This is a genomic window from Methanoculleus receptaculi (assembly GCF_033472595.1).
Taxonomy (GTDB): domain Archaea; phylum Halobacteriota; class Methanomicrobia; order Methanomicrobiales; family Methanoculleaceae; genus Methanoculleus; species Methanoculleus receptaculi.
In genome coordinates this window covers 669,991-727,038 of record NZ_CP137642.1, presented here as the reverse complement: position 1 = coordinate 727,038, position 57,048 = coordinate 669,991, and the positions used below count along the sequence as shown (strand labels likewise).

Below are 57,048 nucleotides of genomic sequence, written 5' to 3'. Positions count from 1 at the left end.
CATAAAGAAAAAAAGGTGTTTAAATATATATAGTCAACCTCTATGAGGATAGGGGCAGAGGGATGCGGTTCGGGAACAAGCCAGACATCAAGGTAACAGTCCTCTGTATCGAAATCGCCGTAATCAGCTGCAGCTTCAAGAGCTACAGCTGCCAAACCGAGAATTACTGCGGGTAACACACCGAAATAAGCAGCAACCACTGCAAGAGCAGCAGTGCCGTACACAAGATAGAAATATTGTACGTCATTGAATACTAAAGTCGATCCTGGCGGGGCCATACTCGGTAAGTCAATCTTTGTTTTATCGCTTGTTAGGCCAATACTGCTTACACCACCAAAATCATTGATATCAGGACGCTCGGTTTTCGGGAGGGTCACTATATCGCTTGACACTTTTACAACTCCGTTCTTAACCACCACTTGCTCAATTTTGAGTGTAATAGCATCGGAGCTTTCTGAAATCACTTGCGCATCTATTGCTGAACGGTAGTTTGTACCAACGGATTCGATATGGTAAGAGCCATTTTTGGAATAATAGCCACTAACTTGCTGGTCTGCGTAAATTCGCTCAAATTTCCCGCTTACTCCAGATTCTGCATCGAATTTGACATTCCCATTAAAGAAAACCGTGTCTCCAACAGTTTTGTAGTCACACAATTCTGTATCAATGCTGTTTACTTTTATACCCATGTTTTGCAGCAATTCCTCTTCAAAGCGCTTTTCACTCTGTGCAGCCACTGCCGGCACCATCGCGACACTCACCTGCAGCATTGCCAGGAGCACGGAGAGCGCCCGCATTCCAATGTTTCTGTTCATTTACTTTTCCTTCAGTTTCTCTCCCCGGAGGCAAAAGAGGCACAACCTTAAGTACGCAGAACGCGTACGTTCCCTTTGCCTCCGGGCACGCGGGGCGCGTCATCCGGTCGTCAACCAGGGATGGGTAGCCCCAGATCTTTTGCGGACGCCGCTCTGAAGCATCCACACAATGGCTTGAACACAGAGTTATTTAGAAATTCTGTCCAATTTCTTTACACGTCGGCAGGTTTCTGCCAAAAGTAAGGGGTTTGATCCCTTTTCTGGAGATGTGGTATCCCGAATTAATTTTACATATATCACTCTTGCGCATCCATCCACCTCTGTGCGTACCCAAGGATCCGTTCCGGCGGCAGGCGATACCAGAACGCATGGGCAGGTTCGTCATAGTCGAGACTGCTATGCGGCTTGATCTCGTTATGCCACCGCACCACTGCATCCACGGATCCGAATCTATGTGCTCTTCGCTCGACCTCGCCAAAGAACCTCTCAATCTTGCCGTTGGTCTGGGGATGATTCACCCGGGCTCTGATATGCCGAATCCCATGGGACTCAAGGAATTTTCGAAAGGTATGATCTGCCGTTTTTGGGTTCCTGGCTGAAACAAACTGTGAACCGTTGTCCGTGAGGATTTCCAGGGGCGTTCCGTATTCCCGGAATCCTTGTTCCAAGATCTGCATGGTGAAGTGAGTCGTGGGTCGGTCGAAGACCCCATAACAGGTGATGAGCCGGGAGGAATCGTCCATGAATGCGATGAGCCATCGGTTCTGGCCATCCAATGAGATCATCTTCCAGTCTCCCTGCCAGAGTGACATTGCGTGGTCACGTTCATAGCGCACCCATTTCCGCTGCTTCCGCTTCTTCATGCAGACCTCCACCCGTCCATGCTCCAGCAGGATCCGGTAAATCGTATTGTGGGGAATATGCATCCCATCCACTTCTTCGATCTTCTTCTCGAGATGTGTGGGGCCGAGAGAATACTGGTCATGAGCGGCCAGGACGAGAGTTTCAGTCTCGTGCGGGATCTGAGCGGGCTTTCTTCCTGGCGTTTGTGGATACGGATAACACCCCGTCTGCCGGTACGCTGCGATAATCTGGTAGATCCGTTGCCGGCTCACGTGATGATAGTCCGCAAGGTCACGAACAGGCCGCCCTCTCTTCCACTGACGAATGATACCTCGGATATCCCGATCGGAGAGCTTGCTCACACCCACATATAAGTCTGGTGTCAAATGATTTCGGGATACTACATCCCTTTTCTGGAGATGAAACCCTTATCACGGCGCCGCCGTACAGGGTACACTATTGTCCACCATCGGCAACGGTGCCAGCAGTGCCCCAAGAAACAACTGATAGTAGGAAAAACTCCCCAATGTGAGCTTTTGGTATGAACGCAGGGTATTGCTCAACGTAATACGGTCAGATTCTATGAAAAACTTTTTCAGTTATATTCCGGGACACTACCCTTTTTTTCGCGTGGAGCGCCCCGTCTGCGCTGCTGCCGCAGCGCATCCGCACACGGAAGCCGCAGCATGCCTGTGCTGCCGTTACGCTCACACGAACTCGAACTCCTTGGCATAGCCGCCTTCGTACCAGATGCAGTGTGTCCCGGGAGTGAGGTTGTCCGCCACCATCATGTATATGGTCTCACTTCGGTTCGCCCCTGTATCCCAACGCACCGTCCAGTTCTCTCCGGGGTCGAGGAAGCACACCACGGTCGGAGCACATCCCGCATTGCTGACGAGCTCCCACGTGCCGCCGGTGCAATTGCCCGGCATGCATCCTGATTCGTTCATGACCCATCTGTCAATCCACCATGGGCGTGGGCTGCCGAATTCCACCGGCTCATCGCCGCAGTTGACGATGCCGAACTCCACCACCTCCCCGATCCGGTAGACATCCTTGTCCGTGAAGGCGTAGACGCCGTTCACCGGCTCCCCCGGGCAGACCCCGGGCGGGCCGCAAAAGTCTTCGGGGACGGTGCACGTTTCGCAGGGTTCCGGTGTCGGTTCTGGGGTGGCGTTTACGGCGGTGCTGGCTGGTTCCAGGCACCCGGCGGTCGCGAAGACGGCAATGAGAGTTATCATCGCGATGCATGGGTGAATTTGTGGTTTCATTGCGGTTTCTCCATTTGTGCGCACATCCTTGTGCCTCCGGTGGCCGGGGTTATTCCGCGTCACACAAACTCGAACTCCTTGGTAAAGTTGGGCCCATATCGCACCCGGTACGTCCCAGGAGTAAGGGGGTCGTCGTGAATCCGAATATCATATGGACATACAGGACTTCCGCTCGCCTCTGCAGTATCCCACCAGTTTGTAGTATTCCACTGCACTGTCCAGTTCTCTCTGGGGTCGAGGAAGCACATCACGGTCGGAGCATATCCCCCATCGGCTATGGGCTCCCACGTGCCGTCGGTGCAATTGCCCGGCATGCATCCTGATTCGTTCATGACCCATCTGTCAATCCACCATGGGCGTGGGCTGCCGAATTCCACCGGCTCATCGCCGCAGTTGACGATGCCGAACTCCACCACCTCCCCGATCCGGTAGACATCCTTGTCCGTGAAGGCGTAGACGCCGTTCACCGGCTCCCCCGGGCAGACCCCGGGTGGGCCGCAGAAGCCCTCGGGGACGGTGCATGTCTCGCAGGGCTCCGGTGTGGGTTCCAGGGTGGTATTTACGACCGGGCCGGTTTCGGTGGGTTCTAGGCACCCGGCGCTGGCAAGGACGACGAGGATTATCGTTGCGATGTATGAGTAAATACGTAATTTCATTGCAGTTCCTTCGTTAACGTTTTTGCGAACGCGCTTCGGGCATCCGCATAGGGGGGCTGGGCTTAAGGAGTTATATAATTTCTCTCACAATCCTTTACACGTCCGCTGGCTGTTCGTAAAAGTGAGGCGATCAACCTGCTCTGAAAGAAGGGGACGGAGAAGAAAGGTCTTTCTTGCGGCGAGGCAGACTAACAAACCGGGTGCTGACCGATCCGGACGGACATCGCCGGATCCGGCGCTCCATTTATCCCCAGAAGAGCATCCAGACCCCGAATCCTATCAAAAGAATCCCGCTGCCGGCTCGAATTACATCCCTGTATTCCCGTATCCTGCTCGACGAGGCATATCCCCCGAGTACTCCGACGCCGAGAAACGGCGTGAGCACCCCGGCTCCGAAGACCAGCAGGAGCGATAAATCCTGCACGGTGCCGTCGATCAGGATTCTGCTCAGCAGGACGAGGATCATCGGTGCGGCGCACGGGGCCTTGACGATCGAAAATATCATGCCCAGTATGAACAACCCGACAAAGGTGGTCGCATGCTTCTGTATGGATGACTTAACATAGTTGTCAGTGGAGACCGGGAGCCGTATCAACCCGAGTAGGTTCACCCCGGCGAGTATCGTGATTATCCCTGCTGCTATGGCGAGGTAAGGGCCAAAACCGCCGAGGGACATCCCCGCCAGCAGGAAGCAGCACCCCAGGATGATATACGCGGCGACCAGCCCCAGGCCGAATATTACAGAGTTCAGGAGACTGCTTCTCAACCCCGTGCCCGACCCGGTGACGTACACCAGGATGAATCCGAGGATTGCCATCAGGCAGGGCGAGAAACCGGAGAAGAGGCCCAGGGAGAATGCAAACGGGATGTCCCAGTTAATCGGCGGGGAGTTCTCCGGCGGCTCAGCACCGGCAAGGGATTGCTCGATCGCCACCCTGAGGTTCTTTTCGGTGATCTCCTCTTTGGGAATTTTAATGGCGCCGTTTATGACTACGGCCGGGACTTCGAGAAATTCGTATGCGTTCCATCGCTCCCATCCGTCCACGGTTTCGACATCGATCCATTCGATCGCGGGGGCGCCGTCGTAGGAGCCTTCCAGGTCCGCGATCAGCGGATCAGTCAGTTTGCAGTCCGGACACCGGTCCATGTGGTAATATTCGAGGGAGATCGTTGAGGCTGCGGCTGCAGGAATGCACAGAGTGCACGCGATGAGCAGAACGGCAAGTACCTGCACCGCTTTTACGATCATGAGCCCTCCGCCATTTGCAGAGATGTGCCAAGGCACATCGATCACTCCACAGGCCATCCCTCAGCCATCAATCCGTTCCCTTCGGTGTGCGTCGTCGTTCCCAGATATAGAGGATGGGAAAAGCAACGATGCCGACAAGCGCGATTGCCTGGAGGAGGGGGACAACGGGATATCCCAGTGCCAGGTAGCGCAGAACAACGATCGCGGCGACTATGAGATAGAAGACAACCGATCGTACAAGGGTGATGCGGCGCTCGCCGCCATCGATGAAGACGATGCGCGTCAGGAGCAGGCCGATGATGACAAGGACAGGGAGCCAGAAGACCTGGTTGATGGAGGATGCACGGGACGCATAGAGATAGATCAGGAAGATCACGACGGCAAGGACGGCGTCGGTCACCTTCTCGACAACGGCTCGCCTCTGCATCTTTTCTCCTTCCCTGTATCCGCTAACCGGAGAGGATGACGGAGGATATGCATGGGGTTTTGATCGTCCGGCTGCCTTTCGTCCATACCACACCATAAGACAGAAATATACTGCAGCGATCGTCAATGCTAGGGGAAACAACAAGAACGCAGGTATCGGGAGGGGAGCTGTCGCGATGATGATAGCGACGATGATAATCGACACGACAAAGACTACAACCGAGCGCCAGAGTGCCTCCTTGATGATAGGGTCGAGCTTCATATGTACATCACCGATGCATCATCAGGAATCGTAAAGGTGAAATCACTATCATTTGTTGTGCAATTTATCGAATAATCTCGATATTCCAGGGTTAGCACCGGATTGCCCTTGTCCCAACTCTCCAGCTTCAACGGGATGAGACCATCGGGATCGATCCACAGCAGATACTCTCTCGTATCTTCGTTATCCGACTCGTGAGAAGCCAGTTCTATCTTATAAGCCGGAGTTGGGTTATTCGACTCCATTTCTTGACCTGTTACCATGTATTTTTCAAAGATATTATCATTCAACAATGCATAGATCGCAGGTTCTGGTAGTTTCTCTGATGATGTCAGATTTCTAATGAACACTGTATTTTTCTCAGGATCATAGATCCAGACTATATCTCCATTGGAAGTAATCTCCGAGCGTATAAATGAGCCGCTCTTCTCGATTCTTCGAAATTTGTCCGGTTTCTTTAAAAGTACATCATATTCAACTGTCTTCGTTTCATTCCCTAGATATAAAGTAAGCTCTTCGATGTATGCCAGGCTCTCGGCATTCGCCTGCTTTTCTATGGTATTTTGCAGAAGCGTATCCGTATCAGCGCCTGTTTCCAAACAACCGGAACAAACGAGTCCGAGTAATACGATAACCACTACAAATTGGTAGCGTTGCTGTGTTGTCATAGCACACTCCACAAAAAAGAGGTATCTATCTGATTTACAGGCTGTCGTACATACATGCGGCTATTTCCACTCCTAAGCAAGCTACGGCAGGGGCGCAGGTATATGGAGTCATAAAAACAACACATGGTTGTAACAACACAATACAAATTTCACAGACCGATATTCCAGGACAAGGGATTCCAGCAAGCGCACAAGCACAATTCAAGGTGATACAGTAAACAACTCTTTGCCAGTAATCCGGGTCCTCCTCTGTTGCAAAGAGATGCTCCGACGTTTCCTTGATGAATGAGCCCTCATCGATAATGGTTTCCTTAACCACATCTCCATTGACATCGATTATGCTGAAATCGAGTGTGTACAGGGATTTTTCCTGGAAAATGCATGTGTACTTGAGTACCCGAGCATTGTCACCGTCCCAGACTGCAACGATGTTCGATGTCTGGACCAAACCGTCTTTTTCAATAACAGATTCGATGGGCAGTACCACAGCCGTTGCATGCTTGATTGATCCGTCTTCGAGTTCCTTCTCGAAGGAGAACGCTTTCGCGTTGTCGACGATCATACTAAAGTCTTCAGAGCGCGAGATGTCCGAGAGCTTTTTCACATCATCCAAGTTCAGAGCGGAAGCGACAGCTTCGTACTTCTCCAAGCCTGACAGATCGGTTTTCTGCAGGTCTTCTCTGGCATCGCCGCAAGGCGTCCCCCGGCTCGCACGCCATTGCCGGCACAACACCCATGCTCACCAGCAGCACGGCGAAGAGCGCGGAGAGTGCCCGCATTCCAATGGTTCCGTTCATTTGCTTTTCCTCCGATAACCTCCCCGGAGGCAAAAAGAGGTACACCCAAATACATGGAATGCGAACAACTCTTTCGCCTTCGGGCAGTGGGGGGTTCACCCGGTCTTGGTTGGATGGGGTGAGCCTCCGCGGTTTTGTGAACGCTGTTTTGAGCTTCCGCATAAGAGGATAGACCCGGGCTTATATAGCATTTCTCTCACAATCATCTACATGTCCGTTGGCTGTTTGTGAAAGTGAGACGATCGATCCGGCTGCGGGGAGCACGGACACAGGAGGAAGGCTGTTCTCGCGGCGAGGAAAATCATGCGGTCTGCGCCGCGGAGGCTACGCAATGGATCAGGAGTAGAAGTTCGAGCAGCCGTCGGGCTCTGCTGTGCGGCTTCTCCGCAGAGAAAGGGGTCGATACGCCGAAAGGGTGACTTGCGATGATTCGTGAGTGCAACGGACGGGACGTCCGGGGCGTGAGCACCGTGAAGATCGATGACATCATCGACCTCCGCCCGGCCGCCGCCCCTCCTCGCCCCCCAGAGGAGCGCAATATCACAACCCTTTACTCCCCGGCCGTCCCAAACTCAAATAAGTGCCGCGTCAAAGCACCCCCATGCCCGCCCCCGTTGCCGTCCAGCGCCGGACTGTCCTCATCATCGCCACCCTCGCCGCGTTCCTCACCCCGTTCATGAGCTCGGCGGTGAACATCGCGCTCCCGTCGATAGCAGCAGAGTTCGACCTCGACGCCGTCTCGCTCAGCCTCGTGGCCTCATCGTACCTCTTCGCGACCGTGATCTTCCTCGCTTTCGCCGCCCTCTGCACCCCGGGAATCCTCGCCTCGCTCGCCCGCGGCAGCGTGCGGGATTGACCGCCGTCACTCCGAAACACAGTAGGCGTAATAGACCCGGCGCCCCTCCCTCGTAACGACGTCCACGCCATGCACCTCGTTCTCGAACCCGGGAAAGAGGTTGTCGAACTCCTGGAGGATCTCGAGGTAATCCACAACCGCCCGTGTCTCCTGGCCGCACCGCTCCCCGGGCATTATGACCGGGATGCCGAGCGGGTAGGGGACGACCATCACTGCGACGGTCTTCCCCTCGATCTCGCCCGCAGGCACCTGCACCACCTCTCCACGCACAAGGCGGCGGTAAGCCTCCGCCGGCGTCATCACCGGTTCCGGAAGCCTCGAATAGACGTCCCGGACAACCACCGGGATCGACTCCGCCCGGAGGAACCCGTGCATCTCCCGGCAGAGGTCCGCAAGCCCGAGCCCCGCATACCTGGCGGGATACTGGCGCACCAGGTCTGGAAAGACCTCCTCGATCGGGCTGTTGCCGTCGTAAAGCGCTTTGAACCGGGATAGTTCCGCAACCAGCGTCCCTGACTTGCCCTTCGTCATCGATGAAGAGAACTGGAAACTCTTCCAGGTAGTCCATACAGTAAACACTTCCTGGAGGTTACTCGGGAGAGATATGTTTAGAATGTTGTGGTCGGGGCGGGTATGGATCGTCAGCCGACCTCAAACGAGGTCACGCCGAAGATCTCGGCAAGTGGCGGGTCAGGGATTGCCTTCGTTTAGATCCGGGCCGTCTCAAAGACGGCGACCATTCCGTGCCTGCGGCTAAGCGCCACGGCTTCGGCGTTTGGTTCAGGCGTATCGAGGTAGATCGCCTCGCCCGGCACCTGCGCAGAGAGGGTAAGGAAGATCTCCTCTGCACCGTGAATCCCAGGATTCCATCCCTCCTGCTCCGCCCAGTCAACGGCAATCTCAACCTCCTCCCGCCCCATCCTCCTAACAAGAAATCTATCGCGGCTCACACTGCTTCCCCCTCTGCGTTGTGCGGTTTTCCCATTTGATTCCATCCTGAAAGAGGATAAATGAGCGGGGACGGAAGGCTGTTTCGATCGTTTCTGGATGTGACGAGCAGGTGCATCAACCAATACTTCCCGGCTTTGATAGACCTCTCCATGGATGGATATGTCTTCAGGTGAGACGCAGAGAGAGGGGGAGAGGGTGATTTGAGGGTGTAAAACCATGAGTTAACGTTGGTTTGATGTGGCCATATCCGCCGAATCCTCCGGGCCTCCAGGGGTCGGGGGCGGAAGGATTGGTGATATTCGTATCACCGATATTTATATGCACAGAAAGGGCCATCTATCTCCAATGAAAAGCGAGGGGCAAACTCCACCAGCAGTCTGCCCCGGGTTTGATATCCACTATCCCTGTTATCTAAATCCGGGGTTTCGATCGGGTATGGCAAAGGGGTTAAAAGACGTAAAGAGGGCTTATTTTGACCCTTATCTGAAGGAAGACCTGGGTGTGGTCATCGACCGCTCATTCCAACCGGCAACAGAGATCCTGATCAACCTCCTTGAGGAGGGGTTCGCATGCACTCTCAGCATCTCCGGCACCGTCGTGGAGCTCCTGGAATCCTGGTATCCCGATATGCTCGATCTCCTCTCCCGTGCGGCCACGCACCGGAACGTCGAACTCCTTGGAGAGACCTATTACCACAGCGTCGCCGGCCAGTTCAGGGATCCCGGAGAGTTCGAGACCGAGATCCTGATGCACCGCGACCTGATGAAGGATTACTTCTCCGCAGTCCCAACGGCGTTTGCGCACACCGACTACCCCATCACCCCGGCCACAGCGGAGGTGCTCCAGGATAACGGAATCCGGGCAGCCATCATCGAGGGTGATAACGGCCCCGCTCTCGATACTGACACAAACCACGTCTACACCTACAACGGTCTCCCCATCCTCATAACCCACTGCAATCTTGCCGACGATATCGCCATCAGGTTCCCCTGGCGCGATTGGGACAGATGGCCGCTCACGGCCGACCGTTACGCGGAGTGGATCTCAGTCTCGCCGGGCGAGTGCATCACGCTCTACCTGGACTACCGCGTATTCGGTGACTTCGTCGGTGCCGAGACCGGTATCCTGGAATTCCTGCGTGCTCTTCCCGCAGCACTCGCCGCAAAAGGGGTGGATAGTATACACCCATCAGATGCCGTCACCAGGTTCTCGCCACACTCAGAGATCGGGGAGGCGGTCAACGCCGATAACCAGCAGCTAACCATCATCCAGCAGTCCGCCCTTCATGCGCTCGAGGATGCTGGAGCCCTTGTTGCGGACAAACAGGTATGGCGCCGCCTCCTTGACACCGAACACCTGCGCAGGATGGCGATGCGATCGACCTCCTGCGGAAAACAGTCTCATCCCACCAGCCAGCAGACTGTCCACGACCATTTCGCCTCCTTCATGCGCGTCCTCTCTGACCTGGAGGAGAGGTCAACTCCCGCCAGCCGCTCACCCCGGGCGGTCATCTCGCTCCGTTGCGTCCCGCCGGAGAAGGCTTTCCACTTCTCCTCGCAAGACCGGCCAGCAGGTTACGCTGCTCACAGTCTGCAGGAGTTCGTAAACATCCTGGAGTTTGCCTCCGACGATGTCATCAGCCACCATCTGGATCGCGGGGATTTCACGCGCTGGATCGAGTTAGTCATCGGCGATACAACCCTGGCAAAGAGTATCTCGGGCATATCCGACCGCAACGAACTCCGGTCAACGATCCAGAAGAGGATAGACAGTCTATGGAAACGTATAAGATAGCATTCTTCTGCTGGGAATCTCTCCACTCCAGGTTCAAGGTTGGCGGGCTTGCACCGGCGGCAACCCACCTTGCAGAGCACCTGGCGGCAGGGGGGCACGAGGTTCACTTCTTCACACGGGGCGAGGAGGAGGATGCAGACATCAACGGTGTCCACTACCATTACTGCCTGCCCTACGGCGACAACATCGTCGACTACTGCAGAACTATGAGCAACATGCTTCTCAACGCCTTTCGGGCTCACGACACACCGCCGTTTGACATCCTCCACTTCCACGACTGGCACATGGTTGAGGCGATGCACATCCTGCGCGACCGCAACACCATTCTCTCCTACCACTCGACCGAGTACGGCCGAAACGGCGGAAACTTCGGTGGCTGGTGGGAGTTTCAGGAGATATCAGGCAAAGAATGGTATGGCGGCTACATCGCAAAAGCGGTCACAACGGTATCAAACTCAACAAAGACCGAGGTGATGTGGCTTTATGGCGTCCCGGAATGGAAAGTCACCGTCATCCCGAACGGGATCGACCCCGACGCATACCGCATCCAGGTCGACCCCGGGGCGGTGAAGAAACGTTACGGCATCCATCCCCTTGCACCCGTTCTCCTCTTTGTCGGCCGCCTCACCTACCAGAAGGGGCCCGACCTCCTGGTTCAGGCCATACCCACGATCCTTGCCAGACGTTGGGACGTCCAGTTCCTCTTCGCAGGCACCGGGGATATGCGCGAGAGCCTGGAGAAGATGGCAACCGGTCTTCCTGTCCAGTTCCTGGGCTACGTCGCCGACGAAGAGCACCTCCAGATCCTGAACGCCTGCGACCTTGTAGTCATACCAAGCAGAAACGAGCCCTTTGGACTCGTCCTTACAGAAGCCTGGAGCGCTGAGCGTTGCGTCGTCGCGACAGACGTCGGGGGGCTCGCCGAGAACATAGAGAACTTCAAGGACGGTATCAAGGTCCCCGTCCGTCCGGAATCGATAGCCTGGGGGGTGTGCCTCCTCATCAATGACCCCGCACACATGCAGCGACTCGGGCAGGCGGGGCGACGGAAGGTTATGGAGAGGTTCCGGTGGAGTGTCGTCACTGACCGGATGCTTGAGGTCTACCGGAAGGTTATTGCAGCAGGCCGCGACAGCGGCGGCGGGGAGGGATGAAGAGCGTGCAGCAGAGATTGGACGATATCACAAAGACGGGGAGTCTCATAACCGATTACGATGTCTACCTCTTTCGGCAGGGGACACACACACGCCTCTACGAAAAACTGGGGTCGCACATCGCCATCTCCAGCGGCGTTAAAGGAACATTCTTTGCGGTCTGGGCGCCAAACGCCGTGGAGGTCTCGGTCATAGGTGACTTCAACGGCTGGGTGGCCGGGAAAAACCCGCTAAGGGCACGGAGCGACGGGTCAGGCATCTGGGAGGGGTTTATCCCGGGTGTCGGTCATGGGGATCTCTACAAGTACTACATCAGGAGCCGCTACAACAACTACTCGGTGGAGAAAGGCGACCCGTTCGCCTGCTACTGGGAGGTTCCGCCGAAGACCGCCTCAATCGTCTGGGATACCTCCTACTCCTGGCATGACCGGGCGTGGATGCGGCGTCGGGAAGAGTTTAACAACCCCGCCGCTCCGATCTCAACCTATGAGGTCCACGCCGGGTCGTGGCGGCTGCCGGATGATGGAAAGGGACGGTGCATGAGTTACCAGGAACTCGCAGTAGAACTCGCAAGTTACCTCCTCGATACAGGGTTTACACATGTCGAGTTCCTCCCGATCATGGAGCACCCGCTTTACGCCTCCTGGGGTTACCAGACTCTCGGTTACTTCGCCCCGACGAGCAGGTACGGCACCCCGCAGGACTTCATGCATCTCGTCGACTACCTGCACAAGCGCGGGATCGGGGTGATCCTGGACTGGGTGCCGTCCCACTTCCCCTCCGACGGATACGGCCTCTCCTACTTCGACGGCACCCATCTCTACGAGCATGAGCAGCCAGGCCAGCGCTACCACCCGGAGTGGAAGAGTTACGTCTTTAACCTGGGGCGAAACGAGGTTCGATCGTTTCTTATCAGCAGCGCCGTGTTCTGGCTCGACCGCTACCACGCCGATGGTATAAGGGTGGACGCGGTCTCCTCGATGCTCTACCTTGACTACGCCCGTCGTCCCGGTGAGTGGACTCCAAACATCTACGGGGGGCGAGAGAACCTGGACGCGATAGGGTTCCTCCGGAAGTTGAACGACACCGTCCATGCAAACTATCCTGATACGCTCGCCATAGCCGAGGAGGCTACCGCCTGGGCAGGGGTGACCGCGCCGGGTGCCACAGGAGGGTTAGGGTTTGACCTGAAATGGAACATGGGCTGGATGCATGACACGCTCGACTACTTCGCGCTCGACCCGATCTATCGGAAGTACCGGCACGACATCCTGACGTTCAGCATATCCTACGCCTTCTCAGAACGCTACATCCTCCCCCTCTCGCACGACGAGGTCGTCCACGAGAAGAGCGCGCTCATCGGAAAGATGCCCGGTGATGAGTGGCAGAAAAGGGCAAACCTCCGTCTCCTCTTCGGGTATATGTTCACGCACCCGGGAAAGAAACTCCTCTTCATGGGCGGGGAGTTCGGGCAGTGGTCGGAGTGGAACCACGAGACCGGGCTTGAATGGCACCTCCTCCAGTATGCCCCGCACCGGGGGATCCTCCGCTGGGTCACCGACTTAAACCGCCTGTACCGCCGCAAAACCGCTCTCCACGAGTGCGATGCCAAGCCTTCAGGGTTTGAGTGGGTTGACTTCTCGGACGCCGAGAAGAGCATCATAAGTTACCTGCGGCGCGGTCGGTCGGTCGATGATATCGTCCTTGTCGCCTGCAACTTCACGCCGGTACCACGTTACGGCTACCGTATAGGCGTCCCCTTCGGCGGGTTCTGGCGAGAGGTGCTCAACAGCGATGCGGTTGAGTACGGCGGGAGCGGTGTGGGGAACCTGGGCGGGGTGGAAGCGGAACAGGTTCCGGCGCACGGCCGGGCGTGGTCGCTCCCGCTCACGCTGCCCCCTCTTGCGGTCGTCATCTTCACCCCCGAGGGGGCGTAAACCGGATGAAGGAGCGTGCAGTCTGCATCCACGGCCATTTCTACCAGCCTTCGCGGGAGAACCCCTGGCTCGGGGAGGTCGGCATGCAGCGCTCCGCTGCCCCCCACCATGACTGGAACGAGCGGGTGACCGTGGAGTGTTACGCCCCAAACACCGCCGCACGCATACTGGATGCCGACGGGCTGATCGAGGATATCGTTAACAACTACGCGCGGATCAGTTTCACGGCCGCACCGACGCTCTTGTCCTGGCTCGCCCGCCACCGCCCGGAGGTCTACCAGGCAATCCTTGCAGCCGACCATGAGAGCCAGGAGCGCTACGCCGGCCATGGGTCGGCGATTGCATGCTGCTACAACCACATCATCATGCCGCTTGCTGTGCGGCGTGACAAGCGGAAACAGGTCGTCTGGGGCGTCCGCGACTTTGCGGCAAGGTTCGGCCGGATGCCCGAGGGTATGTGGCTTCCGGAGACCGCGGTCGATCTCGAGTCGCTCGACCTGATGGCGGAGGCCGGGATCCTCTTCACCATCCTTGCCCCCCACCAGGCGGCGAGGGTGCGGGAGATAGGTACGGCAACCTGGACAGAGGTCACTGGTGACAGCCTGGATACGACGATGCCATATGTTTGCCGCCTCCCCTCGGGCCGGAGGATTGCAGTCTTCTTCTACAACGCCGGGATCTCACAGGAAGTCGCGTTCGGTGACCTTCTCTCAAACGGGGAGCGGTTTGCCGAAAGGCTGGTCGAGGCGTTCTCGCCCGGGGGAGAACGCTCAGAACTTGTGCATATCGCGACCGATGGAGAGACTTACGGCCACCACCGCAAATTCGGGGATATGGCGCTCGCTTACTGCCTCCGGTCGCTCGAATCGCACCGGAACGTCAGCCTCACGGTCTATGGCGCCTACCTGGCCGCCCACCCCCCGACGCATGAGGTCATCATCCGGGAGGAGACGTCCTGGAGCTGCCCCCACGGCATCGAACGCTGGCGAGGGAACTGCGGCTGCAGCAGCGGCGCGCACCCGGGCTGGTCGCAGGCCTGGCGCAGCCCGCTCCGAGAGGCGATCACCATCGTCCGGGACGCCATCGCACCCCGCCTGGATGAGGCGTTCGCTGAGATCCTCGATGACCCAGTGGCGGCCCGGGACGATGCCGTCAGCCTCGTCCTGGGCAACTGGTCGGATGAGGCCGTGGAGGCGTTCATATCCAGGCACTCCACCGGGAACCTCTCCGCGGAAGACCGGCAAAGGCTCCTGGCGCTCCTCGAGATTGAGAGGCAGGCGAACCTTATGCAGACAAGCTGCGGCTGGTTCTTCGATGATATTGCAGAACCGGGGAGCGTCCAGGTCATACGCCACGCAAAACGGGCAATCGATCTCGCCCGACAGGTTCTCAGGCTCGATCTCGAGACGGCGTTCTTCGAGACCCTCCGAGAGGCGCGGGGCAACGATCCCGGGCACGCAACCGGTGCTGAGGTCTACGACGCCCGTATCAGGCCGCGGGTTTTCGATCTGCCCCGGATCGCGGCCGGGGTCGCCCTCTACGCCCTCTTTGGCCTTGAACACCCAGCGGCCACCTCCGGGATGTATGCCCTCCAGGAGGAGTGGCCATACCGCCTGAACGCCGGTGATCGGCGGCGTATCCTGGGGAGGGTTCACCTGCGGTCCCGCGCTGCGGGGGAAGAGGGGGCTTATGACACGGCCGCACTCTTTGACGGGATCGATCGCATCGTCATCGGGGTGAACGAACCCGGCGGCGATGCGGCGATCCGGGAGGCGTTCGCCGGCCCGGATCCGGCCGGGGCGATACCGGCGGGCTTCAGCCGGCTCTATACCGCAGCAGACCTCTCCGATGAGGAGAGGTGGGCGATAGCCCGCGAGATGATACCGGGGATCGGGGAGGCGGTCTGCGGTGTATACCAGGATGAATCGGCCCTGATCCGGACGCTCAAAGACCTCGGGATCCCGTTGCCAGGGGCCGCAGCCCACCTCATGGCGTATGCCGGGAGCAGGTGCCTGACCTCGATCTTCGAGGAGGGCTGCCCCGACCCCGGCCGATTTCTGGCGATCGCAAACGAGGTGGAGGCCCTGAACCCTGCGCCCGATATACCCGCCCTGGCAGCGGCGGCGGGGAGGAGGATCGAAGGATCTATCCGCGCAGCGGCGGCCAGACCCGACGACCCCGCCCCACTCGAAGAGATTCCGCGCATCGTCGGTTGCGCGAGGCTGCTTGCACTGCCTCTTGACCTCTGGGAGAGCCAGAACATCTGTATCAGGCTGCGCGGGCACTACACGGAGATGTGCGGGCGTGCCGGACGTGGAGATGGTGGTGCAGAACAGTGGGTGGAGGCCTACAGGAGGGCGGCGGGATCCCTGGGCGTGCGTGTTGTTGGGGGGAGACGGGGATGAACCGGCGGGGGAGCGGGGTTCTGCTCCATATAACGTCTCTTCCATCGGCATACGGGATCGGCGACCTGGGTCCTGCGGCGCAGCGGTTTCTGGATCTCCTCGCCGATGCCGGACAGCGCTACTGGCAGATCCTCCCCCTCAACCCGACGTTCCCGGCGTTCGGCAACTCCCCATACCAGAGCACTTCGGCGTTTGCCGGAAACACCTGGCTTATCAGCCCGGAGCAGATGGTTGCGGACGGTTTTCTCGAGCCCGCGGATATCACGGATCCGCCGCCGTTCCCGGTGGACCGGGTCGACTACCCCGGGGTGATCGACTACAAGAACAGACTCTTTGACCTCGGGTTTGAGCGGTTCAGGGAACGGGGCAGCGACCACCGTTACGAGGATTTTGCGGCCAAAAATGCCTCCTGGCTCGATGATTATGCCCTCTTTGTGGCCCTGAAAGAGCACTTTGCCGGACGGGCGTGGGCCGACTGGCCGGCCGCCGTCCGTGACCGGGAGCAGGAGGCGCTGGAAAACTACACTGCGAAACTTGCCGAGCGGGTCCTAAGGGAGAGGTTTCTCCAGTATGTTTTTGACAGACAGTGGAAGAGGTTCAAAGACTGCTGCCGTGCCCGCCATGTCCAGGTCATCGGGGACATCCCGTTCTATGTCACCCACGACAGCGCCGATACGTGGTCAAACCCGGGACTCTTCAAACTCGACGAACAGAAGAGGCCGACTGCCGTCGCGGGTGTACCACCGGATCTCTTCTGCGAGACCGGGCAACTATGGGGAAACCCTGTCTACCGCTGGGAGGCGCACAGGGAAGAGCGGTTTTCGTGGTGGGAGAGCCGGATAGAGCGCGCCCTCGCCCTTCTCGACAGGCTGCGGCTTGATCACTTCCGGGGGTTTGTCCAGTACTGGGAGGTCCCGGCCGGTGCGGCGACCGCGCAGAACGGCCGCTGGGTCGATGCGCCGGGGCGTGAACTCCTGACGCACCTTGCCCGGAGCAGGCCGTGCCTCCCGATCATCGCCGAGGACCTCGGTTACATCACCCCCGATGTCCGCGAGATGATGGGGCTGTTCGGGTTTCCGGGGATGAGGGTTCTGTTGTTTGGGTTTGACGGCGAGATTGCAGAGAACCTCCACGCGCCCCACAACATAGGCAGAAACTGCGTCGCATACACGGGCACACACGACAACAACACTGTTCGTGGGTGGTTCGAACACGAGATCACCGATCGCCAGAGAGACCTCCTCTTCCGCTACATAGGAGGGGCTGTGAGCGCCGAGCGGGTGCCCGGAATCCTGGTCAGTCTCGCGATGCTCTCACCCGCAGAGACGGTCATCATCCCAATGCAGGATATACTGGGTCTCGGGCTGGAGGCACGGATGAACCGGCCGGCCACGGCAAAAGGAAACTGGGAATGGCGGCTCCGCCCTGAAGAGATGGGAGAAGAGACCATGCAGGAGTTTGCGGGGATGACAGAGGTCTATGGGAGAAGTTGAAAAGACCACAAATGACTCAATAATTTTGATATCATCGGGATATAGAGAGATATCAAAAGGAATATAATAACTGTGATAAAAACTACACCAGCAATCAGAGGACAGGGTTTCATGGAGGATTCCATCCGCGATCAGTTCGACCATGTCCCCGAACGGATCTCCGGACTTGTCGACCTGGCATACAACCTCTGGTGGAGCTGGAACCAGGAGGCCCGGGTACTCTTCAAACAGTTGAACCACCAGGCGTGGAGGAGAAGCGCCCACAACCCGATCCGGATGCTTCGCGAGATTCCGGTTGAGTTCCTGAACCAGGCAGCAAATAATCCAGCCTACTGCCGCCGCTACGACATCATCATGCACCGGTTCAGGAATTATATGAACACCACCGGAACATGGTTCTCAGAGAACTACGCCAACCACCCGCCTTTGACGCTCGCCTACTTCTCGGCGGAGTACGGGCTCCACCATTCGTTACCCATCTATGCAGGCGGACTTGGGTTCCTTGCCGGCGATCACTTGAAGGAGGCAAGCGATCTCGGGATACCGCTGGTTGCCGTCGGGTTTCTCTACTCCCAGGGTTACGTATGCCAGCAGATCGACCCGGACGGCTGGCAGGAGGATATCACCCAGCCGCTCGACCACGATGCTGCACCGATCACCCGTGTTCTCGATGCCGAGGGCAATGACCTTATAGTCCGGGTTCCCAATATCGATCCGCCCATATACGTCGCCGTCTGGAAGGTTCAGGTCGGCAGGACACCGCTCTACCTTCTGGATACAGACATACCCTGCAACAACCCGGAGAACCGCGGCATATCAGCCAGGCTTTATGCCGTCGGCCTGGAGCAACGCCTCCGCCAGGAGATCGTGCTCGGCATCGGCGGGCGGAGGGTGCTCCACACCCTCGGTATCGAGTATTCAGCGGTGCACCTGAACGAAGGGCACCCGGCCTTTGCGCTGCTTGAGCGGATCAGGGAACGTGTTGAGGGGGGAATGACGTTTGAGGAGGCACTCGAAGAGGTGCGGGCGACCACCATCTTCACCACCCATACACCCGTCCCGGCCGGCCACGATGTCTTCCCCCTCGACCTGATCGAGAGATACTTTTCGTCCTACTACACTGCGCTCGGGATCGATCGAACCCGGTTCCTGCACCTGGGGGCCAATCCTGAGCAACCAGAAGCCGGTTTCAACATGACCGCGCTCGCGCTCCGTCTGTCGGCGCACCACAACGGCGTCTCACGGGCAAACGGGGCCGTCGCCTCCGATATGTGGAGATCTCTCTGGCACGGCTCGGGTGGGGATGAGGCGCCAGCAGACTATGTTACAAACGGTGTACATCTTACAACCTGGCTGAACACCCGTATGCAGGCGCTCTACAACCGCTACATCGGCCCCACCGCACCCGGATGGCTGGCGGAGCACGACAACCCGCTGGTCTGGGAACTGATAGACGAGATCCCGGACGCCGAACTCTGGAACCTCCACCTCTGGCTGAAGGCAAAACTTATCAACCGGCTCCGGGAGCGGGAGCGGCTCCGGTGGACGATGCAGCGGGTCGGGTCAGTGGAACCGGGGATCGGAAGCGCGTTTCTGGACCCTTCGGTCCTGACGATCGGGTTTGCCAGACGGTTCTCGACCTACAAACGGGCATACCTCATATTCGAGGATCCAGACCGACTCAAACGCATCGTGAACAACCCCTGGCGTCCTGTCCAGATCATCTTCGCCGGGAAGGCGCACCCGGCCGACAGGGAGGGGAAACGGATGCTCCAGCGGATCTACCAGCACACGCAGGATCCCGGATTTTGGGGGCGGGTTGTATTCATAGAGGATTATAACAATCATGTGGCCCGCTACATGGTGCAGGGCGCCGATGTCTGGTTGAACAACCCGCTGCCACCCATGGAGGCAAGCGGGACAAGCGGTATGAAGGCAGCGCTCAACGGCGTGCTGAACCTCTCGATCCTGGACGGCTGGTGGCTGGAGGGCTATAACGGCAGGAACGGCTGGGCGTTTGGAGAGGGGGCTGCTGACCGCGACTCAAGGGACAGCATCGATGCAGCGGCGATATACGACCTTCTTGAGCGGGAGGTTGTCCCGCTCTACTACGACCGCTCCATCGATGATATCCCGCACGGGTGGGTCAGGATGATGAAAGAGTCGATCCGGAGCAATGCCCCGAGGTTTTCGTCACGGCGGATGGTTAAAGAGTATGTCGGCCGCTACTACCCTCTCCTCCTGAAGGCGGCCGCGGGGACGCCATATGCAGTGAGCCTGATAAAAGACTCTCAGGCTCAGGCGTGGAGGGGTCTGGCAGAGGGGGCGGGAGTAAACGGTCATCCCTTCTCCCGCTGAATTTTTCTATCAGCTCTCTCACAGGAAACCGGCCGAAAAAAAAGAATGGGCCCGCTGAGATTCGAACTCAGGATCTTCGCCGTGTGAAGGCGACGTCATAACCACCTAGACCACGGGCCCCATGCATCGACCGGGAATTGAACCCGGGCTGTTGGCTTGGAAGGCCAAAGTCATACCACTAGACCATCGATGCGCTCTGCGCAGTCTGCCTGATCATGTAGGCCGTGAGGATTATTAAATATTGGGTGAGATGGGGGGAGGGAGCCATCAAACCGGTCTCTTCAGGCTGTGCTGCGGTCTGATGGCCCCCGCCACGAGGACGAACCGGGTTTTTGCGAGAGGCTATTTCGGAGTGGAGGGAAGGCGGAGAGATGTTTTTCTTCGTCGGTTCCCGCTTAGACCCGCGGAGATCCCGTTTCCCTCCTGGATACGGCTTTTCACCTCCACCAATCGCCAGAGACTACCCGCCCGCCGGGCGGTGGAGTGAACGCCGGCGGCATTCTTCCAGGAAAAACGCAGAGAGTTTATAGTCCAGATCGCTGATCAGGTGGGTTCTGGAGAGGCGGGGTCAGTAGCCCCGCATCTGCGCCCCCAGTTCCTGGAGGGCGGCCACCCGCTTCTCGAGGGGCGGGTGGGTGGAGAAGAGTTCCATCAGGGTGTTTCCCGAGAGGGCCGGGATGATGAAGAAGGCGTTTGCCCCCTCAACCTCCTGCTTCTTCTCGGCCGGGATGTAGTCCATCCGGCCGCTGATCTTCGTCAGCGCCGATATCAGCGCCTGGGGGTTCCCCGTCAGGACTGCACTGCCACGGTCCGCGGCAAACTCCCTGTAGCGGGATAGAGCCCGCGTGAGAAGGGTGCTCACCAGCCAGACAACGATCGAGACCACGTAGACCAGTATCAACGCGCCCATGTTGTTGTCGCGGTTGTTGAAGAGGCTTATGAAGATCCAGTTACGCATGATCAGGAAGGCAAGCATCGATATGAAACTCGCCATTGTCAGGGTCAGCATATCCCGGTTCTTCACATGAGATATCTCGTGGGCGAGCACCGCCTCAAGCTCCTCGCGGTTGAGCGTCCGCATGATCGAGTCGGTTACCGCCACAACCGCGTTCTTCGGGCTGCGCCCGGTAGCAAACGCGTTCGGCACCGGGGACACCATAATCCCGATCTTCGGTTTGGGGAGACCCGCCCTGGCAGCAAGGCTCTCTACCATCCGGTGCAACTCCGGGTACTCGTCCTCCTCGACGATTCTCGTCTTGGTGCTCCAGAGCACCAGTTTATCTGAGAAGTAGTACTGGAGGAACGCCATAAGGGCAGCCACCAGCAGGAGGGACTCAAACGGGAACCCCAGCGCGGCAAGGACGCCAAGGAAGATCAGGTAGACTATGAGGAGAAGGAGCGACGTGAGGATCATCCTCATAGTGAGACCGAAATCGCGCGTCCAGTTCATGGTAGGGTATATGTTGTGCGGTGCCGCTATTAAGACCTTCGTCGGGATCTTTCCGGGTGCTCGCGCTCCAAACTGCGATCCAGTGGTTTTTCGCGGCACACGGCGGTGCCCTTATCTCCCCCTGGCAGATATAAATGAAGGACATGAGACTGAACGAAGTGACCATCAGCAGGGCAATCCTGGAAGAGCAGCACCGGGCGCTCATCGACCTCCTTGAGGTGGACGCCGCCGTTATCGGCGGCGGGCCTTCAGGACTCACATGCGCCGCGCTCCTCGGCAAACGGGGAATCCGGTGCGCCCTCATCGAGAAGAAACTCAGCATAGGCGGCGGGATGTGGGGCGGCGGGATGATGTTTCCAAGGATTGTTGTCCAGGAAGAGGCAAGGCGGCTGCTCGACCGGTTTGGAGTCGCATGCCGCGAGTTTGAGGAGGGCTACTACGTCGCGAAATCGGTCGAGACGGTTGCCAAACTCACCGCGGCGGCCTGCGATGCCGGTGTAGAGTTCTTCAACCTGGTCACGGTCGAGGACGTGATGGTTCGCGGCGACGGCAGGGTTGGGGGCCTGGTCATCAACTGGACACCGGTAGATATGGCCGGACTGCACGTCGACCCGCTCACCATCGCCTGCACCTGCACCGTCGATGCAACGGGGCACGATGCAACGATCGCCCGGATGATCGAGCGTAAAGGCGGCAACATCCAGGTCAAAGGCGAGAGTTTCATGTGGGCCGAGCGTGCCGAGTCACGGATTCTGGAGCACACAAAAGAGGTCTACCCCGGCCTCTTTGTCGCCGGTATGGCGGCAAACGCCGTTGCCGGGGAGTGCCGCATGGGACCGATCTTTGGCGGGATGCTTCTCTCCGGCGAGCGGGCCGCAGAACTCGTTGCAGAAGCGCTTGACCGGTAACTTCAAAACCATTTTCACAGTTCCGGGGGCTACAGTTATGTATGAGCGGGATCGATCCGGAAGCCCTGGCCGACGCAGTCTACGGGATCTTTGAGATCTACCTCAACCGCGAACTCAGGCGCCGCGGCCCTTACCTCTTCGAACTCGTCGAGCAGGGGATCGATTTCAAAGAGAAACTCCGTGAGATCTTCAGCCGGTTCAGAGAGGATTACCCCGAACTCGCAGATGCCCTGCTCAAACGGTTCGGAAGCATCGACGCCATATACGCTCCCCTGAGAGAGGGCGAGGGAGTTTCCCCCTCAAAGACTACAAGAACTTACTGGATAGTCCAGGACGCACCGGGTCCGCATGAGCGGGGGGTCGACGACGAGAGGGCTGGAAAATGGCTCATCTTCGTCCCCGCAGGGGAGGCGGACGAGGCGTGGCGAAAGGTTCGAAACGAGACCGTTGAGGGGAGACTCGGCATATCCGCGAAGGTCAGCACAGCCAGACCCGATCCTGACTCTCGCGACGAGCGGACGGTCATCTACGTCTACACAAAGGACTGGGCGGACGAGGCGGACGTGATGCGGGTCCGCGAACGGCTCCGCAAACTTGGATTCAAAGAGCGGATCGGCTACAAACGCAACATCGAGACCTTCAGGGGCGAGTACAGCGAAGAAGGCCGAAAGGTCACCTATTACTCCGCCTGAAGAAGGGATACCCCCTAAAAAAGTATACCGGAGGCGCGCTAAAGTCGCGCACCGGTCTTTACGCTTTACGCTCCCGGGACTTTGGCCTGAGTTCGTCTGAACCGCACTTGCGGCAGTGTGTCGCGCGGACTGCGTTTCGGGCATTGCATTTCATGCAGATCTTTACATTGAGAAGACGTGCTTCAGCTTCGGGAAATCTCGCCATATCAAAACACCAGCCTTATGTCATTTACCTCTATTCCCTCTTAACGGTTCTGTCGCACCCCTGTCTCCTGCTCGATCCAGGCCCGGAACGCCTGGAGGGCGCGCGCCCGGTGCGAGACCCGGTTCTTCTCGGCAAGCGGCATCTCGGCAAGCGTCTGCCCCGCATACTCAAATATGGGGTCATAGCCAAACCCCTCCGCCCCACGCGGGGCAACGATCGCCCCGGGAAGGGCGCCCCGGAAGATACGGATGCCGTCCTCCCATGCAAACGCGATCGCCGTCTCGAATCTGGCGCTCCTCTCCTCGACGCCCTCCATGAGTTTCAGGATCCCCGCGTTGCCGATCGTATCCTGGACGTAGGCGGCATAGGGCCCCGGGAACCCGCCGAGCGCATCGATGAATAGACCGGTATCGTCAACTATCAGAGGCCTTGAGAGTTTCTCGTAGGCAAACTCCGCCTTCCCGCGGGCGATCTCCCCGAGATCGTTATGCCGGAACTCCGGGCACTCCAGCGCGGCATGCTCGACCTGGAGCACCCCCTCTAAGTATGCCGCAACCTCCCGAGCCTTGTTGGCGTTGCTCGTCACCACCGTAATCTTCAGAGGTAACGCCCCCGCATCTCAATCTCGTGCTCTCGCTCAATAACCTCATCCGCGTCGGGGAAGACGCGGGAGTAGCCCTCGATGAACGCCTCGATCAGGTCCTCGAAGTTTTGGGCGGTGCTCTCAAGCGTCTGGAAAAAGACGTGGATATCAACCCCGCGGCTCTCGACCTCCGATGATGTAGAGGCAAGCCCGAAATCGATCAGTACGCACTGGCCGTCACGGACGATCATGTTGCTGGTCGTCAGGTCGCCGTGGACTATCCCTGCGGCGTGCAGCCTCCCAACCGTCTCGCCAGCGACCCGGACAGTCTCCGGTGCGGCGACATACTTCAACAGATCGCCACGAATCCGCTCCATCACGATCGTGTCAGTCGTTATATCGCGGATCACGGGAGTGGGGACACCCGCCCGCCGCGCCATCGATATCAGGCGCGCCTCTGCCCGCGTCCGTTCAGTGATCAAACGGCGATCCAGTTCCGGGTGCCGGTATCGTTTGTTCAACCGGCGCTTGGCAACAGTATCCTCACCAATCTCCACGACACCTTCTGCACCCCGGGCAACCCCGCCTTCGTGCGGCCCGCCGGCAAAGATCTCGCCAGGTTCCGGCCGCCAGACGATCTCCACCTCATCGGCCCTATAACCCGGCCGGATCTGCGACTCTTCGAGAGGAAGGGTGACACCGTGGTCCAGCATGATCCTGCCCGTGTAAGCAATCATCGCGCCGTTGTCGCCGAGGTAAGTCCGCTCTGGGACGGCAAACTTCGCCCCCCGTTCCTCGCACATAACCCGTAGCATCTCCTGCAGCCGGCTGTTTGCACCCACCCCGCCGACAAGGATCACCTCATCCTTCCCGGCATGTGCAAGCGCCCGCTCCGTAACCTCGACACACATCGCAAACGCGGTCTCCTGGAGGCTGTAACATACATCCTCCAGGGGGGCGGTGCTCTCCTGGGCGGCGCTGACCAGCCCGGAGAAGGCAAGATCCATTCCCTTCACGGTGTAGGGGAGTTCGATGTAGCCGCCGCTGCGCGCCAGGCTCTCGATGGCAGGGCCGCCTGGGTGCGGCAGATCGTGGTAGCGTGCAAACTTATCGAGCGCGTTTCCTAGACCAATATCCAGCGTCTCCCCGAATATCCGGTAACGGCCATTGAGGTAACCGAGCACCTGGGTGTTTGCACCGCTCGCGTAGAGAACGATGGGGTCGGAAAACCCGGTCGCCCATCTCCCGATCTCGATGTGTGCCACACAGTGGTTGACACCGATGAGCGGCACGCCCAGGGCTATCGAGAGGGCACGCGCCGCTGTCGCCACCGTCCGTAGAGACGGGCCGAGACCCGGCCCCTGTGAGAAGGCAACCGCCCGGATCCGTTCAGGGTCGGTCAGCACCCGGGATATGAGATCCTTCATCACCGAAGCGTGGTGCTGCGCAGCCTCCCGCGGATGAATTCCGCCCTTTGAGGGGATGTATGGTGACGAATGGAGGGCGGTAGGTTCCTCCCCGAAGAGAGCGGCGCTGAGGTTCCATGCCGTTCCCTCAAGCCCCAGCACCAGCCCTTCTTCAGGTCGTTTATCAGGCATAAAACATGTCCTGCTCCGTTACGAGGAAAAGACCGACCGCGACCCGTAAAACACCGCGTCCGCGGCCGTGTATGGGGTATGTAGGGGTAAAGACCTACTTACGGAACTCGGTATAACCGCACCTGCCGCAGGCCACACGATCCTCATGCTCGGCCATCAGGACGCCTGGACCGCATCGGGGACAGTGCCGCTTGAGCAGAACCGCCGCATTGCCCTTGATCTCGTAGCACTCGTATCTCTTAGCCGTCATGCTCTTCAAGCCCCGCTCTCAGCCTTCGGTTTGCCACGCTTGAGCAGGTACTCCCGCTCGGTTGAGACCTTCGTCTCCTCGTCGTCATAGATCCGGGCACGGCCGAGAAGTTCCATCTTCCCGAACCGGGTTCTCTCCAGGTCGAGCACGATGAGATTCTCATCCCTGTTCTGCAGGGCGGCAAGTTTCTCCTGAATGCTCTTCCGCGAGGGCGTCGGTCCGTTGAAAGTGAGAACAAACTCAAGTTCTCTCCTCTTTAAGACCTCGTTCCTCACATCACGCGTGATTTTGAACTCCATCGATATCCCTAAAATATTGTTGGCGGGTTTATTTATACTCTGGGATGGAGCCGCAAGCCATCACTCCCGTATGAAACGCTCCAGCATGGCTGCCGCTTCCTGTTTAGCCGCCTCATCCACAATCCGGAGGACAACCCCCTCCCCCGGCTGACCGTATAGCACGGCAACCCCGGGCGGCGCGGCAAAAACCAGCGGAATGACCGCGAGATCCTCCTCACCCTCGACAAAGATGACCACAGGCCGGTTCCGCACCGCTTCATCGATAGCCGCTACCAGCTCGTCGGTGATAGTTCCGGGAGGGTTCTTCACCGTCACCCTTCTCCCTCTGAGCAGGGGCAAACGGTTGCAGGGGCTGCGCATCGTGTAGCCGTCGATGATGGCGATATCGGGGACAACCCCCGCGGCAAGGAGGTTATGGGTCACCACATCACCGACGGCGCAGACCATCCGCCCCTCGATCAGGGGAAGGAGTTCGGCGATACTTCCATAAAGGACGCCAAACGGTTTTTTGAACAGTTCCCGGTGGGCTTCCGGAAGCCTGAGCATCAGCGAACCTTCAGAGCATAACGGCCAGGCAGGGTGATGTTCATCTTCTTTGCAATATCCGAATGCTCCGGATCGATTATCACAACGTATCCGGCCCAGTCCTCGCTCAGGTTGGAGGTCCCGCAGACCACACAGGCCTCCCCCTCAACGACGCGGTGGCACTCGCGGCAGACCCTGACCACCTTCTTACCACCCACGGCCATCTTACGCCGACCTCCTCTTCTTCTCCTCCTCGAACTCCTCATCCAGCCATGCAAGTGCGCCCAGGCCCGGCTGACGCATGGTGAGACCGATCTTGCTCTCTCTTGGCTCACGTTCGTTTAACGAGAGGGCAACGATCCTGCCCCGGACGCCGTCGCCAGCGGCAATCGAACGCTTTGAATCCTGGCAGACCAGCCTGCCGTTCCTCTCATCGTAATTGATGTACTCATCGGATATCTGGCTCACGTGCAGCATCGCGTCGATCGGGCCCAGGCTGACGAAGGCGCCGAAACTTGTCGTCTCCACAACCTCGCCCTCGATCACCTCCTGGAGCGCCAGGCGGAGAACAATCGCCTCAAACCTTACATCGTAATAGACCGCGCCGTCCCCGGGGATCAACTCTCCCTCACCGACATCGAGAATACCCGTCACCGCAATGAATATCCCGATCTCCTTTGAGATGCTGCCTTCCAGCTGTTCCTGCAGTACGTTGAGGATAACCCTCTCCAGGTCTTCCCCGAGGCGGTTCGGCGGAACCCGCACCTTGTCCTCCAGCGTCACTTTATAATACATGATTTTCACCTATCCCCTCATCAGTTCCAGCGTTCTTTCCTTCCGCATCGAGACAACACCGATCCCCTCACGAAGAAGATCGTTACGGAGGTTGCGATCGTTTGTAACCACGATGCATCCCTCCCGCCGGGCATACTCGATCACCCGGCCATCCACAGACTCCGCGCTGCTCCCGCTCGGCACGATCTTCGCGCGCCGGACCATCTCAAGACCCACCCGTGCGGCAGCCGCATCGCGGCCGTGCCCCCTGGCAAGCCCGGAGAGTTCACCGACCACCTCTTCGAGCGTTACCGGTTCGAAATCCCCCAGGAGCGCCATCAGCCCGTCATAGAGATCGATACCGAACTGAGCCGGCATAAGGAGAGCGTTTGTGTCGAGAAGCACCTTCACTCGACCAGAACACCCATGCCGATCAACCGCCATCGCCCGCCGACCTGCCTGCTTATGGCAATCCTCGCACCAGCCTCCGCACAGACCGCCCGCTTCAGCTGAACCTCGACCTGATTCTTTCTGGTGTTCGTGATCACGCCGACGGTGACCGCGGTGCCAACCGCGAGCATCAGCGGCTCTTTATGCTTGAGGGGCTCGATTATCTGCTCGCTGTCCGCACCGACAACCCGATCCATCAGCGTTACATCAAACTTCAGCCGCTCCCGGACGGGCGGCAGTCTCCCGACGAGCCCCGCAACCTGCCCGGCGAGAGCGTCGCTCTTCGTCAGTGCGGGATCAAGTTTGGTCGCGATGCCGAGAAGACCCCCCGGAGTAGCCTCGGTCACGCTGATCATGCCGGCGTTGATCGAGGTGATCTTTGTTGTGATAGGCTCCCACTTAGTCCGATTCTCGACCTGCAACTGCCGACCGGGCCGGATCTCGATCTCATCACCCTCACGCAGCACCCCCCGGATGAGCGACCCGCCGATGACACCGCCTTTCACGTCCCGCCAGTTGCAGCCCGGTCTGTTGATGTCAAACGAGCGTGCAATGAGGAGCAGCGGGTCGAGATCTGGGTTGCGTTCAGGCTCCGGGATGACCTCATCCAGCGCCTGGATCAGGGCACCGATATTGACACCTTTCTGTGCAGATACCGGGATGATAGGAGCGTTCTCGGCGATAGTGCCCTTGATGAACCGCTTGATCTGCTTATAATGCTCCAGCGCCTCCGCCTGGGTCACAACATCGATCTTGTTCTGGACGATGACGATCCTGTTTATCCCGATCAACTCAAGCGCCATCAGGTGCTCCTTTGTCTGGGGCTGGGGGCAGGACTCGTTTGCAGCTATCACAAGCATCGCGCCGTCCATCAACGCCGAACCCGAGAGCATAGTCGCCATAAGTGTCTCGTGACCGGGTGCATCGACAAAAGATACCGTCCGTAACGGGACGGCTTTCCCCCCGCAGTTTGGGCATTCCGCGGAGGTGGTGTAAGCGTCGTTGCCTTTACATTTCTCACACCGGTAAAATGTTGCGTCCGCATACCCGAGGCGTATGGAGATGCCGCGCTTGATCTCCTCGCTGTGCCGGTCTGTCCAGGTGCCGGTCAGGGCGCTGACCAGAGTGGTCTTGCCGTGATCGACATGACCTACAAGCCCAATATTGACACCGGGAATGAATACATCTCGCAAAAGTTTTCGAACCTCCTTACTCATTATAGAATGACACTACTTATACATAATCGGTAGCGATTGCTCTCGTAATCCCTTGCCGCGTCTTTACACCATGCATCGGCCCGCACCCCGTTTGCCATACCGGTTTCAGCATACGAAGTGTGAATATCACCATGAATGTTAGCGAAAATTTATACCTATGAAGTTCGATATGAGAACTGATCACACCATGTCAGGTGATACCGAACTATCACGCATAGGGATCTCGCTTCCAAAGAACCTCCTCGATAAGTTTGATGAGATCCTGGCACTCCGGGGCTACTCTTCCCGGTCTGAGGGGATACGGGACTCGATACGAAATTACATCACTCACTTCCAGTGGATATCAGACGTAAAAGGCGAGCGCCAGGGCGTCATAACCATGGTCTACGACCATGACCAGCGCGGACTGCTCCAGACGCTCATCGACATACAGCACCAGTATACCGGCAACATTCAGGCCTCACTCCACTCGCATGTAACGCACAGCAAATGTCTTGAGGTTATCCTGGTCCGGGGGGATGGAACCATACTGAAAGATATTACCGAGAAACTTATGGCACAGAAGGGTGTTGAGGCGGTGAAACTCACCACCATACCGATCGAGGGTTAGCCGCCGCCCTCGCAGCTCTGGTCGGTTCCAACCTCCCATACCTTCTCCAGCTGCTGCTGGATCTCCCTGTGTTCCCTCACGTAGTCCTCGAGGGAGCGCTCCTTCTTCCTGGCCTCTTCCTCCGTCAGTTCTGTCCTGATAAGTTCATCCAGCAGGTAGTAAAGGCCGGTGGTATCTATTTCAGCATACTCCCGGCCATCGATCTCCTCGATCTTTACGACCTTTCCGGTCGTGCCGGTACGGGGGTACCGGACGACTGCACCAACTGCAATATCATCCATGCTCATAACATGCTAGAATAGATCTGCCACACTATTAAGGTATTACCACGAAGGGATGATGAATGCCGATCACGATTCGCCATGTAGAGAAGGTCTACTTTGATGGCGGCCACAGGTCACGCCCCCCGGAGGAGACGGATGCCGTTGTGAAACCCCTTATGAGAGGGATCGGGGTTACAGAGATCACAGATATAACCCCGCTCGACCGGACCGGGATCCCTGTATTTGCTGCAGTCCGACCTGGAGCGGCGCGAGGAGCGGTTCGGGTTTACACAGGAGCAGGTAAAGAGGCGGTCCAGGCACGGGTGTCGGCGATGATGGCAGCGATCGAGCGCTGCTGCGCCGAATACCATGGTGACCACATGGATTACGCCTCCTACGAGGAGATCGGCCCTGCGCGGGCGCTGCACCCCGAAGACCTCATTCTTCCGCGGGAACTCGAGCAGGGGGAGATGGTCCACTGGACGCAGGCCAGGGACATCCTGAACGACGAGGATCTCTACGTCCCGAGCAACGCTGTCTTCCACCCCTACGACTCGCTCGGGTTGACGACACCGCTGTTTCGGAGCGAGACAAACGGGCTTGCGGCGGGAAACGTCATGGAAGAGGCCATTTTCCACGCATTCCTCGAGGTTATCGAGCGGGACGCGCTCAGCATCGCTGATGCAGGGCGAAACCCCGGCCGCCGCCTCACCATCGAGAAGGATTGCGCCGCCCGCGGCCTGCTGGAGCGGTTCGAGCAGAACGGGATCGAGATTCACCTCTGGCTGCTCGATGGGAGAACGGAGATCCCCACAGTCGCGGCCACCGCAGACGACACCGTTACACGGGATCCTGCGATGATCCTCACGGGGTCTGCCTCCCACCTCTCACCCGAGGCTGCAGCGTTCCAGGCGCTCACGGAGGTTGCAAAGAGAAGGGGGAGTATTCTCCACGGCGAACCTGGCGACATCCGGCGGGAGGCGGTAATCAGGAAGGCGGGTTATGAACGGCTGAAACGGATCAACAGGATCTGGTTTGGCAACGCTGATGCCGTCGACCTCGCTGATATCCCTGATATGAGCACAGGACGGTTCGACCTGGACATCCGGCGTGTACTCGATGAGGTCGCGCCCCACACCGACAGGGTCTGCGTCTGCGACCTCACCAGGACGCCGATCCCCGTGGTGCGGGCGATCATCCCCGGTTTCGAGGTCTCCTGCATGGACCCCCGTCGACGGCGGTCCGCCCGGGATGCGTGGATTAACCCTCAAGTGATGTAACTCTCGACCGCGGCGGCGCTCAACAGAACCGGACTCTCTTTAAGATCCGCACAACCCGTTCCGTGCTCCGGTGCACCGGCTTTTCTGCCGGCTCAAACCGTCTCCCCGCGAGGGCCTGGAATATAGTGCCTACGGCCTTCCCGGCCGAGGGGCCGTAGCCTCCTTCCAGCGTCAGCGCCAGGGGGAGGTCCGTCCAGTCTATCAGCATCCCGGCAAGCACACCGTAGTCGTCGGGTTCAAGTTTCATCCCGCCGCGCCCATCGTCGGCGAGAGCGTCCTGCCCGGCCGAGACTATCAGAAGATCCGGGCGGAACCGAACGATAGCAGGGATGAACACCTCCTCAAATACCAGGGCGTAATCGGCGAGGGTCGAGCCTGCCGCAAGCGGTGCATTCAGGTTGTAGCCCCGGCCGGCGCCGGTGCCGATCTCGTCCACCCAGCCCGTCCAGGGGAAACTGTTCTCCTGGTGCACCGAGCAGAAGAGCACCCTGTCGCTCCCGTAAAAGATCGTCTGGGTGCCGTTGCCGTGGTGAAGATCCCAGTCCAGGATCGCCACCCGGTCGAGGGACAGGAGCGCTTTTGCCGCCGCAACCGCGGCGTTGTTGAATATGCAGAACCCCATTGCGCGGTCGGGCTCGGCATGATGCCCCGGCGGGCGGACAAGTGCAAAACAGTGCTCACCATCAAGCGTCCGCTCCGCCGCTGCAATGGTGGACCCGGCAGCGTGGGCCGCTGCCTCAAAAGAGTGGCAGGTGACATAGGTGTTTGCGTCTAAAAAGCAGGCGCCCGTCGCCATCTCCCGCACCCAGCGGATGTAATGCGGGTCGTGGACGCGCTCGAGATCGGCCTCGCAGGCGGGGATGGGGGGGCGCCAGCGTGCGCTCGGGGGTATGCACTCGAGGGCCGTCCGCAACCGGGCGGCCGACTCGGGATGGGCCTCCATATCGTGCCGGGTGAATATGTCACCGTATATTATCGAGTAGCGCATTCCTGTCAGTTGATGGTGCGCCCCTGCTGGATATCCTCTTCAGTCACATCGAAGGTCTGGCCGGTGCCGGCGATCCGGTAGGGCCCGGTCGCTCTAACCTCGCCCGACCATCCGGAGGTGGCGTATGGAACGACAAACAGACCGTTCTCGCTCTCCTGCCGGTATACAAACTCCCGGCCGGTGTTTGTGGCTATCGGGACCTCGATGACCCCCTCACCCCTTATCGCGGCTCCGGGAACATACTCAAATATCTTGACCGCCTTGAGGTCAGGGCCGTCCTCACCCACGTTGCCGTAGATGTTCTGGGGGGTCTCGTGGACAAGCCGGTAATGTTTGAGCGCCGGCACCCGCTCAAGCGGATGCAGGATCGAGTCAGCCTGGTAATCGTAGTGCAGGTTCAGGACGGTGGCGTGAGAGCCCGCCGGTGAATTCAGGTTATAGGCTGCTGCTGCTGCGGCCGCCGCGGTGGCGTTCATCTCCTGTGCGCTGGTGATGACCGGGTATGAGGCGTTTGCCATCTCCGGCTCGACATACTCGACGTATAGCACCGATCCCGTTGTCGGTTCGGTCATGGAGCCATCGAAGTTGTGGAGACGGGAGACCATCGTCATGTAGTAGTCCTGGTTGTAGAACTGCATCGCCTGGTAACCCGCCGATCCCGAACCCATGGGAACGAAGAATACCGGCTGGAACCGCAGTCCTCCAGTGTCGTTCGGATCAGCCCAGGTTGCCGGGGCGTGGAACTTGCCCATGACGACCTGGTAGTCGGTCACCACGTATCGTGTACCGATGTTGTCCAGGATGTGGTTTGCGGCTTCCTCTGATGTCGAGACGAGATAGACCGCCGAGCCGTTCGGCCCTGCAACGCCGTGCTGGAAGGGGTTGTTGTTCGGGATCCGCTTCGAGATAAACGTGATCCAGTGGCCGTAGTCCCACCAGGACATGACACCGTATGACTCTTCGGGGTAGGTGAAGGTCTCACGATCGTAGATCGCGTAGTAATCGACGCCGGGATCTGGTGTGTTCTCTCCCATCCACTCCAGGGCCTCCATCCACTGCGAGTCCATACCACTGTATTTCGCGCTGTTTGCGAGATCCAGGTTCCCCTGGAATGACGTCCCGGCAAAGAGGAGGGTGAGAGCGGCAACCAGAACAAACCCGCCGACTTTGAGGTAATCAGGCTGATCACGCTTCCTGGATTTCGCTTTAGGAGCATCAGCGGCCCTTGCCCCTTTCTTGCCCTTTTTCTTTGGAGGCTCTTCCCGTTTTTCGGCTCTTCCCGCCGCGGGGCGCGCGCTGTCTGCACTTCCTTTCCGGAGGAGGAGGGCAACCTCTTTCCAGGTTGCGCTCAGGACCCCGCCTGCAAATACCGCCGAGAGGAGGGCGATGTTTACGGCAAGGTAGTACTCGTAGCGGACATGCGCGGCGGTCGACCCCAGGATGATACCCGACCAGATCAGGACGAAGACGTGGGCCGGGTTCACCCGCTCACGGTTCTGCCAGATCAGGGTGGCTGCTCCGCCGGCAGCAAGCAGCAGCCCCCAGTGGAAGGTCGCCCAGGCGGCGTCAAACGACCATGCCCGCGCCTCCTGGACGGTTGTGGTTACGGGCTGCTCGCCGAAGAAGGAGATGAGGCTTGAGATAAGGAGGTTGTAGATCTCAGGCAGGGCGGCATAGAGCACAGCGGCGACGACGGCTGCAATGGCGAGGAGCGCGAGAGGGAAGTAATATTTAGGCCGCTTTTTCAGGAAGACCGAGAGGCCGTAGAGTGCTAGCGTGCCTCCGATGAGGGCGGCGTAGACGATAACGTGCCCGACGGTGTACAGGGAGAGACTGAGGCCGGAGTGCGGGAAGCCGAATACCGCCGCCCCGACGATGACGACGCCGAAGACGACGGCGTTTATGAGAACCAGGTAATCGCTCGATCTCTCCTGGAAGAAGTCCAGGATGAACTGGACCAGGGTGAAGGCCGCCACGATGAGCGCGAAGAGGACCATCGTCGGCATGTTGAAGAACCCGAGGAGGTAGGCTACCCCGGCGAGGGCCGCTGTTATTACCGGGATCTTCAGGGTCTCGAAGTTCTTCGGGGAGAGCGGCCGGTCGCGCGCCGCAAGCAGCGCCGTCACGTAGGCGAGAACAAAGATCGTCGAGAAGAGCGTCTCTGCGATGTGGTGATCGACAAAGCCAAAGAGGGAGCGATAGGCGTAGTTGCTGCCGATGACCGCAATAAGACCGGCGGCGATGAGACCGGTCTTCCAGTCTGCGATCTTTCTCGCAAGCAGGTAGACGACCGGCACCATCGCCACGGCCATCAGCGGCGGGACCCAGGACGCCACCAGCATGATCTCAGGCCGCGTCGCTGCGCCGGCAAGGAGACAGAGCACGGATATGATCTCGATGAAGAGAGGCCCCCAGTAGATCACGTCCCCGGTCGGGTAGAGCGTCATCGCGTCAAACCAGGCGTATGCAGGGAAGTTTGCCAGGGTCTGTTCAACCTGGCGGAGATTGTACCAGGGATCGTTTCCCAGCAGGTTTACACCCTCGTCGGTCACCAGTCCATCTGCGGGGATTCCCCGCGTCCAGAGCGTGAGCAGCGCGAGGATGACGATGAGACCAATGATGAGATATGGTTGGTATTTCTTGATATCCATCTGAGCCATCGGGCACTCCCTTTAGGAATCAGTTTCCATTCGAACCAATATAATCTTGGTGTATCGATGGTGGATGGGGGAGGGTGCAGTTTCAGGTCTTACCCGTCAGCCGGGTAAAGATCCTCTCGAAAGCCTCTGCTTTCTTCTTCCAGGCGTGCTCCTCGATCGGGATTGTGCAGCACCGCGGGTTCACGGCGGCCTCATCCACCCCCTCAAGGAACTCCTGCCCGTCCCTGTAGACGGTGATATGGTCGCCGCCCATCCTGAGCATATCGGGTATGGGGGTCGAGAGGATCGGCTTCCCGCACGCCGAGTACTCGAAGTACTTGTTCGGGAGCGCGATATCCACCCATTGAGGGGGCGAGAGCGGGATGAGGCAGAGATCCATCGGCGCGATGCAGCGGGGGAGGTCATTGTAATCGACGGTGCCTGTGAAATGCACCTTCCCCGAAACCCCGAGCCTGGCAGCAAGCGCCTGCAGTTCGTCCATGTAACCGGTGAAGAGCGAACCGCCGACTATCAGGAGCTCGGCGTTCGGGTGCCGCTTGAGAACCTCCGGAAAGAGCCGGATCACCTCATCGAGAGCATACCAGCGTTCGATTGCCCCGGCAAACCCGAGCACGAAGGCATCGGGCGCGATTCCGAGTGCGGATCGCATCGCACTCCCATCCATGGGGTGGAAGATATCCGTGTTGACACCGTTTGTGATCAACTCCGCCTCGTAGCCGTATGCCTTGAGTTTCTCGACGAGACCCGGGGAGACCGTCGTGATGACGTCGCTATGGTCCAGGTTGTAGCGGGTTATGGCAAGGACACCCTCACGAAGCACCCATTTTATAGCGGGATTTTTGTAGTAGGCAGCGGCCGAGTCCGGGAACCAGTCCTTGAGGTCGAAGACCACCGGGACGCCGTACCTCTCAGCCGCTCTGACCATCGCCGTCCCGGCCAGGACGTGCGCCCCGACGACGACGTCGATCTCGTGGTCGCGGATGATCTTGCTGATGACCCTGTAGTGGCAGGGTGCGTTTAATGTGTAGTGAAGGAGGGGGTTTTGATGGGGAGCCACGTCGCCTCGTGGACGTGGAGAAGGGTCTCACGCTCCTCTCCTCTGCTGACGTGGAAGTGGGGCACGTGGATCTCGTGCCGCCTCGCGAGTTCCTCGAAGATGTTGTGGTGCCTCGAGGGGATCGGGTGGTGGATGTAGTCCTGGGTGGAGACAAGGAGGATATTCGTCGGTCTTGCACCCTTGCGATCGATTTGAAGTAGTTAAGGGTTGTCTCCGCTCCGCCGATCGCAGAGGAGCGTCGGGTTGGGTGGTCCGGAACCCCAGGGGTTTCGCCCTGGATCTGTAGAAGATGGCCCGGTAATTTTATTGTTGCGAAGCACGGTTGTGTGCAAGCCCGGGTAGTACGGCAGTGAACGATGACATGGCGGATCGCTTGGCCAGGCCCCAGTCCCCGGTCGCGCCGTGCACGATATTGATAGTGTTGCAGGAAACGATATTTCTCCTCTATTTGTCGAATTAGTTGAAGGTATCGGCAATGAGACCCCGGGGATAACTTGTAGTCCGGTAACGTAACGAAAGTTCTGTAAAATGGAATTGGCCCTGGATCCAACCTAGATTTAGACAAAGGAGAAACAGGGCCATGGATCCCTTAGCGTTAATCGAAGATTATCTCTCCGATAATGAGAATGGCATGAAGAACCTCATCACCTGGTTCCTCAACCAGGTGATGCTCGCAGAGGCCCTCCAGCAGGCAGGAACTGCCCGGTACGAACGCACCGATGCGCGGAAAGCGCATCGGAACGGCTACAAGGACCGCTCTTTGAAGACCCGATACGGGGAGACAGTCCTCCAGAAACCCCAGTTCCGCGAGTTCCCGTTTGAGACGCAGGTCTTCGGGCGCTACGCCCGGGTGGAGAAAGCTCTAGTGAACGCAATCGTCGAATCCTACCTCCAGGGAGTTTCGACGAGAAAGATCCGGGAGATCGTCAGTCATCTGGGGGTCGATCAGGTTTCCCCGGCTTCGGTCTCCCGGATGGCCAAGGACCTCGACGACCACGTGCAGGCATTCCTCCTGCGGCCGATCGAACAGGCGATTCCCTACCTCTTCGTGGATGCGTCCTACTACAAAGTCCGCGACGGAGCACGATACGTCACCAAAGCGGTCCTGGTGGTCGCCGGCGTCCGGGACGACGGCTACCGGGAGATCCTGGGTGCGAGAGTCACCGACTGTGAGAATGAAGAATTCTGGTCGGGATTGTTCGAAGACCTCAAAGAGCGAGGACTGCAGGGAATCCAACTGGTCATCTCGGATGGGCATACCGGCATCCAGAAGGCGGCGGAAGCCGCCTTCCTCGGCGCATCCTGGCAGATGTGTCAGGTGCATTGTACCCGGGCCGTCTTGAGGAATATTCCCCGGAAACATCAGAAAGAGGTTGTAGAGGGGCTGAAGGAGGCATATGGGAACGAGAAGAGACTTCGGCAGCTTGCAGATGACCTGAACGCACGCGGATACCGGAAGGCAGCCAATACGATCAAGCGATTCCTCCCGAGGCTCTTGAGTTACACGGCATTCCCAAAACCGCACGGGAAACGGCTCAGAACGACGAACATGATGGAAAGAGTCAACAAGGAACTGAAACGGAGAACCAAAGTTGTAGGGGCATTTCCCAATGAAGAGTCACTCCTCAGGCTGGCAGGATCCATCCTGATGGACATCAATGAGGAGTGGGTGACCGGCAGAAAATATTTGACGATAAAGGGGGAATGATCAAACAAGGAGACAGGACTCAGAAGAATTACAGAAGATTTGAAACACTACCCTCTATCTCTATGATGTCCTTATATTTGCTTCAAGTTTGATTGGATAAAGTTGCATATAAATTGGTTATTCACAGGTGACGCCCACGTTATACTATCGCATATTTATTTGATATCTGGGTTGACATGGCACTAGTTCCCTCTCTCTAAGGGCACGCAATACAGGTCGTCGGGTGATAATTGCTCAATGTTATAATCGTATTCAGAGAGGAGGTCCAAACACTCATCTAATAAATTGTCGTGTACTGATAGTACAATTTCCGGTCTGATCTCCGATAGACAGATATCAGCACCGTGCAGTACTCTCACCTCCGCTCCCTCGACATCTATCTTCATAATGTCTGGTGAGATTCCGCTGTTCTGGATGAACATGTCAAGAGTGGTGCACTCAACCTCGATGTTACCGTCGTCAGAAAACTTGCACATCGTATGTGCAGTCCCATCAAATCGAATGATTCCAGGTGCATCTGCTAGTGCTTTTTGTACGTGGGTAACATTGATACACTTGTTGATCGTGGTATGTTCAATGAGCATTTGCATGTTTCCCGGCTCCGGCTCGAATGAGATCACCTTCCCGGCGTCGCCGACAAGGGTGGATGCAAATAGTGTGTAATACCCAACGTTTGCGCCGATATCAAAGAACACCGCCCCCGCATTCAATACACCCTGCAACCGTGTCGCAATATGCCGCTCATAGACTCCAAATGCACAGGATGGGATGGAAGAAGTAAACTGCCATTTCTTTCCTCTGAGCACACCGAAAGGGATCCTAACCATACCGATCCCGAGTGCCTGCCCTGCCTGCATCACTGCAACTCCGGCGCGCTCCCGGATTTTTATGCTCATGTTCGTCCCCCTTCTGCGATAGAATCATCTACCAAGCCAACGATCTCCACAATCTTCCTCCCCGCCGTCCCGTCGCCGTAGGGGTTCTGCCAAACCCGCTCCCTCTCCATCATAATCCGCACGCCTTCCATGATCGTACCCGGGTCGGTTCCCACCAGGATGTTCGCCCCTGCAGCCACCGTCTCCGGCCGCTCCGTGTTCTCCCGCAACGTCGCACAGGGCACACGGAGAATGCATGCCTCTTCCTGCACGCCTCCCGAGTCTGTCAGGATCAGTCCTGCATGTTTCTCCATCTGGAGGAAGGAGAGGTAATCAAGAGGCTCGATGCAACGGACGGGTCCTGCCTGTAGCCGGAACTGCTCCATCATCTTCTTCGTCCGGGGATGCATGGGGTAGATCACGGGCATCGCGTACTCGGTCGCGACGCGCTCCAGGCCCTCGAGGATGTCGCTGAGTTTTCCCGGGTCATCGACGTTCTCCTGGCGGTGAGCCGTCACCAGGAAGTAGCCGCCCGACCGGACCCCCAGTTCTTTAAGCGGATCTATTGCCTCTTCGCTGATTGAGAGGTTCTGGAAGAGTGCGTCCACGACCGTGTTCCCGCAGACGAAGATCTTCTCTTTCGATATCCCTTCGTTCCTCAGGTTCCGTTGCGACTCACCGGTCGGTGCAAACAGGTAGTCCGAGACGTGATCCGCCGTGATCCGGTTGATCTCCTCCGGCATTCTCCGGTCGTTGCTCCGCAGTCCGGCTTCGACGTGTCCCACCGGAATGTGGAGTTTCACTGCGGCAAGCGCTCCCGCGAGCACCGTGTTGGTGTCCCCCTGCACGAGAACCGCATGAGGTTTCTCATCGATCAAAACCCGCTCTATCTGTCCGAGCATCTTCCCGGTCTGTTCCCCTTGCAGGCCCGAACCCACGTTGAGGTTGTATCGTGCATCCGGGAGGCGCAGTTGTTCGAAAAAGATCCTGTCCATCGAGTAAGAGTAGTGCTGGCCGGTGTGGAGGATGAAGTAGTCGTCTCCCCTCCGTTCATACTCCCTGATGATCGGGGACATCTTAATGATCTCAGGCCGTGTACCGAGGATGATCGCAACGCTCATGGTTCACCTGCATGATGGGGTGCGATAGTTCATTAAAATTGACCCGGTGCCGTATATAGTGCTATTGTCGCACCGTTTTTTGTCCGTGAGCTAACTGCCCTGCGAACATAGAGATGGTAAAGCATAACATGAGTCGAGCGTAAATGTAGTTGGGGGAGCGAATGGGGCTCAGGATCTGCATACTCTCGGTGGATTTCCTCCCGAACGTCGGGGGGATTGCGGCACATATCTACGAGCTTGCCAGAGCGCTCCGGAGTCTCGGGAACGACGTCACGATAGTTACGTTTCGAGATGCGTTTTTCGCCCCGAAAGAGGAGACGGTAGACGGTCTTCATATCGTCAGAGTCTACCTGCCCAAAAACACCGTGCTGCTGTATCCGGTATTTGCCCTGTTCGAGTACTTCACCGTGAAGCGTATCGTCAGGGAGAAGAAGATCGATCTCCTGCACTCTCACTACGTCTTTCCCGACGGGTTCGTATCGAGGCTGCAGTCAGGGGTTCCCGGGGTTGCAACCGAGCATACCTCCGGCTTCCTGGACCGCCTGGAGCGGGGGAGGATGCTGTGGCTGTACCGGTGGGTCTACGCACGCATGGATCAGATCATCGCCCCGAGCGACGAACTTGCCGGAGCGGTCGGGTCGCTCGGGGTTCCCCGGCAAAAGATCACGTTCGTCTCGAACGGGGTGGATACGGACAAATTTTCTCCGGAGGTTCCGCCCAGGGACCTCCGAAAGCAGTACACCCTCGCACCGGAGACCCGGATCGTGCTCTGCCCCCGCCGCCTCGAACCGAAGAACGGAGTCAAATACCTGGTCGAAGCGGTTCCGGCGGTCCTCCGGGAGTGTCCGGACACCCGATTCTTCATCGTAGGGGGGTCGTATCCAGATCAGTTGGTCCTGCTCCAGAAGAGGGCCCGTGAGCTCGGGGTGCAGAATCACATCATCTTTGCCGGGTCGGTTCCGAACGCCGAGATGCCTTCATGGTATACGGCGGCGGACGTCGTGGTTCTCCCCTCCCTTAAGGAGGCGACCAGTATCGCAGGGCTTGAAGCGATGGCGTGCGGCAAGCCTCTGGTGGGGACAAACGTCGGGGGCATACCGTATCTCATCGACGACGGCAAAACCGGACTCCTCGTGGAACCGAAAGATCCCCCCGGGCTCGCCGATGCGCTGGTGAATGTCCTGACCAACGATACCACCCGGAGGGAGATGGGGGTTGCGGCCCGCAAGAAGGCAGTGGACCTGTTTTCCTGGGCCCGGATCGCCGGCACCGTGCAGGGCATCTATACGAGAACCCTTGAGAACATTGAGATTCGAGACAAGAAGTGGTGACAGCATGGGGATCACAGCCTGCCTTATAACAAAAAACGAAGAAGAGGCTCTGGCCCGGTCGCTTGAGATGATATCGGCATACGTCGATGAGATCGTCATCGTCGACGGGCAGAGCGAGGACAATACGGCCGGCGTTGCCGAGAAGTTCGGTGCCGTCCTGATCCAGAGGAAGTTCTCCGGCAGTTTTGCCATCGAGCGGAACTGCGGTATCGAGCAGGCACGAAACGAGTGGGTCTTCATCCTCGACCCCGACGAGACGCTCGAGCCGGGGCTTCTCGAGAGCCTCCGAGGCCTTACATCCTCCCCGAAGTACGACGCCTACTCGTTCCTCAGGCACGACGTCCTCCCGGACGGCACGGTCCTTGAAACACCGTGCGGGCACCCGGAGATCCATGTCAGGCTTGCGAAGAGGGACAGGCTGCGGTATTACGGTGCAATCCATGAGAAAGCGATCGTCACCGGCAGAATCAAGTTTGTCCCGAAGGCGATCTATCACCATCGCGGCTACTTCGAGGACTATCCGCAAGAGAAGAAGGAGCGGTTTGAGGCGATCGGACGGAATGCATCAGAAGATCTCCAGGGCCTGAAAATATCCTCGCGGGCGCTGCTCGTGAGGAATGTGAAACTGGTCTTTCACTATTTCGGGAACATGCTCATCGGGATGGGACTCTACCGAAAGGGGCCGTCCGGCATCATCCGCGCGATACAATATACCTACAGTTTTGCGAGTTATGGGCTGAAACAGTACGTCCGCCTGGGCCAGATCTGATAGAGGAGATCCCCTTCCTCCTTGCCTGGGCTATGCTGCCGGATCGATGAACCGGCGCAGCCAGAGTTCACAGCAGACTATACGCCAGATCTCGGATGAGTAGGGCATGTTCCCCTGGAGAAAGGCCTTATAACTCTCTGCTACTGCGTCAGCATCCCAGTAGGGGCGGCTCTTAAACGCCTCGGACGACAGAATCTCAAGGACCTTCTCGCTCATGTCCCCCTGCATCCAGACCTCCTCGGGAGTGGCGAACCCTTTCTTGTCCATCCTGCATCGGATCACTTCGGGAACCAGCCCCCGTATCGCCTTTCGGAGGACGAACTTGGTCACGCCGCCCCGGATCTTCTGGTCGACGGGCAATGACGCCAGAAATTCCACGACTCGGTAGTCGAGGAACGGGACCCGTGCTTCGATAGAGAAGGCCATCGATGTCCGGTCTTCCCAGTGGAGCAGATAGGGCAGGTTCGCCCGCATCAGGTCGGTCTCCAGGACCTCGCTCAGGGTGCCGCGATAGCGGGGAGTGCGGGATCCTTCCATCCGGATCAGGTTCCGGTGCTTTTTGCGGGCAAAGAGTTGCGTCAGGGTGTACGAGAGGAAATCACTGTGGTGTCTGAGTGTCCCGAGAGTCTCGCGTGCAGCCCGCAGGATATGGAACCCCCGGACCAGCTCCCTGATATGGCAGTACTGGTAGGCGATGTAGCCTGCAAGGAGCTCGTCGGCTCCCTGCCCGTCCAGCACCACCTTCACCTCGTCCCGGGCAAGCCGCATGACGCAGTACTGGGAGTACAGCGTCAGGGCGGCAAACGGCTCGTCGTTGATGTAGAGCAGGCGCTCGATATCCACCCAGATTGCATCGGCGGCCGGGTAGACCCGGTGTGACCTGACGCCTGTACTCTCCACGACGATATCGATGTAGGTGCTCTCGTCACACCGTTTGTCCTCGAAGCAGGCAGAAAACGTATTCTGGCGCGGGGGCTCCCCGCCGGGAGAGCCACGGCGGAGCACCCGGTTGATGAGCACTGTCAGGGTGGATGAGTCCAGTCCGCCGGAAAGGCAGGTTCCAACCGGCACATCACTGCGCAGGTGGAGATCAACCGCGTCTTCAAGGAGGCTTAAGAACGCCCTGGAAAGGTGTTCGTCGGAATCGGGCTCTGATTCAAGGGCGGGGTTGACGGTAACTTCCCAGAAGGCCGCATGCTCCACGATCCCGTTCTCTCCGACGATCATGTAGTGCGCCGGAAGCAGCTGGAGCACTCCGTCAAACATCGTCTGGTCGGTGTGATCCGCGAGACCCCACGCGAGGAATGCAGACACCATCTTCTCGTTGGGGTGCCTGCCGACCTCGGGATGTACACGGAGTGCTTTGATCTCGGAGGCAAAGAGGAACGAGTCGCCGGTTCGGGCGTAATAGAACGGTTTTATCCCCAGGCGGTCCCGGGCGCAGAAGAGTTCGCGGCGCCGCCCGTCCCAGAGGGCGAACGCCCACATCCCGTTGAACCGTTGCAGGCAACCGGTTCCCCACTCCTCGTAGGCGTGCAGGATCACTTCACTGTCGGTCCTCGATCGGAACTGGTGGCCGTGCGCGATCAGTTCCTCCATGAGTTCCCGGTAGTTGTAGATCTCCCCGTTGAAGACCAGCCAGAGCGTCCCGTCCTCGTTGGTCATCGGCTGGTGCCCCTCTTCGGAGAGATCGATGATTGCCAGGCGGCGATGAGCAAGCGCTACCATCCCGTCTACGTAGATCCCGTCCCCGTCGGGCCCGCGGTGTTTGAGGAGGTCGGACATCCGCCGGACCAACTCTGGATCGGCTGCTCCTCCCGCAAGGTGCAGTTGCCCGGCAATACCACACATGGATAAGAGAGTCTATCTGCAGGATGATATATTCCTCTTGCAGGATCCGGTTTATTGCTCTGGATCGTGCTCCGGGTGACTGCTCCCCCAACTGAAGTCAGGGGCATCCTGGGTTACCCCTGAGATTGCAGCCCCAATCTCATAATAATGATCGCCGCGTTCTGGTCGCGATCCATCACCAATCCACAATGTGGGCAGGAGTGGACACGATCAGAAAGTGTCTTGGCGACGATCATCCCACATCTGGAGCACATCTGTGATGTGTTTCTGGGATTCACCTAGATCACGCGTGAGCCAGCATCCTCCGCTTTGCTCCCCGTGATCGAGATAAACATATTCCAGGCAACATCTGCGATGCTTTTTGCCAGAGGGTGGTTCTTCTGCATGTTTGTGATGTTCAGTTCCTCAAACACAATTGTACCGAACCGATCTACCAATTGACGGGAGGTCTGGTGAGCAAAATTGAGCCGTCTGTTGACGATCCGTTTGTGGACGTGTGCGACGATCTTTCTGGCCTTCTTTCGTTCAGGAGTGTCCTTCTGTGCCTTCGAGAGTTTCCTCTGTGCTTTGGCGAGAACCCTCTCGTCAGTACGGAAAAACCGGGGGTTCTCGATCTTCTCTCCGTTTGAGAGGGTGGCGAAGGATTCGAGACCGACATCGATCCCGACTACGGTCTCCTTCTGCGGTGCCGGAGAGGGATCGTACTCGACCGAGAAGCAGGCGTACCACTTCCCGGTCGAAGACCGCCGGATTGTGAGAGTCTTGATCGTTCCCTCGATGGGTCGGTGGAGGACGATCCTCACCTCACCGATCTTCGAGAGATGGAGACGATCTCCATCGAGTTTGAACCCCGACTGTTTGTACGTGAAACTATCGTATCGATCTCTCTCCTTGAACCGGGGATAGCCGGGGTTCTCGCCCGCCTTCACCCGTTGGAAAAACGCTTTGAAAGCAAGATCAACGCGCATCTGAACATTCTGAAGAACCTGAGAATGAACCCGGTTCAGATCGGGTCGTTCCTTTTTCCATTGGGGCAGGATCTTGTTGGTTTCGTAGAGAGATGGAATTCTGCTCCTGTTCCCAGGCGTTCTTTCGCACTGCGACCGTATCGTTATAGACCCACCGACAGATCTCAAGCGTCTGCTCAAGGAGAGTAACCTGAGACGTTGAGGGAGAGAGTCGATACCGATAGGCCTTACGTATTATGGTTTTGTGCGCGCCAATGCGTAATAAGATTGCCGGAGAACGGCATTCATCCCCCACTAAAATGGGGGGCTTCTGCCTGCTTTCTTCGTAAAAATTGATGATTTCAGGACCCTCAGCAGAGGGGAGACCGGACTGGCTACCCGGTCCCCAACTTGTTTGACGTACTCTCCCAGACCCGCATATCTTTTCCTAGGTTAAGCAGCCCTTTTGCGAGATAGACCTGATTCGTGGTAAAGGAGACGATCGTGCTGCTCCTCCGGAAGTAACCGATCAGGGCGAAGAGACAGAGGAGCCCGAAAGCGAGGGTGGTGGACGCAAGAGCAAGCCCTACGATGAAGAGAGCACTTCCGATGAAGAAGAGGGCCGGCGTTGCGAGGTACATGTAGATCCGCAGCGGGTAGAAGAACCGCGAAAACGGGCGGGCATGTCTCAAGAGGTCAAGGTTTGCGGTTGTCGCCTCGATTAGACGGGTGGCCCGCCGGATCTTCTGCCGGTACTGCGTATGGAAATCCCGTGGTATGTCCTCGTAGACCAGAGCGCTGGGCTCGTAAACCGCCCGATATCCGCGCCGGATCGCCTCGAACGCCGTGTTTGCATCGTCAGCTCCCCGCTTGTCGTCGATCCTGGTCACCAGGTCGCGCTTGAACGCGACGAGGGCACCGTTGAAGGTGTAGGTGGAGTCGACGGCACTCTCCCAGCTGCACATCCGCCCGTAGTAGTTCCTGTAAGCGCTCTCCATCTGTGCCGGATGGGACCCGTCGTCCGGGAGGGGATGGAGGTCCCCGCAGACCGCAGCAATGCGCTCATCGCTGACGAGCCGGGCGATGAGGTGCGCGAGAGCTTCACGTTCAAAGAATACGTCAGCATCCGTGGTGACAACGATTGGAAAACGCGCCATCTGCATTGCTTTGTTATACGACCGGTTTGTGCCCAGTCGCTCGGTATTGGCAATGATCCGGTGAGTGATACCGGCCTTCCTGAAGGCCTCCTCGGCAAGCACCCGGGTGTTGTCGGAGGAGCAGTCGTCCACAAAGATGACCTCATATCGGTCTGCCGGGTATGAGGATGCAAGGATGTTCTCGACCCGCTTCTGAATGACTGCCTCTTCGTTATATGCGGAGATGATGATGCTGATGGGCGGATACTCTTCGAGTACCGGCGGTTTGCCGGGTTTTTTGCCGATGTTGATCCCGATAAGGTATACTATGTATGGGGCGACTGCAGCAACGATGAGCCCTATGCCGATCCACAAGAGCATAGTATCAATGTAATGGTTTACTATTTATTATTTAGCCGGTATGATGAAAATACCCGTCTTTCTCCTCGCCTCTAACGAAAAATCCGCCCCGAAACGACGATCTGCATCTGGTGTGCGCGTGGCCGTGCGCTCAAAGCGGGATTCATATGAAACCCCGGGTCTCGGCCCTGTAGCCGTCACAGCATGGTTTTAGTTCCGGCCTCTATGTGGTTTATCCGACCTTGCGGCATCGATCGTGCAGGCAGACACTTGCGCTCATCCTGAAAAAAGTGGTCTATTCCGTGCTGGCGTTACCGGGCTCACTCGCCTTTACCGATGCACAGGTATACGATTCCGTCTTTCTGCTGGAAGAGGTTCTTGCAGTCTACAAGAACAGGGGTACTCATACAGCTCCCGATATACCCTGCGTCCAGCCTTCTGAAGGCATCGTGGTCCACAAGGAATGCCGCACAATCAGCCCCCGAAAGCGCCTCTTCGATGCTCTCTGCCGAAGTAAACACGCCTGCCTTCGTCGCAAGGGAGGGGACGAACGGGTCGTAGACCCGCACGTCGGCCCCGAGGTTTGCGAGTTCTTCGACGATCTTGATGGAAGGCGACTCCCGCGAGTCATTGATGTTCTTTTTGTAGGCGAGACCCATCACAGCGACTTTCGCACCGTAAACGCGCTTGCCGACCTGTCTGAGCCCTTTCTCGATAAGGTTGACAGTGTGCATCTTCATGAACTCGTTGATCTCTCCGGAGGTCTCGATGAAGCGGGGGATAAAGCCGTATTTCTTCGCCCGGTACGACATGTAGTAGGGGTCGAGGGGAATGCAGTGGCCGCCGATGCCGGGACCGGGATAGAAGGGCATGAAACCATAAGGCTTGGTGGCCGCGGCGTCGATCACTTCCCAGGTGTCGATGCCCATCCGTTCGAAGATGAGAGCCATCTCATTGACCAGAGCGATGTTGACGTTCCTGAAGATGTTCTCGATCATCTTCACGGCTTCCGCCGTGCGGGCATCCCGAACCGGGACGACCCGGTCCATGACACTCCCATAGAGGGCGGCGGCGATCTCGGTACACTCGGCGTTGATCCCGCCGACGACCGTCGGCACTTTATCGATGGGGTACTGCTTGTTCCCGGGGTCTACTCGCTCTGGAGAGTAGGCGATGCCGAAGTCGCTGCCGGCGACGAGCCCGGTCTCTTCGAGGATCGGAACCACCACCTCATCGGTCGTCCCCGGAAAAGTTGTGCTCTCCAGAATGACAAACTTCCCCCGGCGCAGAATGATTTTGAGAGTCGAACAGGCATCCTTTATACAGCTCAGATCCGGGATCTTGTCTTCCGATAGCGGTGTTGGGACGCAGATGATGAGGAAGTCGCACTGGTGAAGGTCTTCGGGATCAGAGGTCGGGAAATAGGTCTGTCCAAGGTATAGGGAGAGTTGCGTGTCCGGAACGTCCTGGATGTGAGACTTCCCTGCCCGGAGCCGCTCGACGGTGCCTGAACAGACGTCGTAGCCGAAGACGGTAAACTTCCGTGCAAAAGCCATTGCAAGCGGGAGGCCGACGTAGCCCTGACCGATAATTCCAATTTTTGCACTTCTATCAGTGATCTTTACAAGAAGGTTTTGCATTTGCTCCTCCTGCTTCGCTGAAATTTGACCTTGACCTGTACCCGGGTTTCAAGCCCCTTTTGCACGATGTCAGAGTGTTTTCCCCGCCTCATAGGCTCAGAAGCAACCACGTGCACCATCCCGGGCAAGAGTACGTTGCTACGTTCAGGGGATGGTCACTTCAATCCGGCTATCCTGGATCCGGCAGCGTTGTAGGTGCCCTGGATGCGCCGGTGTTTGGAGGCATTCCGGGGCACCGTGCCTTACCTGTCCTGCCGCGGTGTGATCTCCGACATTAAAATATACCTCTGCGGCACAGATAACTATATCGCTTCGATAAAATCTTATATTCATTCTCTCTCATAAAATCCGGCCACTGCCGCCGTTGGATTCCGGAGGGCGATCTCTGGTGGCCTACAACTTGCGAGGGAGATCCACCAGACCGCCAGCAAACGTGCTGATCGGATGCTCTTCAATAAAAAGAGTATTTGGTCCTTCATCTTCTCGGTCAGGAGAGTTCCCGCACCGCGTCGCAGATGTATGCCCGTTCTTCATCCGTCACCGATGGGTGAACCGGCAGGCTCACGACCGATGCCGCAAGGTCGTCCGATACCGGGCAGGACGCGGTCTTGCCCGCACTCTCGTAGACCGGCTGCCGGTGGAGCGGGATGGGGTAATGGACGGCCGTCCCGACCCCGCGTTCCGCAAGGGCGCTCATGAACACCTCCCGCGCAACCGGGTAGCCGGCCGGGAGTTTCACAACGTACTGGTGGTAGACGTGCCTGACTCCCGGCGCAACGTGTGGCGTCACGAGCCCCGTGCCCGCCAGGTGGCGGTCGAGGTAGCGGGCGTTCTCGATCCGGCGTTCGTTGAACGCCTCAAGCCGCTCGACCTGCACCATCCCGATCGCGGCGGCGATGTTTGTCATCCTGTAGTTGTAGCCGATGACTGTGTGGAGATACTTCCGGCTCTGGCCGTGATCGATGAAGAGTCTGACCCGTTCGGCGATGCGTTCGTCATCGGTCGTGACCATACCGCCCTCCCCGGTGGTCATGTTCTTCGTCGGGTAAAACGAGAAGCACCCTATATCGGCCAGGCTGCCTGTCCGTCTCCCGTGATACTCAGCGCCGTGCGCCTGGGCGGCGTCCTCGATCAGCATAAGACCGTGGTCGTCACAGAGCGCACGGACGGCATCGAGATCAAAAGGCTGCCCGAAGAGGTGGACGCCGATCACCGCCCGGGTATCCGGGCTGACGAGAGCCTCGACCGAAGCAGGGTCGATGTTGAACGTCCGCGGGTCGACATCCGCAAAGAGCGGTGTTGCCCCGCACATAGAGACGCTCGATGCCGTCGCAAAGAACGTGAACGCCGGGACTATCACCGAGTCTCCCGGACGGATGCCGGCGGCGAGGAGTGCAGCATGCAGCGCAGCGGTGCCCGAGTTGACGCCGACCGCGTGGGCGGCACCGCAGTAGTCCGCAAAGCGGGACTCAAACTCCGCGACGACCGAACCGCGGGCAAGCATCCCCGACCGCATCACTTCAGCGACGGCAGCGATCTCCTCCTCCCCGACCACCGGCCGGGCAACGGGGATCATCACCGGCACCGCCTCGCTTCAGCAGGGAGCGCACGGAACCGTGCCGGTGCCCCCACCGCAAGCATCTCCGGCGGGACATCCCTTGTCACAACCGCTCCAGCAGCGACAAACGCACCCTCACCAACCCTGACGCCGGGCAGGATCGTCGCATTTGCACCGATGACGGCGTCGTCTCCTAAAACCGGGCCGCGGAGAGACTCACGCGGCCCCGGCGGGTAGCGGTCGTTTGTCAGGACAGCGTTTGGGCCTATAAAAACCCGGTCACCGATCCGGGCGCCGGTCGGGACGTAGACCAGGCTCTGGATGCGGACGTCGTCGCCGATGGTGCAGTCGCCCTCTACCACCGCCGCCGTGCCGACCGCCACGCGGTCTCCGATAGTGGTCTTCTCACGGATCAGCACGTTGTGGCCGGTCTGGAAAGCATCACCTATCCTCACATCGCAGTAGATGATGGTCCCCGACCGGAGGACCGCGTTCTTCCCGATGGTGGCGCCCGGGTATTCCTTCTCTCCTATCCGGTCACGGGAGGGAAACCCGATGGTCACCGGCTCAAATATCGTCGCCCCCTCACCGAGGGCGTTGCGTCCATACTCTATCATTCAACGGTCACGCTCTTTGCCAGGTTCCGCGGTTTGTCGACGTCCCGTTCCAGGGCGCAGGCGGTGTGGTAGGCAAGCAACTGCAGGACGACCGACGCAGTCAGCACCTGAACCAGAAGATGTGTGTCCGGTATGGGGATGAAGATGTCCACGATCTCGGGGAGCTCAGTATCACCGGCAACCCCGATGGCGATGATCGGCGCTCTCCTCGCCTTCATCTCCTTTATGTTCGAGACCATCACCCCGTATGTCGGGCCGGGGGTGCAGATCGCAACCACCGGCGTCTCCGGGGTGAGCAGGGCAAACGGCCCGTGCTTCAACTCTCCGGCAGCGTAACCCTCGGCATGAACGTAGGAGATCTCCTTCATCTTGAGGGCGCCTTCCAGCGCCACCGCGTAAAACGGCCCCCTTCCTACGAAGAAGACGTGCTTGGCCTTTGAGCAGAGAGTGACCGCCTCATGGACGTCCTGGAGGAGGACATCCCCGATGGCCAGGTGCGCATGCGACAGAGCATCGTCGAACGCCCCCTCGCATCGCAGGTTGACAATCTGCATAAGCGCCGCAAGCTGTGCCGTGTAGGACTTGGTTGCAGCGACACCGATCTCGGGGCCGGCCCGCATGAGCATGGTCTCGTCCGCGATCCGGGTGACCGTGCTTCCCTGCATGTTGGTTATGGCAAGCGTCGGGCAGTTGCGGGCTTTTGCCATCTTTAAGGCGGCGATCGTATCCGCCGTCTCCCCCGACTGCGAGACCGCGATAACGAGGCCGTGGAGGGGTGGGGTGAAGTACTTGAACTCCGAACCCATCTCGACGCGCACCGGTATGCCGCAGAGCGATTCGGCCAGGTACTTGAAGACCAGGGCGGTATGATAGGATGTCCCGCATGCAACCAGCGTGATCTCATCGGCCTCCATCACCAGGTTTCGCACACGCTCGTCGACACCCGCCCTGAGGGTCTCATAGAACGATTGGGGCTGCTCGTAGATCTCTTTCAGCATGTAGTGAGGAAAACCGCCCTTCCGTGTATCCTCAAGGCACCAGTTGATCAGTTCAACCGGGCGCTCAACCTTCCGGCCGCCGCTATAGATTGTGCAGCGGCAGGGGGTGAGATCGGCAACATCACCGTCCTCAAGGAAGATCACGCGTTCCGTGTACTCAAGAAGCGGCGTCATGTCCGAAGCGGCAAAGACCTCGTCATCACCGATGCCGAGGACAAGCGGGCTTGCATCGCGAGCGGCGACGACCCTCTGGCGATCGTCGGCGATCACAAGTATTGCGTAGGAGCCCCGGAGCAGTGGAAGAACCGCGTTGACCGCTGCCAGGAGATCACCGTCATACCGCTCCTCGATGAGGTGGGCGATCACCTCGGTATCTGTCTCAGACCTGAAGGTATGCCCCCTCTCCTGGAGGCTCCGCTTCAATTCAGCGTAGTTCTCAATCACGCCGTTGTGCACAACGGCGATCCTCCCGCCACAGTCCACGTGAGGGTGAGCGTTGATCTCGTTTGGTTCACCATGCGTCGCCCACCGGGTATGCCCTATACCGGTGCACCCCGCGAGATCGACCGGCACCACCCCGCTGTCCGGGATGCGGCCGGCCTTCTTGTAGACCTCGATCGCGCTGCCGACCGTTGCAATCCCGAAGGAGTCGTATCCGCGGTACTCAAGCCTCTTCAACCCCCGCACCAGGATAGGGGTTGCCGCCCGCCTCCCGGTGTAGCCGACGATCCCGCACACCTACATCACCCTTGTGCCGTCCTCGATCCTGCCCGCCAGCGTCCGCCCCTTAAGTATGCTGACATTGTTACCGACGATGCAGTTCTTAAACGTTGTGAATGGTGCAGCCCGTACACCCTCCCCGAGAACCGCGCCGAACTCCTCTTTCTGGACGCGGCCCCCCACCTCGATCAGGCTTGCGGAGGGAGTGGTTGTGATATGGTCGGCGAGGATGCAGCCCTGCCCTAAGACCGCCGAGACTATCCGTGAGTGCGACCCGACCGTGACATCACTCATGATGAGCGAGTCAGCGACGTAGGTGAAGGGCTCGATCACCACCCGATCACCTATGCTCGTGTCCGGCATTATAACGGTGTTCGGGCCTATGTTGCAGTTGCTCCCTATATTTACGGGGCCGTAAATCACGGTGTTTGGACCCACGGTGGTTCCTTTGCCGATCTGCACGACCCCCCGGCGGACGACGGATGCATCAATCGTCCCGGCGATCCCGGGCTGGATCCCCCGGAGCATCCGGGTGTTCAGTTTCAGGAGGTCCCACGGGTATACGGCGTCCTGCCACTCGTCTGCCGGGATTGCGCGAACCTGCCGGCCATCTGCTATCATGGCAGATACAGCGTCGGGGATCTCGTTCGTCTGGAGATAGGAGAAGATCTCCGGCGTAAAAGAGTAGACCCCGGTCGATACCGTGAACGTCGGGGCGTCTTCGGGCTTCTCAACTACCTCGCGGACGATGCCGCTGCGGATCACCACAACACCGAAGTTGGAGGGGTTGGGGTGCTCTGCCACCAGCATGGCGTTGCGCACGCCCTTGATCCGGGCGATCGACGCGGCATTGATGTAGTTGTCGCCAGGGAGAACCAGGAGATCGCCCCTGATCTCCGGCTCGGCCGCCCTGAGAGCGTCTCCCGTCCCGAGCTGGCGTTCCTGTATGACGACCTGGAGCGGCGCGTCGAGGCTGTTGAGGTGCTGGATGACCTCCTCCTTGCGGTATCCCACAACCACAACGATCTCGCGGATCCCATTCTCCAGCAGTGCATCGATGACGTAATCGATGATCGGCCGGTTTGCAACCGGGATTAGAGCCTTTGGCTTGCTCCGGGTGAGAGGACGCAGACGGCTCCCCTCTCCCGCTGCTAAAATTACTGCCTGCATCATATCACCTGATGACCGAGTTCTCCTGGATGCACCCATCCACAAAAGAGTGGGGGGAGACCCGCGTGCCGCTCCCGATGGAGGTCCCGACGTTGACCGAACAGTTTATGCCGAAGAGCACATCGTCGCCTATGATGGCGCCAAACTTCCTCCGGCCGGTGCTCTTCCCGCAGACCTTCACCGCTCCGTTGTCATGCCGGAGGTTTGCAACCTTGGTGCCCGCCCCGAAGTTGCACCCGCTTCCTATGATGCTGTCGCCTATGTAGTTGAAATGGGGAACCTTTGTCGCCGACATTATTATGGAGTTCTTGATCTCGGTCGCGTGACCTATGTGACAGCCATCACCGATGGCGGTTGAACCCCGGATGTAGGCGTGGGGGCCGATAACGCAGTTCTCACCGATGATGCATGAGCCCTCGATGCAGGTTCCCGCACGGATGACCGTTCCCCTCCCTATGCTGACGGTCTCCGGGACGTTGCACCCGGGCTCGATCACACCATGCTTTTCGTGGTGCATCGAGGAGAGGATCTCCGCGTTTGCGTCGAGGAGGTCCCATGGGTGTCCGAGATCGAGCCAGTAGTCAAGGAGGTATCCCCGGAGCCTTCCCTCCTCTATGTAGGATGCGAGGGCGTCGGTCAGCTCGAACTCCCCGCGCTCAGAGACCCCGACTCCTGAAAGAAGGTCGAATACATCGGGATCGAAGATGTAGGCGCCAGCGTTGATCAGGTTGCTTATCGGTTCTTCCGACTTCTCTTCAAGACCGGTGATTAGGCCATCCTCAACCGTCACCACGCCGTAGTCCTGCGGGTGGTCGGTCTCGTGGATCCCCATGCACGGGGCTTCCATCCGGCAGAGGCTCCTTATATCATCCGATCTCAGAATCATATCGCCGTTTAAGAGGAGGAAGCGATCGTTCACCATCCCCGATGCCGCCCGGAGGGCATCAGCGGTGCCCAGCTGTCTGCGCTGGGTCACGTAGGTGATCTTCACGCCAAGACCGCTCCCGTCGCCGAAGTGGTTGCGGATCTCACGCTCACAGTAGCCGACGACCAGGATGAACCCGGTGATCCCGGCGTCACGGGCGGCGGTGATCAGGTGCTCGATCATTGGGCGGTTGGCGATCGGAAGCATCACCTTCGGGCGCCGGGCGGTAAGGGGGCGCATCCGTTTCCCCTCGCCAGCTGCAAGTACAACACACTGCATGTAGCATCTACTCCAGACTGCGTCTCGCCCGCTTGAGGGCGGCCGACGCTGCTTCAAGCATCTCTTTTGCCTTTTCCGGTGTTCTCCCCTCGGCAGTGATCCTGATCTTGGGTTCGGTGCCGCTTGCCCGGACCAGGTACCAGCCGTCCTCGTCCTCAAACCGGATGCCGTGCGCTGGTTCCTCCGCGCCCATCGCCGCCATGACCTGACGGGGGTCTGGAACCGGGCATGACCTGCGGAGCAGGGTGTAGCGGGGCATCCGATCGAGTTCTTCGGCGATCGAGCATTCAGATGCGATCTCGCAGAGCAGGGCGGCGGCGTAGACACCGTCCGGGCAGAGTGAGTGCCCGGGAAAGATCCAGCTCCCGGAGGGCTCGCCGCCGAAATCGCCCCAGGATATGAGTTCTTCGGAGACGAAACTGTCGCCGACAGGTGTGCGGCGCACATCTGCAATCTCCTCGATGGCCATCGAGGCGTCGACGGTTGTGACCACCCGTTTACAGTCGAGATACTTCACAAACAGCATGAGAAGGTGGTCGCCGTCTATGTAGCGGCCCCGCTCATCAAACGCCATCATCCTGTCGGCATCGCCGTCATGGACGACGGCGCAGGCGGCACCGCGCCGCCGGACGATCTCACCGATGTAGGGGAGATTTGACTCAAGCGGCTCAGACGGTCGTGCAAACTTCCCTGCAACGTTGCAGTTCAGGCCGGTGAGCGTAACCCCTGCATCTGCAAGAAGATCGGGGGTTATGACGCTCCCGGCACCGTTGCCGCAGTCGAGCACGGCCCTGACGGGATGAGAGAGGCTGACCTTATCCAGGATCGCCTCCCTGTGTGCGTCAACGGCGTCGATCGGGAGGAGGCGACCCATCTCATCCCACCCCTTCCAGTGTGTTCCGTTGAGCGCCTCTTCAAGCGCGGCCTGCTGCCGGACGGTAAACGAGGAGCCATCCGGGTTGAGGAGTTTGACGCCGTTGTAGGGCTCGGGGTTGTGTGACGCGGTGATCATGCATCCCGCATCGGCGCTCCCTGTCGCGTACGCGACCGTCGGTGTGGGCGCAATCCCGCAGGAGTAGACCGTTGCACCGGTCGCAAGCATCCCGGATACTACACTGTGCTCAAGCAACTCGCTGGTGGTGCGGGTGTCACGACCGAGGGCGATCTCAGATGCCCCTGCAGCGGCGGCAGATCCGATACGGAACGCAAGATCGACGAGATCGGGGCCGAACTCCTGCCGAATGCCGGAAGAGCCAAAAAGCATACTCTCTATAGCCCCTTTCTGCCTGAAAAATGTATTCATCTCCCGTAGGGGCACCAATGTTCGAGGTTGAGAAGCCCGCTGATCCCGGCAGAGGATGGGCCAATGAAGATCATCCGCTTCCTCCCCCTGTAGCCGTCGATGCAGGCAACCCCGGCATCGGTTGCCATGCCATCCCCTGCGACCAGGATGAGATCGGCCTCTTCGGGAGAGTCTGCAACCTGCGCTTCAAGCGCCCGCGCGAGCAGAGGCATCGGCCCGAGAAGGTAGACCCGTTTCCCGGCGACCTCACGGGAGAGGGCTTCAAGGCATGGGCCGTGACACTCCTTCGTGCAGGGCTGCAATCTCCGTGTCAGGCAGAGGAATGCCGAGACGGCGTTGATGATCGCGCCTGCCGCCGCCCGCTGTTTCGTGGTCGCAAGCGGCGCACCGAACATAAAGGAGATCCGGGTCCTGGCCCGGGTCGGTTCGTTCGTGACGAACTGCCCGCGCCGGCCGCCAAACTGAGCCTCCATACAGACCCCTTTTGGGTATTGACAGCGGTCTGCGTCGTAGTTTACGCCAAGCGTTACAATACCATCCTCGCAGCCGCTGCCAGCGAGGATCTTCTCCAGTCTCTCGACTGCATCATGCCAGAAACTCATACTTCATCCTCCGCATCCCAGAGCAGCGCTCTCAGGGGAGATCCATCCGCACCCCTGAGCCGCAGCGGCAGTGCTGCCATAAAATACTCCCCTTCTGCCACACCAGAGAGGTCGAGCAGTTCGAGGATGACAGCACCGTTTCCGAGCAATCGGCGGTGGACGGAACCGTCACCGCTGAACCCCTCTATCGAGGGGGCGTCCGTCCCGATACAGGTGATCCCGGCAGCGATGATCAGGTCTGCCGCCTCCATGGAGAGAGATGGGTAGCCGGGATCGAACTCCCGCAGCCCCGAGAACCAGGTCTTTAAGAGGAGAGTCCTTACCCCATCCAGGCGGCCGAGCAGGCTACCGGGGCCGATGGCCTCTCCGGCATCGCTGCAGTCCAGAACCCTCGCCGGCCCAACCAGCACCCCCGGCGGGATCTCATCCACCGTCTGGCCTCCCTCGATGTAATGCGAGGGGGCGTCGATGTGCGTCCCGGTGTGGCTGCCGAGGGTCATCTCGGTCACACGATACTGCCCGTTATCGATCTCGCGGAACCGCGGCCGGACGTCTCCCGGGTAGACGACGGCATCCCGCGATAGAACCCGGGTGATGTCATGGACGGTCACGAGGAGTAACCTCCCTGCCATCCAAACTGCCCGATCAACGGCACAAAACAGACCCCGCCAAGGGGGATCGTCTCGATCCCACCCCCGCGTTTGACAAGTTTGATCAGTTCCTGGTAGTCGCGCGACCCGACCGGGGCAACCAGTCGGCCGCCTTCAGCCATCTGGTCGATAAGTGGTTTGGGAATATCCGGCGCTGCCGCCGTGACCATGATGGCGTCATACGGCGCCTCAGGAGGGTAGCCTTTCGTGCCGTCGCCGACTACCACCTCGACGCCGGTGACCCCGGCGCGGGCCAGGTTCTGGCGTGCCTTCTCGGCGACGCGGGGGAGACGTTCTATGGAGATGACGCTGCCGGCAAGTTCTGCAAGTATTGCCGCCTGGTAACCGCTGCCTGTCCCGATCTCAAGGACGCGGTCTCCTGGCGAGAGTTCAAGTTGCTCCGTCATGACGGCGACTATGTAGGGCTGAGAGATCGTCTGCCCCTCGCCGATGGGGAGGGGGCGGTCGTCGTAGGCCGCGTGCCTCAAATCTTCCGGCACAAAGAGGTGACGGGGGATCTTCCTCATTGCGTCGAGCACCCTCTGGTCGCTGACCCCGCGCGCACGGATCTGGAACTCCACCATCGCCTCTCGTGCTCCCGCAAAGGGGTCTGCCTCCGTCATCTCACACCTCATCGGTTAGAAGCCCGATTCGGCTTTGTCAATTGCGGCGTCGATCTGGGCCTGCAGGACGGCAGGGAGACCGCTGATCTTCACGTCCAGGAATCCCCGTATGATGGTTGCG

At 58.8% G+C, this 57,048-nt stretch carries 58 protein-coding genes and 2 tRNA genes (2 of these 60 cut by a window edge); 15 read left to right on the top strand and 45 right to left on the bottom strand.

What is annotated here, in order from left to right; genetic code table 11:
* From R6Y96_RS03885 to R6Y96_RS03850, 8 genes are all read right to left on the bottom strand, one after another.
* On the bottom strand, window positions 1–815 hold the 5' portion of the coding sequence (locus R6Y96_RS03885; RefSeq protein ID WP_318622207.1) for a hypothetical protein. It extends 19 nt beyond the left edge of the window; the window shows 815 of its 834 coding nt (coding positions 1–815); the start codon lies at window positions 813–815; its stop codon lies off the left edge, out of view.
* 296 nt (window positions 816–1,111) lie between these two features.
* Window positions 1,112–2,020 (bottom strand): IS481 family transposase, encoded by a 909-nt coding sequence (locus R6Y96_RS03880; protein WP_318622480.1) that lies wholly within the window; start codon window positions 2,018–2,020, stop codon window positions 1,112–1,114.
* A gap of 345 nt (window positions 2,021–2,365) precedes the next feature.
* Complete coding sequence (locus R6Y96_RS03875) at window positions 2,366–2,929, bottom strand: hypothetical protein (protein WP_318622206.1); 564 nt, start codon at window positions 2,927–2,929, stop codon at window positions 2,366–2,368.
* A gap of 59 nt (window positions 2,930–2,988) precedes the next feature.
* Window positions 2,989–3,585, bottom strand: a complete 597-nt coding sequence (locus tag R6Y96_RS03870) for a hypothetical protein (protein WP_318622205.1) — start codon at window positions 3,583–3,585, stop codon at window positions 2,989–2,991.
* A 244-nt stretch (window positions 3,586–3,829) separates the two neighbouring features.
* Window positions 3,830–4,834, bottom strand: a complete 1,005-nt coding sequence (locus R6Y96_RS03865; protein WP_318622204.1) for an urease accessory protein UreH domain-containing protein — start codon at window positions 4,832–4,834, stop codon at window positions 3,830–3,832.
* A gap of 67 nt (window positions 4,835–4,901) precedes the next feature.
* Entirely contained in the window at window positions 4,902–5,261 is a 360-nt protein-coding gene (locus R6Y96_RS03860; RefSeq protein ID WP_318622203.1) for a hypothetical protein, read from the bottom strand.
* A 257-nt stretch (window positions 5,262–5,518) separates the two neighbouring features.
* Window positions 5,519–6,190 (bottom strand): LolA family protein, encoded by a 672-nt coding sequence (locus R6Y96_RS03855; protein ID WP_318622202.1) that lies wholly within the window; start codon window positions 6,188–6,190, stop codon window positions 5,519–5,521.
* A 34-nt stretch (window positions 6,191–6,224) separates the two neighbouring features.
* Window positions 6,225–6,839, bottom strand: a complete 615-nt coding sequence (locus tag R6Y96_RS03850; RefSeq protein WP_318622201.1) for a hypothetical protein — start codon at window positions 6,837–6,839, stop codon at window positions 6,225–6,227.
* 728 nt (window positions 6,840–7,567) lie between these two features.
* Here R6Y96_RS03850 and R6Y96_RS03845 point away from each other — a divergent pair.
* Window positions 7,568–7,843 (top strand): hypothetical protein, encoded by a 276-nt coding sequence (locus R6Y96_RS03845; protein WP_318622200.1) that lies wholly within the window; start codon window positions 7,568–7,570, stop codon window positions 7,841–7,843.
* Between the two features lie 6 nt (window positions 7,844–7,849).
* Here the strand turns inward: R6Y96_RS03845 and R6Y96_RS03840 are convergent, their stop codons facing one another.
* Complete coding sequence (locus R6Y96_RS03840; RefSeq protein WP_318622199.1) at window positions 7,850–8,374, bottom strand: Orn/Lys/Arg family decarboxylase; 525 nt, start codon at window positions 8,372–8,374, stop codon at window positions 7,850–7,852.
* 176 nt (window positions 8,375–8,550) lie between these two features.
* Window positions 8,551–8,793 carry a GNAT family N-acetyltransferase gene (locus R6Y96_RS03835; RefSeq protein WP_318622198.1) on the bottom strand — a complete coding sequence of 81 codons (243 nt, stop codon included), beginning with the start codon at window positions 8,791–8,793 and terminating at the stop codon, window positions 8,551–8,553.
* A 319-nt stretch (window positions 8,794–9,112) separates the two neighbouring features.
* Here R6Y96_RS03835 and R6Y96_RS03830 point away from each other — a divergent pair, with 319 nt between their 5' ends.
* The 6 genes from R6Y96_RS03830 (at window position 9,113) to glgP (ending at window position 19,935) form a co-directional block, all read left to right on the top strand.
* Complete coding sequence (locus R6Y96_RS03830) at window positions 9,113–10,588, top strand: alpha-amylase (RefSeq protein ID WP_404810326.1); 1,476 nt, start codon at window positions 9,113–9,115, stop codon at window positions 10,586–10,588.
* Window positions 10,570–11,742 carry a glycosyltransferase family 4 protein gene (locus R6Y96_RS03825; RefSeq protein ID WP_318622196.1) on the top strand — a complete coding sequence of 391 codons (1,173 nt, stop codon included), beginning with the start codon at window positions 10,570–10,572 and terminating at the stop codon, window positions 11,740–11,742. Before R6Y96_RS03830 ends, R6Y96_RS03825 begins: the two co-directional genes overlap by 19 nt.
* A gap of 5 nt (window positions 11,743–11,747) precedes the next feature.
* On the top strand, window positions 11,748–13,679 hold the full coding sequence (gene glgB, locus R6Y96_RS03820) for a 1,4-alpha-glucan branching protein GlgB (RefSeq protein ID WP_318622195.1): 1,932 nt from the start codon (window positions 11,748–11,750) through the stop codon (window positions 13,677–13,679).
* Window positions 13,680–13,684: 5 nt separating this feature from the next.
* A complete protein-coding gene (locus tag R6Y96_RS03815) occupies window positions 13,685–16,084 on the top strand; it encodes a DUF3536 domain-containing protein (protein ID WP_318622194.1) in 2,400 nt (799 codons plus the stop codon).
* Window positions 16,081–17,577 (top strand): 4-alpha-glucanotransferase, encoded by a 1,497-nt coding sequence (gene malQ / locus R6Y96_RS03810; protein ID WP_318622193.1) that lies wholly within the window; start codon window positions 16,081–16,083, stop codon window positions 17,575–17,577. The genes R6Y96_RS03815 and malQ overlap by 4 nt, the downstream gene beginning before the upstream one ends.
* A 111-nt stretch (window positions 17,578–17,688) precedes the next feature.
* Window positions 17,689–19,935: an alpha-glucan family phosphorylase gene (gene glgP, locus R6Y96_RS03805; RefSeq protein ID WP_318622192.1), complete on the top strand. Its 2,247-nt coding sequence runs from the start codon at window positions 17,689–17,691 to the stop codon at window positions 19,933–19,935.
* Window positions 19,936–19,981: 46 nt separating this feature from the next.
* Here glgP and R6Y96_RS03800 read toward each other — a convergent pair.
* The 3 genes from R6Y96_RS03800 to htpX form a co-directional block, all read right to left on the bottom strand.
* Window positions 19,982–20,055 (bottom strand) — tRNA-Val (locus tag R6Y96_RS03800).
* 2 nt (window positions 20,056–20,057) lie between these two features.
* Window positions 20,058–20,128, bottom strand: a tRNA-Gly gene (locus R6Y96_RS03795).
* A gap of 375 nt (window positions 20,129–20,503) precedes the next feature.
* Window positions 20,504–21,385, bottom strand: a complete 882-nt coding sequence (htpX, locus tag R6Y96_RS03790) for a zinc metalloprotease HtpX (protein ID WP_318622479.1) — start codon at window positions 21,383–21,385, stop codon at window positions 20,504–20,506.
* A gap of 143 nt (window positions 21,386–21,528) precedes the next feature.
* Here htpX and R6Y96_RS03785 point away from each other — a divergent pair, with 143 nt between their 5' ends.
* Window positions 21,529–22,293: a sulfide-dependent adenosine diphosphate thiazole synthase gene (locus R6Y96_RS03785; protein ID WP_318622191.1), complete on the top strand. Its 765-nt coding sequence runs from the start codon at window positions 21,529–21,531 to the stop codon at window positions 22,291–22,293.
* A 41-nt stretch (window positions 22,294–22,334) separates the two neighbouring features.
* The gene (locus tag R6Y96_RS03780; protein WP_318622190.1) at window positions 22,335–22,985 is read left to right on the top strand and encodes a putative phosphothreonine lyase domain-containing protein; all 651 of its coding nucleotides are present in this window, start codon (window positions 22,335–22,337) and stop codon (window positions 22,983–22,985) included.
* 58 nt (window positions 22,986–23,043) lie between these two features.
* Here R6Y96_RS03780 and R6Y96_RS03775 read toward each other — a convergent pair whose 3' ends face one another.
* From R6Y96_RS03775 to R6Y96_RS03730, 10 genes are all read right to left on the bottom strand, one after another.
* Window positions 23,044–23,190: a 50S ribosomal protein L40e gene (locus tag R6Y96_RS03775; RefSeq protein ID WP_214023258.1), complete on the bottom strand. Its 147-nt coding sequence runs from the start codon at window positions 23,188–23,190 to the stop codon at window positions 23,044–23,046.
* A gap of 40 nt (window positions 23,191–23,230) precedes the next feature.
* Window positions 23,231–23,791, bottom strand: coding sequence for an RdgB/HAM1 family non-canonical purine NTP pyrophosphatase (gene rdgB, locus R6Y96_RS03770; RefSeq protein WP_318622478.1), 561 nt, complete (start codon window positions 23,789–23,791; stop codon window positions 23,231–23,233).
* Entirely contained in the window at window positions 23,788–25,371 is a 1,584-nt protein-coding gene (locus R6Y96_RS03765; protein WP_318622189.1) for a bifunctional N(6)-L-threonylcarbamoyladenine synthase/serine/threonine protein kinase, read from the bottom strand. The genes rdgB and R6Y96_RS03765 overlap by 4 nt, the downstream gene beginning before the upstream one ends.
* A gap of 94 nt (window positions 25,372–25,465) precedes the next feature.
* Window positions 25,466–25,621, bottom strand: coding sequence for a 30S ribosomal protein S27ae (locus R6Y96_RS03760; protein ID WP_318622188.1), 156 nt, complete (start codon window positions 25,619–25,621; stop codon window positions 25,466–25,468).
* Window positions 25,622–25,626: 5 nt separating this feature from the next.
* Window positions 25,627–25,920, bottom strand: coding sequence for a 30S ribosomal protein S24e (locus R6Y96_RS03755; protein ID WP_318622187.1), 294 nt, complete (start codon window positions 25,918–25,920; stop codon window positions 25,627–25,629).
* A gap of 60 nt (window positions 25,921–25,980) precedes the next feature.
* Window positions 25,981–26,466 (bottom strand): GTP-dependent dephospho-CoA kinase family protein, encoded by a 486-nt coding sequence (locus R6Y96_RS03750; RefSeq protein ID WP_318622186.1) that lies wholly within the window; start codon window positions 26,464–26,466, stop codon window positions 25,981–25,983.
* Entirely contained in the window at window positions 26,466–26,669 is a 204-nt protein-coding gene (gene spt4 / locus R6Y96_RS03745; RefSeq protein WP_318622185.1) for a transcription elongation factor subunit Spt4, read from the bottom strand. The genes R6Y96_RS03750 and spt4 overlap by 1 nt, the downstream gene beginning before the upstream one ends.
* Before the next feature lies 1 nt (window position 26,670).
* Window positions 26,671–27,240, bottom strand: coding sequence for a DNA-directed RNA polymerase (locus R6Y96_RS03740; RefSeq protein WP_318622184.1), 570 nt, complete (start codon window positions 27,238–27,240; stop codon window positions 26,671–26,673).
* 9 nt (window positions 27,241–27,249) lie between these two features.
* On the bottom strand, window positions 27,250–27,630 hold the full coding sequence (locus tag R6Y96_RS03735; protein WP_318622183.1) for a type II toxin-antitoxin system VapC family toxin: 381 nt from the start codon (window positions 27,628–27,630) through the stop codon (window positions 27,250–27,252).
* Complete coding sequence (locus tag R6Y96_RS03730; RefSeq protein ID WP_318622477.1) at window positions 27,627–28,862, bottom strand: translation initiation factor IF-2 subunit gamma; 1,236 nt, start codon at window positions 28,860–28,862, stop codon at window positions 27,627–27,629. Before R6Y96_RS03730 ends, R6Y96_RS03735 begins: the two co-directional genes overlap by 4 nt.
* Window positions 28,863–29,073: 211 nt before the next feature.
* On the opposite strand from R6Y96_RS03730, the gene nikR reads away from it, so the two are divergent.
* A complete protein-coding gene (gene nikR, locus R6Y96_RS03725; protein WP_318622182.1) occupies window positions 29,074–29,496 on the top strand; it encodes a nickel-responsive transcriptional regulator NikR in 423 nt (140 codons plus the stop codon).
* Here the strand turns inward: nikR and R6Y96_RS03720 are convergent.
* Complete coding sequence (locus R6Y96_RS03720) at window positions 29,493–29,783, bottom strand: DUF2098 domain-containing protein (protein ID WP_318622181.1); 291 nt, start codon at window positions 29,781–29,783, stop codon at window positions 29,493–29,495. The genes nikR and R6Y96_RS03720 overlap by 4 nt on opposite strands.
* 56 nt (window positions 29,784–29,839) lie before the next feature.
* Here R6Y96_RS03720 and R6Y96_RS03715 point away from each other — a divergent pair, with 56 nt between their 5' ends.
* Window positions 29,840–31,039, top strand: coding sequence for a YcaO-related McrA-glycine thioamidation protein (locus tag R6Y96_RS03715; protein WP_318622180.1), 1,200 nt, complete (start codon window positions 29,840–29,842; stop codon window positions 31,037–31,039).
* Between the two features lie 19 nt (window positions 31,040–31,058).
* On the opposite strand, the gene R6Y96_RS03710 is transcribed toward R6Y96_RS03715, so the two are convergent.
* The 3 genes from R6Y96_RS03710 to R6Y96_RS03700 all read right to left on the bottom strand — a co-directional run bounded on the left by R6Y96_RS03710 (window position 31,059) and on the right by R6Y96_RS03700 (window position 35,744).
* The gene (locus tag R6Y96_RS03710) at window positions 31,059–32,027 is read right to left on the bottom strand and encodes a histone deacetylase family protein (RefSeq protein WP_318622179.1); all 969 of its coding nucleotides are present in this window, start codon (window positions 32,025–32,027) and stop codon (window positions 31,059–31,061) included.
* A gap of 5 nt (window positions 32,028–32,032) precedes the next feature.
* The gene (locus tag R6Y96_RS03705) at window positions 32,033–34,678 is read right to left on the bottom strand and encodes an oligosaccharyl transferase, archaeosortase A system-associated (protein ID WP_318622178.1); all 2,646 of its coding nucleotides are present in this window, start codon (window positions 34,676–34,678) and stop codon (window positions 32,033–32,035) included.
* A gap of 91 nt (window positions 34,679–34,769) precedes the next feature.
* The gene (locus tag R6Y96_RS03700; RefSeq protein WP_318622177.1) at window positions 34,770–35,744 is read right to left on the bottom strand and encodes a glycosyltransferase; all 975 of its coding nucleotides are present in this window, start codon (window positions 35,742–35,744) and stop codon (window positions 34,770–34,772) included.
* A 14-nt stretch (window positions 35,745–35,758) separates the two neighbouring features.
* Between R6Y96_RS03700 and R6Y96_RS03695 the strand changes: the two genes are divergently transcribed.
* Window positions 35,759–35,944: a hypothetical protein gene (locus tag R6Y96_RS03695; RefSeq protein ID WP_318622176.1), complete on the top strand. Its 186-nt coding sequence runs from the start codon at window positions 35,759–35,761 to the stop codon at window positions 35,942–35,944.
* A 380-nt stretch (window positions 35,945–36,324) separates the two neighbouring features.
* The gene (locus R6Y96_RS03690) at window positions 36,325–37,452 is read left to right on the top strand and encodes an IS256 family transposase (RefSeq protein ID WP_318622175.1); all 1,128 of its coding nucleotides are present in this window, start codon (window positions 36,325–36,327) and stop codon (window positions 37,450–37,452) included.
* A 182-nt stretch (window positions 37,453–37,634) separates the two neighbouring features.
* Here the strand turns inward: R6Y96_RS03690 and R6Y96_RS03685 are convergent, their stop codons facing one another.
* Window positions 37,635–38,348: an FkbM family methyltransferase gene (locus R6Y96_RS03685; protein ID WP_318622174.1), complete on the bottom strand. Its 714-nt coding sequence runs from the start codon at window positions 38,346–38,348 to the stop codon at window positions 37,635–37,637.
* Window positions 38,345–39,448: a non-hydrolyzing UDP-N-acetylglucosamine 2-epimerase gene (wecB, locus tag R6Y96_RS03680; RefSeq protein WP_318622173.1), complete on the bottom strand. Its 1,104-nt coding sequence runs from the start codon at window positions 39,446–39,448 to the stop codon at window positions 38,345–38,347. The genes R6Y96_RS03685 and wecB overlap by 4 nt, the downstream gene beginning before the upstream one ends.
* Window positions 39,449–39,609: 161 nt before the next feature.
* Between wecB and R6Y96_RS03675 the strand changes: the two genes are divergently transcribed.
* Window positions 39,610–40,779 carry a glycosyltransferase family 4 protein gene (locus R6Y96_RS03675; RefSeq protein WP_318622172.1) on the top strand — a complete coding sequence of 390 codons (1,170 nt, stop codon included), beginning with the start codon at window positions 39,610–39,612 and terminating at the stop codon, window positions 40,777–40,779.
* Window positions 40,780–40,783: 4 nt separating this feature from the next.
* Window positions 40,784–41,548, top strand: a complete 765-nt coding sequence (locus R6Y96_RS03670; RefSeq protein WP_318622171.1) for a glycosyltransferase family 2 protein — start codon at window positions 40,784–40,786, stop codon at window positions 41,546–41,548.
* 30 nt (window positions 41,549–41,578) lie between these two features.
* Here the strand turns inward: R6Y96_RS03670 and asnB are convergent, their stop codons facing one another.
* The 16 genes from asnB to R6Y96_RS03600 form a co-directional block, all read right to left on the bottom strand.
* On the bottom strand, window positions 41,579–43,399 hold the full coding sequence (gene asnB, locus R6Y96_RS03665) for an asparagine synthase (glutamine-hydrolyzing) (protein WP_318622170.1): 1,821 nt from the start codon (window positions 43,397–43,399) through the stop codon (window positions 41,579–41,581).
* 113 nt (window positions 43,400–43,512) lie between these two features.
* Entirely contained in the window at window positions 43,513–43,677 is a 165-nt protein-coding gene (locus tag R6Y96_RS10390) for a zinc ribbon domain-containing protein (protein ID WP_404810325.1), read from the bottom strand.
* Window positions 43,678–44,466: an RNA-guided endonuclease InsQ/TnpB family protein gene (locus tag R6Y96_RS03660; protein WP_404810331.1), complete on the bottom strand. Its 789-nt coding sequence runs from the start codon at window positions 44,464–44,466 to the stop codon at window positions 43,678–43,680. It lies immediately after the preceding gene.
* A complete protein-coding gene (locus tag R6Y96_RS10385) occupies window positions 44,357–44,662 on the bottom strand; it encodes a helix-turn-helix domain-containing protein (RefSeq protein WP_404810324.1) in 306 nt (101 codons plus the stop codon). The genes R6Y96_RS03660 and R6Y96_RS10385 overlap by 110 nt, the downstream gene beginning before the upstream one ends.
* Before the next feature lie 79 nt (window positions 44,663–44,741).
* Entirely contained in the window at window positions 44,742–45,863 is a 1,122-nt protein-coding gene (locus tag R6Y96_RS03655; RefSeq protein ID WP_318622168.1) for a glycosyltransferase, read from the bottom strand.
* Between the two features lie 299 nt (window positions 45,864–46,162).
* The gene (locus R6Y96_RS03650) at window positions 46,163–47,482 is read right to left on the bottom strand and encodes a nucleotide sugar dehydrogenase (RefSeq protein ID WP_318622167.1); all 1,320 of its coding nucleotides are present in this window, start codon (window positions 47,480–47,482) and stop codon (window positions 46,163–46,165) included.
* A 487-nt stretch (window positions 47,483–47,969) separates the two neighbouring features.
* Window positions 47,970–49,061 carry a DegT/DnrJ/EryC1/StrS family aminotransferase gene (locus tag R6Y96_RS03645; RefSeq protein ID WP_318622476.1) on the bottom strand — a complete coding sequence of 364 codons (1,092 nt, stop codon included), beginning with the start codon at window positions 49,059–49,061 and terminating at the stop codon, window positions 47,970–47,972.
* Window positions 49,058–49,657 (bottom strand): N-acetyltransferase, encoded by a 600-nt coding sequence (locus R6Y96_RS03640; RefSeq protein WP_318622166.1) that lies wholly within the window; start codon window positions 49,655–49,657, stop codon window positions 49,058–49,060. Before R6Y96_RS03640 ends, R6Y96_RS03645 begins: the two co-directional genes overlap by 4 nt.
* A complete protein-coding gene (gene glmS, locus R6Y96_RS03635) occupies window positions 49,654–51,393 on the bottom strand; it encodes a glutamine--fructose-6-phosphate transaminase (isomerizing) (RefSeq protein ID WP_318622165.1) in 1,740 nt (579 codons plus the stop codon). Before glmS ends, R6Y96_RS03640 begins: the two co-directional genes overlap by 4 nt.
* Window positions 51,394–52,548 carry a sugar phosphate nucleotidyltransferase gene (locus tag R6Y96_RS03630; RefSeq protein ID WP_318622164.1) on the bottom strand — a complete coding sequence of 385 codons (1,155 nt, stop codon included), beginning with the start codon at window positions 52,546–52,548 and terminating at the stop codon, window positions 51,394–51,396.
* 1 nt (window position 52,549) lies between these two features.
* Complete coding sequence (glmU, locus tag R6Y96_RS03625) at window positions 52,550–53,749, bottom strand: bifunctional sugar-1-phosphate nucleotidylyltransferase/acetyltransferase (protein WP_318622163.1); 1,200 nt, start codon at window positions 53,747–53,749, stop codon at window positions 52,550–52,552.
* A 7-nt stretch (window positions 53,750–53,756) separates the two neighbouring features.
* The gene (locus R6Y96_RS03620) at window positions 53,757–55,013 is read right to left on the bottom strand and encodes a phosphopentomutase/phosphoglucosamine mutase (RefSeq protein WP_318622162.1); all 1,257 of its coding nucleotides are present in this window, start codon (window positions 55,011–55,013) and stop codon (window positions 53,757–53,759) included.
* A gap of 35 nt (window positions 55,014–55,048) precedes the next feature.
* Window positions 55,049–55,654: a hypothetical protein gene (locus tag R6Y96_RS03615; RefSeq protein WP_318622161.1), complete on the bottom strand. Its 606-nt coding sequence runs from the start codon at window positions 55,652–55,654 to the stop codon at window positions 55,049–55,051.
* On the bottom strand, window positions 55,651–56,286 hold the full coding sequence (locus R6Y96_RS03610) for a cyclase family protein (protein WP_318622160.1): 636 nt from the start codon (window positions 56,284–56,286) through the stop codon (window positions 55,651–55,653). Before R6Y96_RS03610 ends, R6Y96_RS03615 begins: the two co-directional genes overlap by 4 nt.
* Window positions 56,262–56,927 (bottom strand): protein-L-isoaspartate(D-aspartate) O-methyltransferase, encoded by a 666-nt coding sequence (locus tag R6Y96_RS03605; protein ID WP_318622159.1) that lies wholly within the window; start codon window positions 56,925–56,927, stop codon window positions 56,262–56,264. Before R6Y96_RS03605 ends, R6Y96_RS03610 begins: the two co-directional genes overlap by 25 nt.
* 15 nt (window positions 56,928–56,942) lie before the next feature.
* Window positions 56,943–57,048, bottom strand: partial view of a SufB/SufD family protein gene (locus tag R6Y96_RS03600; protein ID WP_318622158.1) — the 3' portion only. It continues 986 nt past the right edge of the window; the window shows 106 of its 1,092 coding nt (coding positions 987–1,092); its start codon lies beyond the right edge, outside the window — the gene reads right to left on this strand; it ends in the stop codon at window positions 56,943–56,945.

Bases quoted from the DNA above. Each gene is read 5' to 3' on its own strand.
- R6Y96_RS03620 (WP_318622162.1), bottom strand. From the start codon at position 55,013: ATGCTTTTTGGCTCTTCCGGCATTCGGCAGGAGTTCGGCCCCGATCTC.
- R6Y96_RS03690 (WP_318622175.1), top strand. From the start codon at position 36,325: ATGGATCCCTTAGCGTTAATCGAAGATTATCTCTCCGATAATGAGAAT.
- R6Y96_RS03750 (WP_318622186.1), bottom strand. From the start codon at position 26,466: ATGCTCAGGCTTCCGGAAGCCCACCGGGAACTGTTCAAAAAACCGTTT.
- R6Y96_RS03785 (WP_318622191.1), top strand. From the start codon at position 21,529: ATGAGACTGAACGAAGTGACCATCAGCAGGGCAATCCTGGAAGAGCAG.
- R6Y96_RS03760 (WP_318622188.1), bottom strand. From the start codon at position 25,621: ATGACGGCTAAGAGATACGAGTGCTACGAGATCAAGGGCAATGCGGCG.
- R6Y96_RS03830 (WP_404810326.1), top strand. From the start codon at position 9,113: ATGCACAGAAAGGGCCATCTATCTCCAATGAAAAGCGAGGGGCAAACT.
- wecB (WP_318622173.1), bottom strand. From the start codon at position 39,448: ATGAGCGTTGCGATCATCCTCGGTACACGGCCTGAGATCATTAAGATG.
- R6Y96_RS03860 (WP_318622203.1), bottom strand. From the start codon at position 5,261: ATGCAGAGGCGAGCCGTTGTCGAGAAGGTGACCGACGCCGTCCTTGCC.
- R6Y96_RS03605 (WP_318622159.1), bottom strand. From the start codon at position 56,927: ATGACGGAGGCAGACCCCTTTGCGGGAGCACGAGAGGCGATGGTGGAG.
- R6Y96_RS03875 (WP_318622206.1), bottom strand. From the start codon at position 2,929: ATGAAACCACAAATTCACCCATGCATCGCGATGATAACTCTCATTGCC.
- R6Y96_RS03610 (WP_318622160.1), bottom strand. From the start codon at position 56,286: ATGGCAGGGAGGTTACTCCTCGTGACCGTCCATGACATCACCCGGGTT.
- R6Y96_RS03765 (WP_318622189.1), bottom strand. From the start codon at position 25,371: ATGCCTGATAAACGACCTGAAGAAGGGCTGGTGCTGGGGCTTGAGGGA.
- malQ (WP_318622193.1), top strand. From the start codon at position 16,081: ATGAACCGGCGGGGGAGCGGGGTTCTGCTCCATATAACGTCTCTTCCA.
- R6Y96_RS03755 (WP_318622187.1), bottom strand. From the start codon at position 25,920: ATGGAGTTCAAAATCACGCGTGATGTGAGGAACGAGGTCTTAAAGAGG.
- R6Y96_RS03675 (WP_318622172.1), top strand. From the start codon at position 39,610: ATGGGGCTCAGGATCTGCATACTCTCGGTGGATTTCCTCCCGAACGTC.
- R6Y96_RS03630 (WP_318622164.1), bottom strand. From the start codon at position 52,548: ATGATGCAGGCAGTAATTTTAGCAGCGGGAGAGGGGAGCCGTCTGCGT.
- R6Y96_RS03870 (WP_318622205.1), bottom strand. From the start codon at position 3,585: ATGAAATTACGTATTTACTCATACATCGCAACGATAATCCTCGTCGTC.
- R6Y96_RS03650 (WP_318622167.1), bottom strand. From the start codon at position 47,482: ATGCAAAACCTTCTTGTAAAGATCACTGATAGAAGTGCAAAAATTGGA.
- R6Y96_RS03615 (WP_318622161.1), bottom strand. From the start codon at position 55,654: ATGAGTTTCTGGCATGATGCAGTCGAGAGACTGGAGAAGATCCTCGCT.
- asnB (WP_318622170.1), bottom strand. From the start codon at position 43,399: ATGTGTGGTATTGCCGGGCAACTGCACCTTGCGGGAGGAGCAGCCGAT.
- R6Y96_RS03865 (WP_318622204.1), bottom strand. From the start codon at position 4,834: ATGATCGTAAAAGCGGTGCAGGTACTTGCCGTTCTGCTCATCGCGTGC.
- spt4 (WP_318622185.1), bottom strand. From the start codon at position 26,669: ATGGCCGTGGGTGGTAAGAAGGTGGTCAGGGTCTGCCGCGAGTGCCAC.
- R6Y96_RS03710 (WP_318622179.1), bottom strand. From the start codon at position 32,027: ATGCGCTACTCGATAATATACGGTGACATATTCACCCGGCACGATATG.
- R6Y96_RS03655 (WP_318622168.1), bottom strand. From the start codon at position 45,863: ATGCTCTTGTGGATCGGCATAGGGCTCATCGTTGCTGCAGTCGCCCCA.
- R6Y96_RS03715 (WP_318622180.1), top strand. From the start codon at position 29,840: ATGCCGATCACGATTCGCCATGTAGAGAAGGTCTACTTTGATGGCGGC.
- R6Y96_RS03855 (WP_318622202.1), bottom strand. From the start codon at position 6,190: ATGACAACACAGCAACGCTACCAATTTGTAGTGGTTATCGTATTACTC.
- R6Y96_RS03825 (WP_318622196.1), top strand. From the start codon at position 10,570: ATGGAAACGTATAAGATAGCATTCTTCTGCTGGGAATCTCTCCACTCC.
- R6Y96_RS03840 (WP_318622199.1), bottom strand. From the start codon at position 8,374: ATGACGAAGGGCAAGTCAGGGACGCTGGTTGCGGAACTATCCCGGTTC.
- R6Y96_RS03685 (WP_318622174.1), bottom strand. From the start codon at position 38,348: ATGAGCATAAAAATCCGGGAGCGCGCCGGAGTTGCAGTGATGCAGGCA.
- R6Y96_RS03640 (WP_318622166.1), bottom strand. From the start codon at position 49,657: ATGATAGAGTATGGACGCAACGCCCTCGGTGAGGGGGCGACGATATTT.
- R6Y96_RS03720 (WP_318622181.1), bottom strand. From the start codon at position 29,783: ATGAGCATGGATGATATTGCAGTTGGTGCAGTCGTCCGGTACCCCCGT.
- R6Y96_RS03740 (WP_318622184.1), bottom strand. From the start codon at position 27,240: ATGTATTATAAAGTGACGCTGGAGGACAAGGTGCGGGTTCCGCCGAAC.
- R6Y96_RS03815 (WP_318622194.1), top strand. From the start codon at position 13,685: ATGAAGGAGCGTGCAGTCTGCATCCACGGCCATTTCTACCAGCCTTCG.
- R6Y96_RS03775 (WP_214023258.1), bottom strand. From the start codon at position 23,190: ATGGCGAGATTTCCCGAAGCTGAAGCACGTCTTCTCAATGTAAAGATC.
- htpX (WP_318622479.1), bottom strand. From the start codon at position 21,385: ATGAACTGGACGCGCGATTTCGGTCTCACTATGAGGATGATCCTCACG.
- glmU (WP_318622163.1), bottom strand. From the start codon at position 53,749: ATGCAGTGTGTTGTACTTGCAGCTGGCGAGGGGAAACGGATGCGCCCC.
- R6Y96_RS03705 (WP_318622178.1), bottom strand. From the start codon at position 34,678: ATGGATATCAAGAAATACCAACCATATCTCATCATTGGTCTCATCGTC.
- glgP (WP_318622192.1), top strand. From the start codon at position 17,689: ATGGAGGATTCCATCCGCGATCAGTTCGACCATGTCCCCGAACGGATC.
- nikR (WP_318622182.1), top strand. From the start codon at position 29,074: ATGTCAGGTGATACCGAACTATCACGCATAGGGATCTCGCTTCCAAAG.
- R6Y96_RS03670 (WP_318622171.1), top strand. From the start codon at position 40,784: ATGGGGATCACAGCCTGCCTTATAACAAAAAACGAAGAAGAGGCTCTG.
- R6Y96_RS03780 (WP_318622190.1), top strand. From the start codon at position 22,335: ATGAGCGGGATCGATCCGGAAGCCCTGGCCGACGCAGTCTACGGGATC.